Genomic DNA, 57,671 nt, shown 5'->3' with positions numbered 1-57,671 from the left:
CCTGAGTTTTCGTGAAAATGACATGAAACTCATCGTTGCCTAAGCTGAATGATTGTTCAAACCAGATGCTGCTCAATTCATTAGCCGAAATTCTGACCTTCCCGCCTGAATCGGGAATGCCGAATAACTCGCTCAAGGCTGCGGTATGATCAGGCACGGCAGACAGGCTCTGCGACAAAAATGCCGAATCTTGACCATCTTGCCGACTGTAAAAAAACACAGAGACAGCGATGGAAATAATCAATGCTCCAGCCAGAACGGCAATGAGTCTTGATTGTTTCAATGATAATTTTTGGTTCATTTTCTTTCTTATAAAATCCATTAATCAAAAGATTGAAGCCCGACATGATGGGACAACCAGCCCCAAAAATGTGCACTAATTTTTCATGCAAATTTAAAGATTGTTTACATTGCCGAGCAAATTTATAAAACTTTACGGCTCAGATTATTTCATCCTTATGCTACAGGCCTATTCTGGCTGGATGGCTGTATCAATAACAAGACAAACAATAAAGCATTTTTCAAACTATTCAATTCTGCACAAAGAGCCTCACCGGCATTTGTTCTGTTTGTCGCATTCTTAATAAAAACACCTCATCAGGCCAGAGGTTTCCAGTAACTATTCCCTAATGATGTCAAGAAGAAAAATCATGGATTTGGAATTGTTGCCCGACTAACCGGCACATTATCCAATAAACTGCGCAAGGCCCCGGTCAAGCTGAATTTAATCAGTTCAACTAAGACAGCCATCCGTAAAAGCATGATTAGAATTTTTTAAGCTTGCTGAACTAGAAGCAGCTTCAGCGACGCATAGCGTCGTTGAAGCCATTGCTGGACATTGAATCTTTTAATCTTCCGTACTGCCAATAAAACGATAGATTACTGCACCCAGCAGCGCACCAATGATAGGAGCCAGCCAAAACAGCCATAGCTGAGCAACCGCCCAATCCCCGACATAAATTGCAACGCCTGTGCTACGTGCAGGATTTACTGAAGTATTGGTGACCGGAATGCTGATCAAGTGAATCAGAGTAAGACAAAAACCGATAGCGATGGGCGCCAAGCCCTGTGGTGCCCTTATATCTGTCGCACCGAGGATGACGAGCAGAAACATCATCGTCATCACGACTTCCGTGACTAAAGCCGCTAACAGAGAATAGCCGCCTGGTGAATGCTCCGCATATCCATTGGAAGCGAATCCTGCCGACACATCAAACCCTGCTTTGCCGCTGGCGATCAGATAAAGGATGCCTCCAGCTACGATAGCACCTAAGACTTGCGCCGCGATGTAAGGCAGTAATTGGCTTGCGGGAAAACGACCGCCAGCCCAGAGCCCGATGGAAACAGCAGGATTCAGATGACAGCCGGAGATATGCCCGATTGCGTAAGCCATGGTCAGCACTGTCAAACCGAAAGCCAGCGCAACCCCAAGAAAGCCAATACCAAGATCAGGGAATGCCGCAGACAGTACCGCGCTGCCGCATCCGCCGAGGACAAGCCAGAATGTCCCGAAAAATTCAGCAATATATTTTTTCATACTCATCTCCTTAATTTATGATTATTTTTATTAACGCAACAACTAAGCCGCCGCGAAGGAAAACGTAATGAAATTTACTTAAATTTCATGTAATAAGCTTTTATTTTTAAAAAATAAAACCAAGTTTATATTCTAGACGTCACAAGTCAAGAATTTAATCATCAGTTCTTCCCTGGCGAATTTATGCGATTCAAGTTTTATTCTAATCATCCAGAACGAAACATAACGAAGCGGGCAATTTATTAGAACCGATTATCTTTGAGGTAGCCAATCTCGCATGAATCCGTCTCTATTCGGCATTTGAACTTTAGGCAATGTTTGGGCATTCATGACATCAATCTCCGTGATAATCCCATTCAGATAGAGCAGATAGGCAGTGACGGCATACAATTGATCATGGCTCAAACTGCTAGGCGCATCCAATGGCATCGCCCGGCGTGTGAAATCGAAAATTGTCGTCGCATAAGGCCAATAGGTGCCAATCGTCTTATCGGGAGGATTATCGGTCAATGAATGCCGGGCACCGGCCAGTTCGTCAGCGCTGCCGCCTGAGCCTTCGACGCCATGGCAAGACAGGCAATAAGCTTCGTAAACCTGTTTGCCTTTGACGGCATTGCCGCTGCCTTCAGGGAGCCCTTCCCCATCGGGGAAAACATCGATGTTCCAACCCTTTACCAGATTCTCGGGCGCAGGCTTGCCCAGATTGGGGCCGACATTCGCCGACTGTGCTGCATGACAGAGCAATAAGCAAAAACAGAACAGCAAATTACGCATAAACATGGCTGACGCTCCCTTCCGGCGATATTTCCCAACTTACAATGGCGTTGTAATGAAAATAGCCGTGCCGGCCGCGCTGGGCGATCAGCGCATCGCGCTCCGGCTGCACATAGCCTGTCTCATCAATGGCCCGACTTTTTAATATGGTTTTCTCGCCATTCCACTGCCAGGGAATCCTGAACCGCGTAAAACATTTAGATAGCACCGGCTCCTGAAGTTGCGCCTCGGCCCAGGTCTGGCCGCCGTCCGCCGAGACTTCAACCTTGACGATTTTGCCCTGGCCACTCCAGGCCAGGCCGCTGATCTGGTATAAACCTTTCCTATCGAGCTTGTGGCCGAATGACGGATTGGTTATCAGCGATTTGGCCTCCATAACAAAAGTAAACTGTCGCGATTTTCCGGAAGGCAATAGTTCGGTGTATTTCGCCGTTTCATTTCGGGCCATGGTCGGTCTGTTAGTGACATGCAGGCGCCTCAGCCATTTGACGTTCAGCACGCCTTCCCAACCCGGCACGATCAGGCGCAAGGGATAACCGTTCTCCGGCCTGATGCGCTCGCCGTTTTGGTAGATAGCCAGCAGACAATCGTCGAGCGCTTTTTCCAGAGGGATACTGATATTCATAACAGCGGCATCGGCACCTTCTGCTATCAGCCATTTTGCCCTGCCCTTGACTTTGGCTTCATCAAGCAGTATCCGTAAAGGAATGCCCGTCCACTCACTGCACGAAGCCATGCCGTGAAAATAGCCGACGTCGGTCTGGATGGGTTCATCGCGCCACCCCGCGTTGCTGTTGCCGCCGCATTCCACGAACGAGTAGCAGGACTGCATCGGATAACGCAGCAGTGTTTGCATATCGAAGATCAGCGCCTTGTTCACCAGGCCGTGAATCAGCAGCTGATGTTTATCGGGATCAATCTGCGGCACGCCGTTATGATGACGCTCAAAATGCAGCCCGCTGGGCGTGATGATGCCTTCCAGGTCCTGTAGCGGCGTCCACGAAACCCCATTGCCGGGCGCCATGCTGTTGCCCATGGTCCAGCGGATGGTTTTGCGCTCATGCGAAGAGGGCTGGCCGTAATTGGAAAAAGGCTCGCCCGGTTTCTGCATCCACGGCAAACGTTCCTCATCGCTAGCTAAAACTTCAGGCGCTAAAGCGACAGCGACCGAAAAGGACAATCCTCGCTTTAAGAACAAACGCCGATCCAATAAACCGCCGCCGGCAACGGGCTGCAAATCGGTTTGCCGAGCCATATCAAAACTCCTGCCAATCACTAATCAAAACTAATTTATTGCAAAATAATAAGTCAAAAACGCGGTTTAATTATAAAATAGGCGGCATTTTTAACTTGAATGATAGGATCACTATGAACCAAGACAGCATTAAACTGATAGAACAATATTATGCCGCTTTCAACAAAGGTGACATGGATACTTTTCTAAACCTGCTCACTGACGATGTCATCCATGACATTAACCAAGGCAAGCGCGAAGTCGGCAAGGACGCATTCAAACAGTTCATGGGAGGCATGAACAACAGTTACAAAGAAGAACTCGTCGATATGGTGATCATGGCAACTCCGGACGGCGCCCGCGCCGCAGCTGAATTTGTCGTATTGGGCGAATACCTGAAAACCGACGAAGGCTTGCCTGAAGCAAAAGGCCAGAAATATCGTCTGCCGGCCGGCGCTTTTTTTGAAATCCGCGATAACAAAGTCGCGCGCATTACTAACTACTACAATCTGCAAGACTGGATTGCGCAAGTCAGCAAGTAGTCTTAGTGACTTTCTCTGAGGCGGAACCATGCTGCCGTTCTGCCGGGTAAATACGAATCTGATATTTAGTTTGAGTGCACGCCATGAAATACATTCTTAACCTGATCTTGACTTTATCGCTGGCCGGTTGCGGAAACGCGCCTGGCGAGCTTGAACTGGAAGGACTGGCTCAGGGCACCAGCTATCATATCAAGTTCGTCCCGGCCGAAAATACTGATGCCAGCGCAGTGCATCGAGAAATCGATGCACTGCTGGCGAAAATCGACCTGCAGCTTTCCAACTATCGGGATGACTCGGAAGCATCCCGTTTCAATCAGCAGCAAGGCACTGATTGGGTGACGGTTTCGCCGGCGCTGCCGGAACTGGTCAGCATTGCCAAGGTTGTGCATGGCAAATCTCACGGTTGCTATGACCTGACCGTCAAACCGTTGCTGGAGGCTTGGGGGTTTTTCAAGCACGAGGAGCGCATGCCCAGTGATGAGGAAATTATCGCCGCTAAAAACAAAGTCGGCCTGGATAAGATCGAAGCCGACAGCAAGGGCGGACGCCTGCGCAAAAAAGACGGCGCCATGCAGATCGATTTCTCCTCCATTGGCCAGGGCTATTCAGTTGGTCAAGTGGCGACCCTGCTGGAAAGCCGCGGCATCACTAATTACCTGCTGGAAATTGGCGGTGAAATGAAAGTACGCGGCAAGAAAGCCGATGGCTCTCATTGGCGTGTGGCGATAGAAAAACCGGTGCCCGGAGGACGGCATGAGCTGCAACGCATTATCGAAGTACCGACTGACCGCGCTATGGCTATCATGACTTCAGGCAGCTACCGCAATTTCTTTGAGAGCGGCGGCAAAGTCTATTCCCACATTGTCTCCCCTTCGACCGGCAAGCCTGTTGATCATCATCTCCTATCGGTAAGCGTGCTGCACGACGACCCCACCTGGGCCGATGCTTGGTCCACGGCGCTGTTATGCCTGGGTGAAAAAGAAGGGCCTCAGCTGGCCGCGGCGGAAGGTTTGAAAGCGTTCTTCATTTATGGCGAAAATGGCAATTTAAAGGAAATCACCAGTCCTGCCCTCAGCCAAGAGCACTTCGTTAATTTACCGAAGTAGCCGGGCACCTGCCTGTTGAAGCACTATCAATATCCCTGGAGTTTATGCGTTGACGGCTGCTGCGCTTGTGCGTGAAGGCGGGCTCTGAAGAATTTATTTTCCCGAATAATAAAAAAACCCGCCTTAACAGCGGGTTTTTTTATTACATGAAAGACAACTAAACTTTCGAATTCAAGACATTATTTAATCGCCGATCCAGATTAACTCAACGCGACGGTTCTGAGCTTTGCCTTCTTCTGTGCTGTTGTCAGCCACAGGGAAGTCTTCGCCGTAACCTTTAGCATATAATTTGTTGGTCACACCTTTGCTCTTGAGATATTTGGCAACCGCTTGCGAGCGTTTCTGCGACAGTTTCATGTTATAAGCACTGGTTCCTTCGCTGCTGGTATGACCTTGTACTTCAATGTCTTTTTTATCTGACGTGGCAATCAGATTCGCAGCGACGCCATCCAGAACAGTTTTCGCATTTTCGGTCAACTGGGCTGAGTTGTGCTCGAAGTTTACGCCTTTCAGTTCGATACTCATTGGACAGCCATTGAAATCAATTTTGCTGCCTTTCATCGTATCAGGACATTTGTCCTGGCAATTGTTGACGCCGTCGCCATCGGAATCCTGGGTCGAACAATCTGGAACTGCCGCAACCGGCGGAGCCACAGGTATTTCTGATTTCACTGCAGATCTCGGCTTGGCGCCAAACGGCATGACGAAACCAACATTAACTGTCATGTCATGGTACTCGTCGGTGCCGGGAAGCAAATGCGCATTGAAATTGTTGTTGTAACGGTAGCGCACATCGCTGCGGATCAAGAAGTTGTCGTGCAGTTCATAGGTAAAACCGACGCCCGTCTCGCCAGTAATGGATGCACCGCTATCGCCTAGAACGCTGGTGTTCATGCCGCCTAAACCAACCACTGCATAAGGCGAGAATTTATCGCGGAAGAAATAATATTGAAGATCAGCTGAGCCACCGGTCAGATCCCAACGTCCGCCTTGTCCAGTCGTAGGATTGGAATAACCGCCAAAGCCCTGATAGAAGCCTCTCAGCTCGATGTTAAAATGTTCGTTCAACATTTTGCCGAAGCCCATACCGCCGCCCCAGCCATCTTTCGCAGCTCGGTCACCGCCGGTTTTGATAAAAGTACCGAAAGGCGCAACATACCAGCGCTTGTCAACGGTAGAGTCGTAATCTTGGGTATCATCGGCCTGCGCAACCGATACAATGCTCATGCCTGATAATGCAAGCGCAAGTAAACGTGTTTTTACCTTACCATTTTTATTTGCAATTCCAGCGTCAGTTTTAACGCTCAACTCATGCATTTGCGCCGTTTGTTTTTTATTTTCATCTTGTGTTTGCATAGACTTAATCCTTAAATGTTGATTTGCGTTTGCATGTTAATTTCTATTCGGCTAGCACTGCTCCAAATGCCGATGCTCGACCAGTAGTTCTTCCTGTGGGATAGTATAACCGTTGTTTAAAAATAATAAAGTGTAGTTTAAGCGCAACAGCCAAAAAATTACGCAAAAGAACACATAAACTGTGTTGCAAAAATACGACACAATGCAAAAATAAAACTTATTTGATTAATTTATGCATGCAATTCCAAGACTTATAATTGAGGATTGGAATTAGAAATATTATTGGGCATGCAAACTGAAAATCATCCTCTTACCAAGGCCAGATACTCTTCTTCACTGATCACGCGGACGCCTTTCTGCATAGCCGCATTGACTTTTGAAGCGCCCACCTCGGAGCCTGTCACCAGATAATCGGTTTTTCCTGTGACTGAATCCGCAACTTTGGCGCCCAGGCGCTTGGCCTCTTTTTTCATATCGTCGCGCTTGCCATGCTGCATCGTGCCGGTAAAAACGATTGTCTTGCCTGCAACCGGACTACTTGTCTGCGACTGCTCCCTTATCAAAGCGGTACGGATCAGATTGAAGCCTAATTGATAAATCTGCATAAAGTCATGCTCGACTTTTTTAAGAGACTCGACCACCGCTACGGCGGTTTTTTCCGCGAAGCCTTCAATAGCGGTGATATCCTCAACCGTTAATTTGAAGATATCCATCAGATGGTAATGCTGCAGCAGCCGCTCACAATTGCCCAGCCCCATTCTGTAGATGCCGAATGCTCCCAGGAAACGCCAGTCTTCTATCGCTTCGGTTCGGCTGCGCTGCAATTGATCCAATAAGTTCTGAGCGGTTTTCTCTCCGAATCCCATGCTCTGCAGTTGATCTGAATTCAATCGATAAATCGCATGCACCGAGTTAATCCCTGCGGCATGCAGTTTCTCGATCGTTTTGAGGCCGAATCCGTCGACATTGGCCAAGGTCCTGAAAAAATGCTCAATCGTATTTTCAATTTGTGCAGGGCATTGCGTCGTGTTCAAACAATACAGATAATCGCTGTCCCAGACCAGTTCGCTGCCGCAACTGGGGCATTTATCGGGAATTTGCGGGGATTGCGGCGTAATGACGCGTTCAATTTTGGGTATAACGAGGCCGCTACGGGTCAGTTCAATGATAGTGCCCGGGCCTATGCCTTGAGCCTTGACCATTCCATAATGGTGAGCGGTTGCTCTGGAAATCATGGCGCCGCTGAGCCTTGTAGGCTCCAGTTCAGCAACCGGATTGACACGCCCTGAACGCGAAGTTTGCGGCGTAACCTCTAATACTTTGACAATAGCTGTCTCGATATTGTTTTTATAGGCAATCTGCCAGCGATGATGATGCCGTGTTGCGCCCATATGCCTTTTTACTGTATCATGCGTTACCTCAAAAATAACGCCATCGACATCATAATCAACCAGATAATGGACTTTTTCGACAATATCATGGAAATTTGTCCGAATTTCCGTAGCAGATCCATACCAGTCGGGCAGTTGTGAAAACGGATAAAAGACCGCTGCGTGATTCTGTATGGCTTCCAGAGCATGCGGCTCCAGCTCTTTTTCCCGGATGATGCTGGCCTGGAAGTTACGGGCATTTTCGAAATAATCAGCCAGGTAGGTATTGAAATAGGCCTGGCCTACAACAATTTCACCTGCTCCCTGTCCTCTTTTGCCGTTGCCGCCAACGATCAGCCCGCGCTCAAAAACCCGGCTGATATCAGTGCCTTTACGCCCATCACCACGCGTGTACAAGATTTTGCCGTCATCATAAGCTGCATAACCATCCAGTTTTGGAGTAGCTCTGAAAATCAATGAGAAAGGATCGACATTGATTTCTTCAGCAGCCTTCTCAATGCGTGTCAGCCATCGGTTAATCTCTTCCTGACTGTAGGCTTTGTCAGTGGACAACATTCTCTCTGGCAAAGTGACCGTCTTGCCGACAAAAGCTTTTTCCGGCTCGACCGCTTCCAGATAAGGATGATGCGGATGCCGGTGCTGCAGTTCGGCCAGAAAAACCGAATCATAAATATAATCAGAAATGATTGGCTCGCCGCCGCGATATAACGCATTGCAGATTTTCAAAAATTCAAGCAGTTGCTCATCCGTGAGTCGGCTGGCATCGGCCTGCGCGGCGGTCTGCTCGATAAATTCGAGTGACAGCACTTTATCCAAATCCGCTTCATGCAGGATTTTTAGTTGTTCACTGTTAAGCATCGGCGCTTACAAACTCTGCCGAATCATTTGAATAGTAGCTTCGGTCAAAGGCTGTCTTTGATGATCCCGGATCACGCCATTCAATTCCGCCGCCAATAACTGAATTGTTTGCACATAATCGTCAAAAACAGCCTGCGCATTATCTACCGCTTCAGGCTGCATAAAAAACACGATGCCCGGCGTGTAGAATGTGTCCAGATTCTTGGACGGGAAAGTGCCTGATTCAACCATGCTGGCGACGCCAAAATCGACCAGCCGGTTAGCATCCAGGCGTTCAAAAATTTTCAGACTGCCGTATTCAAGCCCGACCATTTCAAGCGCATTCACCAGATCAACGCCGTTGAAGCCCTCCTCGTCTCTGGCGATCAGGCTGAACTGGATGATCTTGGGCGCGATAAAGCGGGACTGCGGTTCACCATAGTCTTCGTCATCCGACTCATAATAATCGTCATCACTTTCGTATTGCGCTGATTTTGCCGCATGAGCGCCGCGTTTATCGGAAGATGCAATATCAAAGTCGTCATCATCCTCTTGGAATGCCAGCGCTTCATCAGCGCCTTTCAAGATATCTTCACCCTCATACCCCTCCATGTCATGCTGCGCTTTTCTGTTTCTGATGTAAGCCCACAGCAACATGCCGATTATGACGAGCAACCCGGTTGCAATAATTACAATTCTCAATATTTCTTTATCCATTAGTTTTCCGCCAAACTCACTGCTTCTTCAATATCAACCGCGACCATCCGGGAGACACCCGGCTCTTTCATAGTAACACCTGCCAACTGTTTTGCAATTTCCATCGTGGCCTTGTTATGGGAAATATATAAAAACTGAACAGATGCCGACATTTCTTCAACCATTCGTGAAAATCTTCCGACATTGGCATCATCCAAAGGCGCGTCCACCTCATCCAGCAAACAGAAAGGCGCCGGATTGAGCTCAAAGATCGAAAACACCAGCGCTACCGCTGTCAATGCTTTCTCGCCGCCTGACAGCAAATGAATGGAACTGTTCTTTTTGCCGGGAGGCCGAGCAATGATATTGACGCCGGTCTCCAGCAAATCCTGCTCAGTCAGTTCCAGATAGGCCTGGCCGCCTCCGAACAACTTAGGGAATTTTTCCTGCAAGCCGTTGTTGATTTTATCGAAAGTTTCCTTAAAACGCAGTCGGCTTTCCTTGTCAATTTTACTGATTGCCTGCTCCAGCGTTTGCAGAGCCTCCATCAGATCCGCATGCTGCTCATTAAGAAAATTCATGCGTTCCGACTGCGATTTGTATTCTTCTATGGCCGTCAGGTTAATCGTGCCCAAGCGCTCAATTTGAGCCGATAAATCATCGACTTTTCTTTTCCAGCTTTGCTCTTCGGCCTGCTCGGACAGATTTTTCAGCACCTGCTCGGCATCGGCATCGATTTCCTTGAGCTGTTCATTGACCGTCTGCTGACGGACCTTGCTTTCCTGCAGTTCAAAGCGGATTTTATCAAGCGCCTCCTTTTGCATGTCCAGCGCTCTTTGGGCTCGAACCTGCTCTTCCGATAATTGCGCAATCACTGATTCGATTTCTTCCTGGGCCTGACGCTGCGTTTTAAGATCTGCCTCCAGCTTGTCCTTATTTAAATAGAGCTGTTCCAGTCGCTTTTTCTCTTCATCCAGCGGCGCCAGAGTCTGCTGTAACTTTCTCTCCAACTCGGCGATGCGTGTAACCGATTGCTGATGCTGCATCTGCAGTCGCTCAATCTGCCTGGCAGTCAGGCTTTCCGAAGACTTTAACGATTCAACCTGCGCCCTGATACTGTAGACCTGCTGCCGGGCTTCATGGACAGACTGTTCGGCGTCATGTTGCCGCGATTGTAACTCCTGATTCAGCAAATCCAGGCTTTGCCTTTTCTGTTCCAGCTCTGCCAGAGCCTGTTCGGCTTCTTCCTGCAGCAAGCGGGACTCTGCGATCAGCGCAGCATTTTCGGTATTTTCATGGACAATATCTTCTATTTCGCTGCTGATTTGGGCGAGCCTGCGTTGCTGATGTTGCCAGCGTGCAGAATAGGCGCTGAATTCGGCATTTTTAAGCGATAGCTCCGAACCGAGACTGCTGTCCTGACGTTGCATCGCTTCACGATTGACTTCCGCTTCTTTCAAGCTCGCCTCAGTCGCTTCCAGCTGATCTTCGAAATCTGCGATTTCAAACTGCAGCGACTCCTGCCGCTGTTTCAACAGACGCAACTCTTTCTCGCGCTGCAACACGCCGGCTTTGCTGTCCTTGGTACGGATGATTTTCAGCCAGCCCGGACCGAACCAGGTCCCGTCTGGCGCAATGACCGACTCATGAGGTTTGATCTCGGCTGACAAGTTTCTTGCCGCTTCGAGCGTATCGGCACAGTAAACCCCGGACAGCAGATCGCTTAAGTCCCACGGCGCCCTCACTTTATCGAGCAACCGTACAAATGGCGCGCCTGCTTCAGCCGGTTTTCTGCGGCCCGTTTCGACAAGTGTCAACGATTCGTTTGCCAAATGCGGCAAGCTTGGGATGATTTGATCGGCGCTGTCGATGCAGATCGCTTCCAGATAGCTGCCCAGCATGGTTTCCACGGCCGTTTCCCAGCCGGATTCCACTTCCAGGAATTCGGCCAGACGCTGATTTTTAACCAGATTCATTTGTTCCAGCCAAGCACTCAGATTTTTATTGTCCTTGCCCATGGCGTGCTGCTGCAGCAATTCCAGCGACGTGATCTTGCCTTTGACGCTGTGCATTTCCGAACGGCGCGCATGCAGTTCATCATGCAGGTGCTTGACCTGCTGCCTCTGCTCGCGGATTTGCTGATGAAGCTGTTCCAGCTGACTGTGCAGATCGGCGCGCTGCGATTCAATCAGCTCGATGCCGGCATCCAGCGTCTCGATATCCGTTTGCAGCTGGCTCGATGACAGCTCATCGTGCTCACCGTGCAACTTATCGAGGCGGGTCTGCAATTGCCGGCTCTGGTTTTCCAGCTGCACGGTTTTTACACGGTGCACTTCCGCCTGTTCTTTATATCTCGCGCTTTCAGTCCGGTAGGCATCCCATTGCTGCTGCCAGGATGTTCTCTGGTGCTGCGATTCCTGCTGGAGTTGCACAACCTCGTCCTGCCTTTCCTCCGCAACAATCAGCGCTTCTTCGGCCTCTTCCAGCGCCTGTCTGATTTCTTCCAACTGCTGCATATCGGCCTGAAGCTCACTCAGCGCCTGCTCGGCCTGCTGACGCGAGCGATTGATTTCCAGCTGGGTTTCTTCATGGCTCATTTCATTGTGCTTGATCGCCTGTTCGAGACCGTTGACTTCCGCCACAACCTGATAATATTCGCCCTGCGAACTGTTGGTATGCTGCTGCTGAACCTTGTGCTCTACTCGCTTGTCTTCCAGACTGTTATTGATATCGCGCAGCTGAACGAACAAGCGATTATGCTCGGCCGCAATGTCCTGCAGTCTTGTTTCCAGCTGTTGCGCGGCCTGATGATAAGCATTCCAGCGCATCGCCAGCAGTTCCAGCCTGAACTGGCGTTCCTGCTTTTTGAGTTCGGTGTATTTTTCGGCTTTTTCGGCCTGCTTTTGCAGATGTTTGAGCTGTTTCTCGACTTCCTCGCGCAGATCGCTCAGCCGTTCCAGATTTTCGCGCGTATGCTTCATGCGCGCTTCGGTTTCGCTGCGCCGCTCCTTGTATTTGGAGATGCCGGCCGCTTCTTCGATATGCATCCTCAAATCTTCGGGCTTGGCTTCCACCATACGCGAGATCGTGCCCTGCTCGATGATGGCATAACTGCGGGAGCCCAGCCCCGTGCCCAGAAATATATCGGTAATATCCTTGCGCCGGCAGCGCGAGCCGTTCAGCATGTACAAGGATTGACCGTCGCGGCTGACCTGGCGCTTGATGGCGATGGTGTCGTATTGCGCATACTCGCCGCCCAGCTTGCTTTCGCTGTTGTCAAAGACCAGTTCGACCGAAGCCGTGCTGACCGGTTTGCGCCCGGATGAGCCGTTAAAAATCACATCCGTCATACTGCCGCCGCGCAAATGTTTGGCCGAGCTCTCGCCCATGACCCAGCGCACCGCATCAATAATATTGGATTTACCGCAGCCATTAGGCCCGACTATCGCCGTCAGATTGCCGTTGATCGGGATGACCGTCGGATCGACAAACGATTTGAAACCTGAAAGCTTGATTTTTTCCAGTTTCATAACTGGTATGAATATCCCTGTATTTGAATTAAAATAACCGCTTATTATTCACGATATTCAGCTGAGTTTCGACTTTTTTATTTACTTTTATCTACCAAGCAACGATGACAACACGACCCAGCAAAGACCTAGAAACTTTCGATAACCCGCAACGGGACCGCGATTATACGATACGCATCGACATTCCAGAATTCACCTGCCTGTGCCCTAAGACCGGCCAGCCGGATTTCGCCAAGATCACGATCGAATATGTACCGGCGGCGCTATGCGTGGAATTGAAATCGCTGAAGTTATATATGTGGTCTTTCCGCGAACAAGGCGCTTTTCATGAAGCCGTCACCAACGAAATCCTGAATGACATCGTCAGAGCCATATCGCCCAATTTCATGCGCATCCGCGCCGAATTCAACGTCCGGGGCGGCATTTATACGACCGTCGTCGTAGAGCATAGAAACAGAGACTGGCGCGCGCCGGAACTGGTCCATCTGCCTTAATCGGAAGAATCTGATTACACTAGCGATATTGCCGTCGCTTTATGATGCGTCGGCAATATCGCTCCGGAAATGACTGACAAAGCGCAATAAGCCGCAAAATATCTGACACTACCTTCATGAACATAAAAGAAGCCCTGACGACATTACCGCAATACGCTCTGCCTCATCATACCTTATCCCAGATGATGAGCGTACTGACGCATTCTGAGAACCGGATCTGGAAAAACCTGTTCATCAAACAGATCATCAGACATTACGGCGTCAACATGGATGAAGCACTGGAGCAGGACATCAATACCTTCAAAAGCTTTAACCATTTCTTTACACGCGAGCTCAAGCCGGGCGTCCGGACTTTCTGCGCCGACAGAAACGCCATTGCCTGCCCTGCCGACGGCGCCGTCAGCCAGGCGGGCGCGATTACCGACGGCGATATCTTTCAGGCCAAGGGCAAAAGCTTTACCGCCACGGTTCTGCTGGGCGGCAGCCCGGAGCGCGCCGAGCCGTTTAACAACGGCTCCTTCACGACGATTTATCTGTCGCCGAAAGACTATCACCGCCTGCACATGCCATTGACCGGCACGCTAAAAGAAATGGTGCACATTCCGGGCCGTCTGTTCAGCGTCAATGCCGCCACGACCAATTCCGTACCGGGCCTGTTCGCCAGAAACGAGCGCGTCGCGGCTATCTTCGACACCGAGGTGGGTCCGATGGCGCTGGTGCTGGTTGGGGCGATTTTTGTCTCCAGCATTGAAACTGTCTGGCACGGCGTCGTATCGCCGCCCACCATAACCTCCGTGCGCAGTTGGCAATACAATGAAGATGCTCTGACTTTGAAAATCGGCGAAGAAATGGGCCGTTTCAATATGGGCTCCACAATTATTGTTTTGTTCGGCAAGGATAAAATTCAGTGGGAGTCTGAATTCAAAGCCGGCAAAACAGTTAGACTGGGCGAGCAGATTGGCAGGGCTTTGGTTTAATCATCAGTCAGCGGAATAGTTTAATGGTGGGCACCGAAAAATAAGTGCCCATCATTAATCCGAATACTTCACCGAAATCATAAAGCCCCCGAAGAAAATCACGGGTTTACCATCATCTCCTTATAACGCCTTGAAGCTCATCAGGCAATATTTACAAGTATTTGAATTTCAAAATCTTCACGTATTCCGTGTATTTCATGATGAAATATTTAGACTATACTATAGTTCGGCTTAATCCTTACAAGGCTTGCTAATACAGACCATTAAACAGTAAAAATTAGCTTAGCAGGAGCAGCCCTATCAAAAATTCAAGCTCCCCAACATCCTGCACTAACAGAACATGGCGGGGCTACAGCACTCAACTCCCTCACAGCTTATAAAACAGTATGCTCCTGGCAGATTTTTTCACTATCGCTTTGGCTTAGCGGTCCTTTGGTTAAATCGCACCTATAACCTCCCGGAGTTTCCGTAAAATATTTACAGGTCTTGCACAGACCAAAGGACTGCGATTTGTTGGCTTTTTGCAGCGCCGAAAGTGCTTTAACAAAAACCTCCTCATGATTACTGAAATCAATCTCTCTCAAAATTGATGAAGCTTGGTTGAATAATTCCGAAGGCCGGGCTTGTTTCAGGATAGCTTCGCCATCAGGCAGAAGGCCAAGATGCACCATGCGCCGGTCATCAGCGTCTGGCGTCTTTTTTATAAAGCCCTTTTTTTCCAGTAACAGCAGTGTTTGCGAAACTGTCCCCCGGGTCATGCCCAGATAACTGGTGACGGCGGCCGGCGTATCGCTGTAGCGGTTGCAGCGCGATAAATAGTCCAGCACCTGCAAATGCACCGGCTGAAGGCCTAATTCCGTACATTTTTTACGTTCTTCCGAACGGATCAGCGCGGCCATCCGTTCGATCAGCTCAAATACATCAACTTTTTCCATAGAACCTATATAAACATTCGTTAATTAAGTTGACAACGGAAGATATCTTAACATATTCTTGCTCCCGTATCGAATCGATACCATAATAAATTTGAGTAGAATATCTCCCAGAGTCTTTGCCATCCGATATAAAAGTCATTGGTTGTGTGCCGCCAGGCAGCATGAATACTGGCTTTCGGGAGTTTCAATTCATCAGGAAAATCATAATATCCTATTTAGTAGTTATTGTTCCGGCGGCTATGCCGCCGGTTTTTTACAGGACTTAAGTTATGCCTATCTCTCATGTATTCGACACTTATGCAAAAACAGCCAAAGGCAGGATTATGCACTTTGATGTGGTTCTTGATGAGAAAGACCAGGAAAAAGCGCTGAATTATGCCAAAGAATGGCTGCAAAGCATAGGCCACGAAGACGCGATCGTCACGCAGGAGAATTGTTGTTTTTGCCACAGCGCGGAAGCCCCTGGCGACTTAAGACAGCAAATCGACACGCAAGGCTATGCAATTTATAAGCTGGAAGGCTGCCCAAGATAAAAATATCTGGCAGGGTTTTTAAGCTGTTGAAAGCATAAAGTCAGTTCTGACTCTACTGTTTCATAAGATTATTCACTATATCAATCGGCAACGGAAAGACAATCGTCGATGATTTATCTCCGGCAATTTCAGTCAGGGTTTGCAAATATCTAAGCTGCATGGCTTGTGGTTGCTGAGCTAATATATTCGCCGCGGCCATCAGTTTTTCCGATGCCTGCATTTCACCTTCCGCATGAATGATTTTCGCCCGGCGGGTACGCTCGGCTTCGGCCTGTTTGGCTATCGCCCGGATCATGCTTTCATCAAGGTCGACATGCTTGATTTCCACATTGGCGACTTTAATGCCCCAGGCATCGGTCTGCTGATCCAAAATGGTTTGTATATCCATGTTCAGGCGGTCGCGTTGCGCCAGCATTTCATCCAGTTCGTGCTGGCCCAGTACGGAGCGCAGTGTCGTCTGGGCCAACTGGCTAGTCGCTTCAAGAAAATTCTCAACCTGGATAATGGCTTTATCCGGCTCGATTACCCTGAAATAGACTACGGCATTGACTTTTACGGAGACGTTGTCCAGAGAGATCACATCCTGGGAAGGCACGTCCATGACAATGGTACGTAAATCAACGCGTTCCATCTGTTGAATCAATGGGATCACGATAATCAATCCGGGACCTTTAACGCCATAAAAACGTCCGAGAAAGAAAATGACGCCGCGCTCATATTCCCGCAGGACTCTAAAAGCGCTGATTAAAATAGCTAAAAGAATGCTGATGAATATATACCAGAAGTATGCAAACATTACTCGGCCTCCTCTTTAACCGGGCTAATCAATAAAGTCAGGCCGTCCAGACCTGTTACTGTCACTCTCTGTTTCTTACTGACCGGACTGCCGCTGCGGGCACGCCAGGTTTCACCATGAATACGAATCATGCCAAGGTCGGTAAAGTCCTCCAACGCCACGCCTGCCGCACCTATTAGCTGTTCCTTGCCGCTTACAACGGGCGCCTGCCTGGATTTGAACAATAGCCCTAAGGCCAGAATAAAAAACGCGGCGCTGCTCAGGGCAACGGCGCCAATAATAGCCGGATTAATGCCGAATCCCGGCTGATCGGTATCGATAAGAATCACCGAACCCACAACAAAAGCCAGCAGGCCTCCGAAGCCAAGAATGCCGACGCCGGGCATGAAGGCTTCCGCCGCCATCAAAGCAATGCCCAGGAGGATTAGCGCCACGCCGGCATAATTGATCGGCAATAACTGAAAGGCGAACAATGCGAGCAATAAACAGATGCCGCCGATAGTGCCCGGCACAACGGAACCGGGAATGGAAAATTCGAAGATCAATCCGTAAATGCCGATCAGCATCAGCAGATAGGCAATATTGGGATTAGTAATAACGGACAGCAGTTCGCCGCGCCAGTCCAATCCTATTTTCTTTATCACAGCCCCGTCGGTCAGCAATATCCGCTCCTGACCCAGCACATTGATTTTGCGGCCATGCAATTGCTTTAATAAATCAGCCTGATCGGCTGCAACCAAATCTATAACCCGTTCAGCCAATGCTTCTTCAGCCGGGATGCTTGCCGCCGTGCGCACTGCCTGTTCGGCCCAATCGGCATTTCTGCCGCGCATCTGAGCCAGCCCCCGTATATAGGCAACGGCATCATTGACGGCCTTGGCAGTCATAGGATCCGATATGGCCGGCGCTTCTTTTTTAGCGCCCTTGGCATCCTTATCCTTCTTTTCATCCTCAGAACCACCCAAGCCCGGCATTTGCACTGGCGTGGCCGCACCCAGGTTGGTGCCCGGCGCCATGGCCGCAACATGGCTGGCATAGAGAATATAAGTGCCGGCGCTGGCGGCGCGGGCGCCGCCAGGCGCTACATAAGTCACGACTGGGACCGGTGAAGCTATGATTTTCTTGATGATATCGCGCATGGAGGTATCCAGCCCGCCGGGCGTATCCATGCGAAATATTACACAAGCCGCGCCTTCTTCGGCGGCTTTATCGAGATGCCTACCGATATAGTCGCTGATGGCAGGCCCTATCGCGCCATTAATATCAAGCTGAATGACAGTTTCCGCTTTATTTTGCCGCCTGTCGTCATCTGCTTCGGCTTGTACCGTGAAAGCTAAAACCACCAGGAAAACAAAAAAAGCCTGTCTCATCATAATCATTGGTTTTCTCTGCCTTTAGACGCCATATAACATCAATTCAATATTTTTTTGCGCGAGCCCCTCAGTATTAATGCCTTGGACAATAAAAGCAGCGTTAGTTCGAATATAACCGACTCCCATCAATACCGGCTTGATTTTTGGTTTTAATCAGGGTAAATGTTCAGATATTGTATTTAATTTTTAAGTTTGTATGACCAAAAACCAATTGCGTGTGATGACTTATAACATCCACAAAGGCTTCAATATCGGCAATCGACGTTTTGTTCTGCATCAGATACGCGACGCGCTGATTGACGCAGGCGCGGATTTGCTGTTCCTGCAGGAAACACAAGGCGCTCACAGCCTGCACAAGAAAAAGATATTGGACTGGCCTGACGCCTCACAATCAGAATTTTTAGCCCACGGCGGCTGGCCGTATTATGCCTATGGCAAAAACGCAATCTACAGCGAAGGCCATCACGGCAATGCCATTCTCAGCAAATATGATCTGGAATTCTGGGAGAATGTGAATGTTTCGCCCTATCCCTGGGCCAGCCGCAGCCTTTTGCACGGCGTAATTCGAGTTCCCGCAGCCAATAAAACCGTACATATTGTCTGCATTCATTTCGGCCTTATAGGCACTGAACGCCGGCGTCAGGTCGAAACTTTATGCAACCGCATAGACAGCCATATACCGCATGATGCGCCGTTAGTCATAGCTGGTGACTTTAATGACTGGATGGGGCTGATCGAGCGGCATTTCCACGATCATCTGGAATTAAAAGAGGTGTTCCAGACTCTACATGGGCGCCATGCCCGAACTTTCCCGGCCTGGATGCCTTTTTTACCAATGGATAGAATTTATTACCGGGGGCTTGAGCCGGTCTCCTGTAGTCGGCTGGGGCAGTTGCCCTGGCGCATGCTGTCGGATCATGCCCCGCTCTCTGCCACCTTTCAGTTATGACTATGAATCTGAAGATCAATCCGGAATTATTGACTCTGCCCAATCTGCTGACCTGCTTTCGGTTCGCGGCCGCGCCGGCGCTATTGTGGCTGGCTTGGCATGACTACAAGAACCCGTTTCTGATTTTATTGGCCGTATCCTTTCTTTCCGATGCACTGGACGGCATCGCCGCACGCCTGACCGGGCAAGTAACCCAGTTCGGCGCCACGCTCGACAGCTGGGCCGATGTCATCATTTATTTAGTCATCGCAATCAGCGCATGGTGGCTGTGGCCCGACGTGGTCAGCCGTGAGCTGATTTATGTGCTTCTGATTATCGGCAGCTACCTGCTGCCATCGATCGTAGGCATGATCAAATTCGGTTCCTTTACCAGTTACCATACATGGACGGTCAAATTAGCGGCGGCGGCAATGGCATTGACGTTGTATGTGTTATTTTTGGGAGGTCCGGCCTGGCCATTCAGGCTTGCCGCCATTTTTTGCACGCTTGCCGCCGCTGAAGAAATTGCCATTACGCTGATACTTACCGAAAAACGCTCAAACATATCGTCTCTCTGGAGCGTTTTAAAACATTTGGCTCAACCCTCACAGAACACTAACCGGCACAGTAAATGAATTCCGCGCCAGAAAGCATCCCGTCGCCATGTATCCGGCAATGTTGCCTGAATAAAGCTGATATTTGTCTCGGTTGTTTTCGTTCGCTCGATGAAATCGTCAGTTGGACGAAAGTAGATGAGGAAACCCGGCATCAATTTTTTAAAAAAGCGGAGACGCGCCGGCAATTGCACAAACACAGCAATCATTTCCGATAATTCGCAACCAAATATAACGGCATCTTGTCATTATTGGTGGCATCAATAAAAAGAGGACTTCCAATGAATGAATTGGCGAAAAAAAAATGTGAAGCTTGCCGAACCGGTGCGCCCTTATTATCTCAAGAAGAGATCGATGAGCTTATGCCGCAACTGAAGGATTGGATATTAATTCAGACGGATGGCGTCCGGCATCTGTCCCGGACATTCCGATTCAGCGACTTTAAAGAAGCCCTATCCTTTACCAATAAAGTCGGCGCCTTGGCCGAGCAGGAAGGCCACCATCCCACGATTATAACGGAGTGGGGACAAGTAACAGTCTGCTGGTGCACCCGCAAAATCAAAGGCCTGCATCTTAATGATTTTATTATGGCCGCCAAAACTGATACGCTTACCCAATCTGCAAATGAGGGCAACGCACTTAACAAATACCGGGAAGGCCTGGGTATTAACTTCTGGTGAACATTGCCCTCACCGGACAGATAAGCCCCCATCAACAACCGGAATCTTAGAGATCAATGAGAGCGCCATCATGAAACAGTTGCATCGAAAAGATTTGTTTGGCTGGTCTGTATTTGATCCGGAAAAAAATCTGGATTTCCACAGTGTGCTATGGGTGCGCAACGGCGGCAATGTATTAATCGACCCCTTGCCCTTGTCCGAACATGATCACAGCCATCTGCAAAGACTTGGCGGCGTCAGCCTCATAGTCATCACCAATAGCGACCATTGCCGTGATGCCGAACATATTGCCAGTGAAACAGGCGCCCTGCTTTGTGGCCCTGCCGCCGAAGAGGACACTTTCCCGCTTTCTTGCCACCGCTGGCTTTACGATAATGAAGAAGTCGTTCCCGGTCTGGTAGCTTTTGAGCTCGAGGGCTCCAAAACACCGGGAGAGCTTGCCTTGGTCCTGGAGCATAGCACGTTGATAACAGGCGATTTAATTCGTTGCCACATCGGCGGTGAATTATGCATGTTGCCGGAAAACAAGCTGATGGATGTGAACGAAGCTATTCAATCGGTCAAACGTTTGGCTGATCTGCCAGGTATCAAAGCCGTATTGACCGGCGACGGCTGGCCGTTGTTTAATCATGGCGGTGAAGCGCTGCATCGCCTGGCGAGATCGCTCTAGTTATATCACGCCTGGCCTTTCCGGCAGACTGATACAGCCAGCCATAACAAGCGTTCCCGCGTGGAACCCAACTTAAACTTTATAAAAATAGCCCTGATAACGGAATTCAGTGACTTAATAATGATTAGAATCGTTGGCTCAAAGCTATACAGTCTTTTATTTTTTATCCTCGCAAGCTGCCTCGTCTTTGCTTATAACACGATAAATTTTGCAAGCACGAACAATCCGGCCGCTATCAAACCGCAAGCGCTTCGGCCTGTCGATCTTAACCGGCCATTTCGCCAGGTTTCCTACTCTAACGATGTCAAGCCCATCCTGGATTCGCGTTGTGTCGCCTGCCATTCCTGTTATGACTCCCCTTGCCAGCTGAAATTAAGCTCTTTTGAAGGTATAGACCGAGGCGCCAGCAAAAAGACCGTCTATGATCATGAGAGACTAATTGCGCAGGAGCCGTCCAGGCTGTACATCGATGAAGCCACAACCGCCGGCTGGAGGTTGAAAGGCTTCTTTCCGGTTTTGAACGAACAATTTTCGTCACCTGAGGACAACCTGAACAACTCGCTGATCGCACGGCTGATACAGTTAAAGCGCGATAATCCCTTGCCATCGAACGGCAAATTGCCGAAATCCATAGAACTTGAGCTGGAGCGTTCCTTGCAATGCCCTACTCTTGACGAATTTGAAGACTACCAGCACGACCATCCGCTTTGGGGCATGCCCTACGGTTTGCCGCCGCTTACTCAAGATCAGGAAGATACGCTGTTAAGCTGGCTCAGAGATGGGGCTAAAGCCGATATTCACCCTTCGTTGTCGCCTGCCGCAACCGCTGAAATTGAAAAATGGGAACAGTTCCTTAACGCTCCATCACTGAAGCAGCAATTGGTCGCGCGCTATATTTATGAACATCTGTATATCGGCGATCTGCATTTCAAAGACCATCCGGCCAACGAATTTTATAAGCTGGTCCGCTCCAAAACGCCTCCGGGGCAAGCTGTCGAAGAGTTGAAAAGTATTCGACCGTTCGACGCCCCCGGCACCGACCGGTTTTATTATCGGCTACGCCCTGTTATCTCCACCATCGTCGATAAAAACCATTTTGTTTATGAATTAAGCGACAGCAAAATGCAGCGCTTGCAGGAACTGTTTCTCAAGCCTGAGTACACGGTCACTCAGCTGCCCGGCTATGACCCGCAGTCGGCCGCCAACCCGTTCAACACCTTCAGCCAGTTGCCGGCCATTTCACGCTATCAGTTCCTGCTCGACGATGCGCAATATTTCTTTTCAGGTTTCATTAAAGGGCCTGTCTGCCGGGGCCAGGCTGCGGTTAACGTTATCCGCGATCAGTTCTGGGTAGCCTTCATCAAGCCTCAAAATGACTTTATGCAGGAAAGCACCGAATTCCTGGCTGAAAACAATCACTACTTGCGCATGCCCGCTTCCGAAGGCGAAAAGATCGGTTTAATTTCATGGCTTGACGTTAACAGACTGCAACAGCAATATGTCGATAAAAAAGAAATTTTCATTCATAAAGCCCTGCTAAGGCATCACGATGTCGATTTCAATCTGATATGGGATGGCGACGGCCATAATGACAATGCGTTGTTAACGGTCTTTCGGCATTTTGACAATGCCACGGTGGTAAAAGGACTGGTGGGCAAGACGCCGCTGACGGCTTGGGTCGTCGATTATCCTTTATTCGAACGCATCCATTACTTGCTCGTCGCCGGCTTTAATGTCTACGGCACGGCTGGACATCAAGTAACTACGCGCTTGTACATGGATTCATTGCGCATGGAAGCTGAAAATAATTTTCTCCGGTTCATTCCGGCGCAGCATCGAAAAGCGATGCGCGATTCCTGGTATCAAGGCGTCGATGCCAAGCTGTTCGGCTTTTTCGACAAGCCCTTGTATGGCATCGACAAGGAAACGGCCATCAGCTATCAGACCAGCGACTATAAAAAGGAATTTTTTGAAAGAGTCCAGCAACGTTTGGGGCCTGCGGGCGGAGAACCTGATTTGATCAATCGTTGCCCGAAAAAATCGTGCATGAGAGCGAACAGTTCTCCCGATCAGCAGCAGGCAGATGCCATGATGCGCCAATTGGCCGATTTAAAAGGATACCAAATCGAAGCCTTGCCTGAAGTGTCATTTCTGCGAATAAAAACGGCCGACCCTGACAAGGATCTCGTCTACACACTGATCCGAAATCAAAAACTATCGAACGTCTCGTTTATCTTTGCAGAAAGCCTGAGACGAGAGCCTGAACAGGATACACTGACCGTTGTGCCAGGATTTCTTGGCAGCTACCCAAATATATTTTTGAGCGTGCCAATACGGCAGCTCCCGGAATTTATTGAGCACCTGAAACATACCCGAACTGAAGCCGAAAAAGAATTTTTTTACAATCGTTATGGCATTCGCCGCAATAATCCGGAAATATGGCTATATTATGACTGGTTCAATCAAAAATACTTGAAAGAACAGCCTGGGGCAGCCGGGCTATTTGATATGAACCGTTATGAAAACTTGTAATCTTAAAGAACCGACAAGCTGATCTTCTCTTAATTCCTGGCGCTAGATGTGGCCGGATAAGTTGAACTTTCTAAAGTATCAGCCTGTCCTTGATGAAAAAATTGTTCAGTATAAGGCAATAGGAAATGAAAATAATTGACACGCGCAGGGGCGAACGGCGCTCAATGGAAGAACGACGCAAAGCGGATAGACGCACCTGCCCTCATGAATTCGGTTCGCCGGAATGGGTAGAAAACATAAAGAAAAATCATCTGGCATGGCCAAAGACTGATCGCCGAAAAGGAGAAAGGCGTAGCAACGAGGATCGGCGCGTAGAGGATCGCAGACAGCAGGAATTCCCCGATCGAAGCCAGTATGAAAAGGAACACCCGTGGCTCGCACTTGCTCCGGAGGAAAGAGAGCTGATTAAAGCCTTATATCTGGATGACGACGAACACCCGGATGACAAAAAATAGCCGCATTATTGAAGAAAAGTCCTTTCATCAAAAAAACTTAAGCTATTCCGCTAAATCGGCTGTCTATTTAATGACTGGACTTTTTTTAGTTTTAAATGTAAACAAACTATTGTAAAAATTGAATTTTAACGATTTGTTTCTTGTATTAGATAACCGCTACCATGAATTTGCAGCATTTTTCATGACACAAGTTGAACCATAGCACTGCCCGTTCAGCTTTAATTAATAGTGCCGATGGAGATAATGCGTGAACACATGGTCTATATTGATGTCGTATTGATAAAACAGAACTAACCATGTGGGGGTTGTAATGAGCATATTTGAACGCTATACCTCAAAGTTTGAAGAATTGAAGGAAGAGGAATTAACGCTTCCGGAATATCTGGAACTCTGTAAAAAAGATCCGCTGACTTATGCCAGCCCTGCAGAACGCATGCTGGCGGCTATCGGCGAGCCGGAACTGCTCGATACGCATAATGATCCCCGGCTCAGCCGAATTTTTTCCAATAAAGTCATCAGGATTTATCCCGCATTCCGCGAGTTTTATGGCATGGAAGACGTCATCGAGCAAATCGTCTCGTTTTTCAGGCATGCGGCACAGGGCCTGGAAGAAAAGAAACAGATTCTTTATCTGCTCGGCCCGGTCGGCGGCGGTAAATCCTCACTGGCCGAACGGCTTAAATTGTTAATGGAAAAAACGCCTTTTTACGCGATTAAAGGCTCGCCTGTGTTCGAATCGCCGTTAGGGCTGTTCAATATTGATGAAGATGGCGATATTCTTGAAAAAGATTACGGTATACCCAGGCGCTATCTCAACACGATCATGTCCCCCTGGGCGACCAAACGCCTGTATGAATTTAATGGCGATATCCGCCAATTCAGAGTTGTTCGCATCCGCCCTTCCATCCTGAGGCAAATTGCCGTTACCAAAACAGAACCAGGCGATGAAAACAACCAGGATATTTCGTCACTGGTGGGCAAAGTCGACATTCGCAAATTGGAAAAATATTCACAGGACGATCCCGATGCCTACAGCTATTCCGGCGGTTTGTGCCGGGCCAACCAGGGCTTGCTTGAGTTTGTCGAAATGTTCAAGGCACCCATCAAGGTTCTGCATCCGCTGCTGACAGCAACGCAGGAAGGCAACTACAAAGGTACGGAAGGTTTTCCGGCGATACCGTTCCAGGGCATTATTCTCGCGCACTCGAATGAATCGGAATGGCTGGCGTTCCGAAACAACAAAAATAATGAGGCTTTCCTCGATCGTATTTACATAGTCAAAGTGCCTTATTGCCTGCGCGTCTCGGAAGAAATAAAAATCTACGAAAAACTGCTGGAGAACAGTTCACTGCATAATGCGCCGTGCGCGCCCGGCACGTTGCAAATGATGGCGCAGTTTGCGGTGTTGTCCCGGCTGAAAGAGCCTGAAAACTCCAACATCTTCTCCAAGATGCGGGTCTACAACGGCGAGAATCTGAAAGATACCGATCCCCATGCCAAGTCCTATCAGGAGTACCGCGATTATGCCGGCGTCGATGAGGGCATGACTGGCCTGTCCACGCGTTTTGCGTTCAAGATCTTGTCCAAGGTGTTCAACTTCGATAATACCGAAGTCGCGGCCAACCCGGTTCATCTCTTGTATGTCATCGAACAACAGATCGAGCGTGAACAATTTCCGGCGGATACTGAAGAAAGGTATCTATCCTATCTTAAAGGCTACCTAACGCAGAAATATATAGAGTTTATCGGCAAGGAAATTCAAACCGCCTATCTGCAGTCGTATTCGGAATACGGGCAAAACATCTTCGACCGGTATGTAACCTATGCCGACTACTGGATACAGGATACCAACTACCGCGATCCCGATACCGGCGAGATGTTCGATCGAAGCGCCTTGAATGACGAGTTGGAAAAAATCGAGAAACCTGCCGGCATCAGTAATCCCAAAGATTTCCGCAATGAAATTGTGAACTTTGTCCTGCGGGCGCGTGCCAAACATGGAGGCAAAAACCCGGCCTGGACCAGCTACGAGAAGTTGCGTACAGTGATTGAAAAGAAAATGTTCTCGACCACTGAAGATCTGCTGCCGGTAATTTCCTTCAATGCCAAGGCATCGCCTGAAGATCAGAAAAAACATGAAGAGTTTATTGATCGTATGGTTGAAAAAGGTTATACAGAGAAACAGGTGCGATTGCTCAGCGAATGGTATTTAAGAGTACGTAAATCGTCTTAACGCTTGAGGAGAAATTTGTGACTCGAATTGTAGATAGACGCCTGAACGGAAAGAATAAGAGTGCCGTTAACCGGCAGAAATTTATTCGCCGTTTTCGCACCCAGATTAAAAAAGCGGTTGCCGACGCTGTAACCGAGCGTAGCGTGACCGATCTGGATAAGGGTGAGAAGGTTTCTATCCCTGCGCGAGACACCTCCGAACCTTTCTTCCACCACGGCCAGGGCGGTTATCGGGAAATCATCCATCCAGGCAATAAGGAATTCCGCAAAGGCGACAAAATTGAGCGCCCCGAAGGCGGAACCGGACAAGGAGGCAGTCAAGCTTCTAATACCGGTGAAGGCCTGGATGATTTCGTCTTTGAGCTGACCCGTGAAGAATTCATGCAATTCTTCTTTGAGGATCTTGAACTGCCCAATCTGGTCAAGACCAAACTGGCAACCATCCAGGAAACCAAAAAAGTGCGGGCTGGCCATACCAGCGAAGGAAATCCGACCAATATCAATGTCATCCGTTCATTGCGCGGCGCACTGGGCCGGCGCATCGCTTTGCGCGCGCCGCATCTGAACAGTATCGCAGAAGCCGAAGCTAAACTTGAGGATTTGCTCAAACGCCACAGCGAAACCGATGCGGTGGTTATTGCACTGCGCGAAGAGATCAAGCGGCTCAAGAAAAAAGTCGAGCAGATTCCCTTTATCGACACTTTTGACTTGCGCTATGACAACCGCATAGACAGGCCCAAACCGTCCACGCAAGCGGTTATGTTCTGCGTTATGGATGTCTCGGGCTCCATGGGGCCTGAGGAAAAGGACATGGCAAAACGATTCTTCATGCTGCTGTATCTATTTCTGACCCGCACTTATGAAAAAATCCAGGTTGTCTTTATTTCGCATCACACTGAAGCCAGCGAAGTGGATGAAGAAACCTTCTTTTATTCCAGGGAAACCGGCGGCACAGTAGTATCCAGCGCACTCAATCTGATGAGCAAGATCATTCAGGAGCGTTTCCCGACCTCCGAATGGAATATTTATGCGGCACAAGCCTCGGATGGGGATAACTGGGACAATGATTCAAAAGACTGCACAAAAATACTGTCCGAGCAGATCATGCCTTATATGCAGTATTACGCTTATATCGAGATCACCGAAGACAGGCATCAGAACCTCTGGCATGAATACCTGACTCTGAAAAGTCAATGGAGCAACTTTGCCATGCAACGTATTGCCGGGGTAGCCGATATTTATCCCGTATTCCGTAAACTTTTTGAAAAGCAAAGCGCATGAACAGAAAGCCACTATCAGAAACATCGGAATGGACATTTGAGCTGATAGAAAAATATCACGCGGAAATAGCCCGAATCGCCAATAACTTCGGCTTGGACACCTATCCTATTCAACTCGAAATCATTACCGCCGAACAAATGATGGATGCGTATGCCTCGGTCGGCATGCCCATCGGATACAGTCACTGGTCGTTCGGCAAGGAATTCGTCAAAAACGAGAAGCGTTATAAAAGAGGCCAGATGGGGCTGGCTTATGAAATCGTGATTAATTCCAATCCGTGCATTGCTTATCTCATGGAAGAAAACAGCATGACCATGCAGGCATTGGTTATCGCGCACGCGGCGTATGGGCACAATTCCTTTTTCAAAAAGAACTATTTGTTCAAGACCTGGACCAGTGCGGATTCCATTATCGACTACCTGCTATTTGCCAAAAACTATATTGCGGCCTGTGAGGAACGCTATGGTGAAGAACAAGTCGAGGCCATCCTGGATTCTTGCCATGCATTGAAAAACTTCGGCGTAGACCGATACAAACGCCCATCCAGATTATCCTTGCAGGAAGAACAGGCCCGTCAGAGAGAGCGCGAAGCCTACCTGCAATCTCAAATTAACGAATTATGGCGCACCATACCCGCCAGGGAAATGCCGCGCCAAGACGCTGAAGAAGTACGGTTCCCCGAAGAGCCCCAGGAAAATATCCTTTACTTCATCGAGAAAAATGCACCGTTCCTGGAACCCTGGCAGCGTGAAATCATTCGCATCGTACGCAAAATTTCCCAGTATTTTTATCCCCAGCGACAGACTCAGGTGATGAATGAAGGCTGGGCCACTTTTTGGCATTATACGATTCTGAATCAGCTTTATGATGAAGGGTTGGTAACGGATGGTTTCATGATTGAATTTTTGCAATCGCATACCAATGTGGTTTATCAGCCGCCCTTCGACAGCAAGTACTACTCGGGCATTAATCCTTACGCGTTGGGTTTTGCCATGATGAGCGATATCCGCAGAATTTGTGAGAACCCGACGCCTGAAGACAAACACTGGTTTCCGGAAATGGCCGGCAGCGACTGGAATAAAACGCTGCATTTCGCCATGCAGAATTTCAAAGATGAGAGCTTTATCAGCCAGTATCTATCGCCCAAGGTTATTCGCGACCTTAAACTGTTCTCTATTATGGATGACTATAGGGAAAGAGAAATCGAGGTGACTTCCATTCATGATGAACAAGGTTATCAATATATTCGCCAGGCATTGTCGGAACAATACAACCTGGGCAGTAACGAACCCAACATCCAGGTCTATCATGTCGATCGTAAGGGCGATCGTTCGCTGACTTTACGTCATACTCAATACCACCGTATGCCGCTGGCCCAAAGCGCAAATGAAGTGCTAAAGCATGTCGCCAGGCTCTGGGGATTCGATGCCCGGCTTGAAACACTTGCTGAGGATGGTTCGGTACTTGCCACCTTTGAATGCAATCTTTAGTTTTAGCTCCATCCCGCATCAACTTTGGCCAGCCAATGCAATAACCACTGGCTCTACATGTATTTTTAAACGCTTTGTTGCCGCAATGACTCGATCGATCATCAGGATGTGTTTAGAAAGGGCTTTGGCGCGTACTGCCGCGGCCTGAAAGCCCTTGTGATTTTTATGGAAAACTTACACTCTAAATTTTTGATCTAGGTACATCAAACCTGATCGGAATAGTTACGTTGAGAAAATAGTCGGGTGATTCCTCTGTCAACCCAACACCGCCCAATATAGAGAAAAACAGGTTGCGGCCAATGGTTGATGAAGCGCCTGCAGTAAAGGCGCTTACAACGCCATCGCTGCCTGGTATTTTAATATTGTTAAGCTTGGTTTCCTGAAGAAATGCCTGCTGCAAACCGATATTTAAAGATGTTTGCGGACTGGCTGCCAAAATTGCGTTGACAGCAAATTCAACTTGATCGCCCGGTTCTATGCCTTCTGCCTTTAAAGATGTTTTGTAAGCTACTCTTCCGGTGAACGCCAATGGATCTTGGCGTTTTAGGAATGTCAGTGATCCGATGAAATCATTAAATCCGATTCCCGTAAGAATATTATTGTCTTCAATACTGCCAGTCGCCGAATCCCACGTAATTCGACCTATCACATCCGGAAGCCAATCCGTTTCATGCATTAAAGTTTTGGCTAGGCCGACACTGACATCACCGAAAGTTGAAGCGCTCTCTTTCATATTGCTAGGGAATAATCCCGGGGCTGAGAAAGTCGCATCTTCATTAATAAACCGGCCAGGAACACGCACCTCAAGCTGAGATTCAAAAGGCAAGCCAACCAAGATATTTGCACCCGCATCGATTTCATCCCGGCGGATACGTTGATTTGCTGTTACAGGCCCTATAGGAGACCTAATTAAAAGAGGCGTATCATCTTCTCTTCGTGTATAGGTAGCAAATGGTTGAATTTCCGCCTGACCAAAGGGTAACAGCAAAGCGCCGGTTTGAACCAATGTTCGTTCCAATGCACGTTGAGCTGCATCTTCATCAATTTCAAAACTACCGGGTGCCGCACTGGCTTGTTGCGTCTTGACCGGTGCTTTTTGAACTTGCGCCTGATTTGCAGGCGACTTTGCCAGTGTGGCGGCAGGACTGCTGGCGACAGCAGGCCGATTGGCCTCAGGGGCTGCGGCGCGCTGTTCCAAAAGTTGTACTCTGCGCTGAAGATCAGCGATTACTTGATCCCGTTCAGCGATTTTTTGTATAAGTTGATCCTGCAGGCTAGAGTCCGATGTTTTATCTGCCGCATACCCCCAACTCGATACCAGCATCCCTGTGCCGATCATCAAGATAAGCCCTGGTGAAATTCTCCAGGGTTGTTGAATGGAGCGTTCCGATGCTTTCATTCGATTATTATTATTTTTAGGGTCCATTATTTACCTAATTATCTTGTCATAACAAACTCGTGTGGCTGAGGCTGCAAGCGATTGGGCGGCTCAGCTCCATCAAGCCTAGTAACTACAAAACCGACCTTGCCTATTTTAGGAAAATCGATTCTCATCTTTTCAAACATATCAACAAGCATTGTCCGGTTTCCCCATGCAGGATCGGCTAGCAGCACGCGGTTGTCCTGTATCCCACGAAAGATAACAAAATGGTTATAACCCATGACATTTATCGGAACAATGATTGGAGCCTTTTTAATGAGGTCATCGAGCGTGAGTTTACCATAACCGACCCCTTTATAACCATGACCATCCGCATAACGCTTAAGGTCCAGCAACGAGAAACCTTGTCGAATATTGACCAATATTGGATTCTTGATGTATTCATCTCTGTTCATAAGCTCTTTTGCAACCTCTTTTTCCGTTACAAAATCGCCATGCTGATAATTTAATAACGTTGTTAAAGCTGCAGCCCCACAGCTTAGGTCCCATTGTTGTATAACAACATTTTCGTGCCGCATTTCTATAAGCGACTTCACAGAGCGGGCTTCAGAAGCGCCTGAAAAGCTTCCTATCAGACACACCAACAATCCCAGTTTTTTAGCCATTAAACAATCCATATATGACAATGTGATTAATTTTTTAATGCGCTGGCTTATACCAGAGATACTATTTTTTTTAAGGGAAATGAGATTTGAATCAAAACGCTTCAGCATAAATATTAAAGATCGAAACAGGAATAATCTTGGGAAAAATTGAATAATAAGCGCTTTTTTTATAATTATATAAAAAGCATTTCCATATCTGGTTGAGTTATTTCCATTTTAGCTTTCGGATAGAGTTAGGAGAAATTGTTTTCTATACCCAATATTACGCAGTCAATTGGCTCATCCATTATAGGTAATTCAAGCTCGAATTTACCTGGAAAAATGGTTTGCAATACTTTAAATCCTATTATAAGGTGTAAATACCTACCTACCTAATTCATGGCTCCCACATCAAGAACGGAAACGATAAGTTACATGACATTAATCAATATTTTCTTTCTTTATAACTGATGTTACTCCATTGTAGGACCGAGTGAATTCGAGCCGGGACAAACGCCCGTATACCGGCCTAGGCAGTTAGAATACCCACAAAGGGCACAAGTGAATTCGTACCTACACGGCATCGCAGCAAAACAGCACAGAGATCGATTCGTGCGTAACGTCAGTTATGTAACTAAACCAGAGAACTATTGATCCCTGTTTAGCCAATACCATTCCTCGACAACCGGATTGGCACGGCGGCCTTGTTGTTCGGGGGGATAATTTGTTGCCAGATAAGTCAGTATTTCCCGTTCTGTTTCCGCAGGCAGTTGACGTAATCCTTGGGTATTTTGCATCCAGCGGATCGTTTCCAGCCAACCCTGGCGGGTCGCTCTATTTTGAATGATCAGTTTTGCCGAATGGCAAACAGTACATTCTGTTTTTACCGTTTCAAATCCCTGATCGATGATCAAGCCTGTTTCAGCATCTATGTTCTGTTGCGCCATCAACTGCGGCACAAAACATAACAGCAGGAAGCAAATTTTAGCCCTAATGAATAATCTCATGCCTCACTTGCCTAAATCACTTTAACAGCAATGCGATGGCAGGCATTATTCAGATAGCCTTTCGGGTTCCAGCCCGGTACAACCATGGGCTGCATTTGTCCCGCACTATCTGTCGCCCTGACCCAGACCTCATAATAACCCGGCCCGGGAAAATTCAGTTCCGTCCGCCAATGCTGCCAGGCCAACCGGTTTTTAGGCGCTTGCAGACTGCTGCGCTGCCAGGTCATGCCGAAATCAATCGAAGTATCTACCGCCGATACGCTCAAGTCTCCGGCCCAGGCATGGCCTCGCAAAGGCAGTTTCTGGCCGGCCTTGATCATGGCGCCTGTTTTTGGATACGTGATCAGCGATTTGACCGGCATGGATTCGATAATGCACATATCCTTTTCCATAACCTTCGCCCCCGGCTCGACGGGATGGCATGGCAGTTTATAAGACAACCCGGTCATTTTCGCGCCATCATGGACTTTATTACGCACGACGATTTTACTGAGCCATTTTCCGGACGTGGAACCCGACCAGCCTCCGCAAACCAGCCTCAGCGGATGCCCGTTCATAACGGGCATATCTGCGCTATTCATGGCCCAGGCGATCAGCGTTTCATCTTCCAGCGCCTTGCTCATCGGCACGCCTCTCGATATCGGTTCAAGGCCGGATTTGCCGCTGATGTGGGTATCGCGCCCGTAATAGCCTATATAAACCGCATCATCCTTGATGCCTACCGATTCAAGCACATCCCGAAGACGCACGCCGGTCCATTCAGGGCAACCGACAGCACCGACTGTCCACTGACCTTCAGGGACCGGCGGATTAAACTCGCTTCTGCCATTGCCGGCACATTCGATCGTTAATTGATAGATGTAATGCTTGAATTTACGTTTCAAATCTTCAAGGCTGAACTGGGCGTGAGATTTGACGGATTCGCCTTCGATGCGCAGCATCCAGGCGGCTGGATCAATGTTTTCAGGCGGGATGCCGTTATTGCGGATGAATAACTTATCGGCCGGCGTAATTAAATCATCCAACAGATGAGCCGGCGTTTCCGCATTGACAGGCCTGTCGTTTATCACGATCAGGCCGGGATGTTTGCCGGCAATGCGGAAAGGCTCATCGGTATCGGCGAAAGCAGCCGGTATCAGCCCGCTTGGCATATAATCGGCAAAAGGGATATTGGCGCCCAATGCCGCACTCATAGCCCACAATCCGCTTTTCTTCAAGAACCCTCTTCGGGTAATGGGATGGACTTCCCTTCCCCAAATTAATTGATCAGCTTTTTCAGGATTTTCTTTATACAGTTCATGAATACCTTTCGAGACGTTATGATTTTTCATGACTGATCCTTCCAGTCTGCTAAACGAAGCTGGAGTTAATTCTTGGATACGGGCATTGTTACCCTTTCCCGAGTAAGGGAAAATAAGTCCCAATACCTACATTCATCAAGCCAATGAGCAAGTATCAGCGTCTATGGTTGCTTTGCCAGATAGAAACCAACACCCAGAAAAATCCCAGAGTCGCACATGTAAAGCCGAGAAACGCGAAGGCCTGAATACCAAATATATAAGGGCCTCTTTCTATCGTCGTGATAATGGAGGAGCCGATAATCAGCGCGGCGGTTATGATGCCCATGGTTAACCGGCTCATGGCATTATCGTTCTTATTAACGTAATAGTCGAAATGTTTGATGTTGATATCGACCTGGAAAGAGCCTTTGCGCGAAGCATGCAGCAGTTTGCGCATATCTTTTGGCAAATTGGATACCATATCGGCAAAACTGACCAGATTCCGCCAGCCGCGCCTGGTGATGGCTTCCGGCCTGTAGCGGTCCATCATGATTTCCTGAAGGTAGGGCGCCGCGAAAACCAGCGTATTGAACTCAGGATTAAGGTGTCTGCCGAGGCCGTCCAGCGTAATATAAGCCTTGATCAGCAGGGCCAGATCCGCCGGCAGAATCAGGTTATGATCCCTTAGCAACGCCATCAGGTCGGTCATCATATCCGTCAGGCTCAGATCCTTGACCGCAAGCGAACTGTACTGATCGACAAACGCTTCTATCTCCACGGTAAGCGCCTGTTCATCCACCGTCGGATTGTCCGACCAATCTTCAAGAATCTCAACCACCCTGGCAGGCGCATGGTTGACCATACCGTACAATAAACTGACTACCTGCTCCCTGCGCTCTTCGGTTAAACGGCCGATCATGCCGAAATCGATGAAGGCCAGTTTATTGTCGCGTAGGTAAAACACATTGCCCGGATGCGGATCGGCATGAAAAAAGCCGTCTTCCATGATCATTTGCATGACGGCCTTCGCGCCGCGATCAGCCAGCAGTTTTCTGTCAAGTCCGTCTCTCTCCAAGGACTCCAGATCCCTGCCGGGTATGCCTTCAATGTATTCCTGGACATTCAGTCTCTCGCAGGTCCACTGCCAATAAACCTGGGGAATCCTGATATTCGGATCATTGCTTAAATTGAGAGCGACCTGTTCCGAATTTCTGCCCTCGCTGGCAAGATCGAGTTCCCGGCGCAAGGACTGGTTGAACTGACGCAGGATATTTCGCGGATGAAAACGCCGAAGCTCCGGCTCTTCGGACTCGGCAATATCTACAATGCGTTGCAAAAGCCGCAAATCGGCTTCGATGATTTTGCGCAAACCGGGCCGGCGAACCTTTAAAATAACCGGGGTTCCATCCTTGAGAAGGGCTTTATGAACCTGTGCTATGGATGCGGCTGCCAGCGGTTGCCTGTCAACATAGGCAAAAGCCTCGTCAATGCCGCCTCCGATATCTTCTTCAATCTGTGGCAGCAATTCTTCAAATGGGATGGGGGGCGCCTGATCCTGAAGCTTCTCAAACTCTGCGATGTAAGCGGGTGGGAATACGTCGACACGGGTAGCCATAATCTGCCCCAGCTTGATATACGTGGGCCCCAAATCCTCGAGCACGCGTCTGACGCGTTGCGGCGTATCGAGCCTGACATATTCTTCCACATACTGCCAATGCAGCACTCTTCCGGCTTTCTCCAGCGCCTGCCCCATGCCCAGGACGCGCACAAAGCTGCCGAATCCATAACGTATCAGTATGGTTGCTATATCCTGAGCGCGGCCCAGATCCCTGGCAGCGCTTAACATTTGCCATAGCATGTATTACGCCGGCATTTATTTTTTGGCTTGCGATGAACGCAAGCTTTCAGCGATACCTGCCAAAATGCCGCCGCCAATCTCGGCTAATGCGGAAGTTGCCGCCATCGCGCTCGATATAAGCGAGCCTGTGCTGAACTTCGGCAAATCCTTCAGCGCGTCCATGGCGATGGAGGCCTGCTCGCCGACCGCCGTTCCGCTTTGTCGCGCGTGCGTCGTAAAATCATTGACGATGTCGGCAACAATTTGATTACTGTCTTTGGCAATTTTCTTCACCGTATCCAGAAACATCGTTTCCAGTTGCTGTATATCGTCAGCGGCCTTGTTAAAATCATAATGAGAATAGTCGCTAACCTTAGAAGCCGCTTCCTGAATAGCCAGTTTCGAGGCTTCCGCGGCTTTCGCCAAAGCATCATCCAAGGCCGAGACGGCCTGCGTGAAAGCCTCTCTGGAGTGTTCGCCCTGACTTCCTATGGCATCGCCAATACCTTTAGCGACAGCATCAGCCACTTTGGTAATATTATCCATATCCAGTTGCCGTGCCGTCAGCGCTTTCAGGGTAATATCCTTAACCCGCTGGTAAATATCGGAACCCGAATCGACCGCGTCGCGGACTGCCTCTTGTACATCTTCTTGCTGATTGAATTCAGTCATAGCCGTTCTCCAAACGCCTGTAAAATTAAAATACCCTTTTATTTTTTAGAAAGTGAAGACGCGCTAGGGTTCATAGTGATGTAAATACAACTCATGCAGGCTTCTATCCCTGCTCATCGGAAAAAACACCTACTCCAGTTCTATCCCGCCCTTGATATTGTAAGTCAGGTCTATGGCAGGAATATTAAGCGTCATCGAGACATCGAGCGTCTCTGATCCATCCAGTTTTCCGGCTTGAATTGCCTGGGCGACAGCATGCTCAATTTCCCGCTGCGATGACACGCCGACTTTCTTGAGATATTTCCTGATTTCCATATTAAAAGTATCTTCGTTCATTTCGACCTCCGTGGATCAAACTGCGAAATTATATACTTCGTTGACGGATTATTCTGTAAGCCGCGTTTAATCGTATTTGATATATTTGAATCGCGGATCGTCAGGCGTGCCTTGCAAAGCACCGCCTTCCTTGCCCGGCTGCCAGCCTATCACTTCCTCGATCTTTCTGGCCAGTTCAAAATCCTTATTGGTAATACCTTTAGCTTCATGATTCATTAATTTAACGATCACAAAGGCATAGGAAACGCTGAGATCGGGATGATGAAAAGCTGCCTCGGCCAGATGCCCGATAGTATTCACAACCATCAACGTCGCTTTCCAGCCGCTGGTTTTGTATTTGCGGCGAATCCAGCCGTTTTCAAGATACCACTGCGGCAACTCTTCTTTCAGTCGCGCTTCTACTTCGGCATCGGAATAAGTTTCTTCTTGTTTGCGTTCTCTCCAGCCCATGATAGTCTCCTCTCTATTTGATTATTAACTGATGTTACGCAACTGTAGGGTCGAATTCACTTGTGCCCCTTGTGGGTATTCGACCCGAAGCGCTTTCCCGAGATATGTGCATTAATAAAGTGCGAATGAATTCGCATCTACACGGCATACTAAAACAGCACATAGTCGATTCATGCGTAACATCAGTTATCGATTTCAGGTTATAAACCAAAGTTAAAAAACAAACCAGCAATTAAATCCGGAGAACTATCGGGCCAAGCAAACCGCAGAATCATTTGAGTGATTTTTACCTATTTTCGTTGCATTAACAAAAACCTAGGTAATCGGCCCAATTGCACCATTTTGATCTATCAGAAACAATAGCGTCCGTTCAATGTTAACTTTAGCAAAAAACAAGTTAACTTCAGTTTAAGCAATAAAGGACGGCTTTATGTTTAATAATAAACTGATAAATTTTGTCAACTTACTGATCAGCATCAGCACACTGATGCTGCATTTTCTGATCAAAGAACTATCTTCATCTTTAAAACATACCAAGATTCGACCTCTTAACCGCCTGCCCTTGCCCGAGAAGCAGGATGAGGGCGTATAAGAACAGGTCTTTTCCTGAAATAATCAGGCTGCCTGCCTGATATCGAGATTCCGATGAGGCTAAGAAGCAAATCTTAAGCCTCATTGACCTTCCGCCCCTCCCGGACCTTCCGTTTCCGGCTCAAGCTGACTGGCTCCGCAACCTTTCTGATAAAAAATAAGCGACGGCGGGAACGGAACAACATCTATATTTAATGTTGTTTCTTCTTGAAATGCATCGACGGGAGCTGTCACAGCACTCCGGAAATTTTTAGTCAGTTGTGTGGCCAGTTTCCGCTGCGCATCATCCTCTCCCAGGGAAAAAGGATCTTCGGCGAGATTAGTAGCCTGAACAGCTTCATCCAAAGCATTGATTGAGAAGGTCTGTATTTTATTTTCGAAGTCAGCGAAGACTTTCGGACCTTTCTCGTGCTTGATACGTTCTATGTCGTCGGCATCTGCATAGACCAGGAACACGCCTTTAACGCCTTGAAAATCATTTTTGCAGATACCACCGTCCATGATTCTGACCAGTTTCAGGGTTTTATCGTCTTTGACGATGGTAAGCGGCGGATTTTGACCGGACATATCAACTGTGCTTTCAGGCACGGCTGGTGTTTCGGTGGTTGCAGGCGTCTCGCCCTCTTTCTCCTCTTTGACTTCTTTAGTTGCACATGCGGCCAGCATAATAAATAGCATACCTGTCAAAATTTTTACGCTTGCCTTCATTATTTCTCCTTTTGTTATTGTTAGAGGCGACGAGTAATCCGTCATATTATAATATTTAAGGAACATTTAAGATAAAATATAGATGAGCTATTTAATCAAATAGCTTTGATAAATTGCTTGGCTTTTTAGAGCGTTAACCTACCGTCACGATAATCGCGAAAAGCCTGTTCAATTTCTTCATGCGTATTCATGACAAAAGGGCCGGATTGAACAACAGGTTCCCCGATCGGGCTGGCAGCCAATACTAAAAACCGGCAATCGTAACCGCGCGTCTTCAATTCAATATCGGTGCCCGGCGTCAGCAATCCAAGTTGACCTTCTGTCAACGAATTGTCCGAATCGCCGACATTAAGATCACCCTCATAAACATAAATCAAGACAGTCTGCTGTTCATCCACAGGGATATGAATATCTTGACCTTCAGTCAGCAGGACGTCGAAATAAAGCGGACGGGTGGCAACACCTGTTACCGGCCCTGTTACCTTTCCGGAGTCCGATATAAACTCTCCGGCGATCACTTTGACATAGGCGCCATCAGCAAGCGGCACCACCGGAATCATTTCAGCGCCGAATTCCTGGTAGTGCGGCGGTTTCATCTTTTCGCTGGCCGGCAGGTTAATCCATAACTGAAAGCCGTGCAGCCGGCCCTGTTCCTGCTCGGGCATTTCAGAATGGATAACGCCGTGAGCCGCCGTCATCCACTGTACAGAGCCAGGCTTCAAATGGCCTTCATTACCCATGTGATCGCGATGGCGCATCGCGCCTGCCAGCATATACGTGACCGTCTCAAAGCCCCGGTGCGGATGTTCGGGAAAGCCGCCGATATAATCGTCAGGATTATCGGTGCAAAATTCATCCAGCAGGATGAACGGATCGAGCAGATCCTGCCGTCTACGGCTTATGCAGCGCTTGAGCTTGACGCCGCTGCCGTCGGATGTGCCGAATGCGGTAATAATATCTGCAAGTTTTCGCGTCTTTTTTGTCATGACATTGGCCTTTTCAGTCATTACCGGTCTGAGGGCAATTCTTCCAGGGATTGCCGCTGTTTACGCGTAGACTGTGGGCCTCAACTTTTGTTCCGGCAGCCGGCCAACCATGATCAGCTCTGAAATGTCCACAGCAAAGCGCCCCAGAGTATAAAGATCCCCCCACCCGCTTTACAGATGACGGCCGACTCGACGGGCAGCCATTTCTCGGCAATAACCAGCAGGGTAATCAGCGCCATGGCCGGCAGATTCATAACGCCGACGGCGAACATGACCAGCATCTGCGCCCAGCAGCAACCCAGGCAGGTCGCCCCATGCCTGAGCCCCATGATCAGGGCGCCTGAAACGCCTTCGCGCCATTCATTCAACAGAAAGCCCATCGGGGACTTGCAATGCGTCAGGCAGGCGTTTTTTATCGGCAGAAACTGGTAAATGCCGGCCAGGAACAAAACGCCGACCGCCAGTACAGTGCTTTGGTTGTCCATCATCGGCGACAGCCAGGACCAACCATGAAACTGCCATTGCAGCAGTGTCAGGACGCTGCTGAACAGAAACCAGATCATTAAATAAGCCAAAGTAAACAGATAACTGAGCCGATAGTGTTTTATCGTACGCTGCCGGCAAACACGATGAAAAGCCAGGATCATGGGAATGGCGGACGGCAGCATCATGGCCGCCATCATGACCGCCCACATGCTGTAAACCAGCGCAAAGTCCGCAACGCGCCAGGCCGCCGTATTGGAAGGCGGCATCCACATCTGCGACATCGGCAGTGAGACCATCTGCCAGTGCTGATAGAAGAGCCAGCCCCAGGCGACAAGAATCACCGCCAGTAAAGCCGCCAGAATAGGTATTTGGGCTTTAAACAAACTGCTAAGGTGTGTAGGTAAATGCCGAGAAATAACCGTTGCGCTCGGAAAACGTCCAGTCCTTGTCATAATCCTGATAACGATAATGCTTTGACCGGCTGACAATGGACGGATGGCTCGTCACCACGCACAAAGGCGGATTGTTGATCGTTGCCGGGCCGCCGGATATGCCCGCGATGCTTTCAATCTCGGCCTGGGCGATGCCGGGAATGGTCAGCTGCCGGCTGACGCCCTGCCCCTGATAATCGATTTTCACTTTTTTGACGCCCAGCATCTCGCCGACAAAGCTGGTCAGAACAGCCGGATGACCGCCCCTCTGGCCGCTGAAAATCTGCACGATTGCATCGAACTGAATGTCGCTTGCGCGTTCATCGACATACAAAGCCGCCTGCCAGCCGCCGTCTATCATCAGTCCCGGCGCATAGCAGGCCAGCGCGACATTCAGTCCATCCAGCGATTGCTCGTCCAGATGCCCCTGGTCGATATGCCAGGCCACCAGCAGCTTGCAATCGCCCTCGCTGGGCGGTTGCAGCCAGACACAGGGACAGGCCGTTTTACAGTTGCAGGTTTCAAAATAATCGCCTTGCAAGGACCAGTTTTTCGTTTGCGGCATAACACTCTCCTAAAACGGTTCTTTGAACGGGCGCAGATCCAGCTCGTGCGTCCATGCGCTCGGATGCTGCTCATGAACAGCCCAGTAAGTCTGAGCAATCGCTTCCAGCTGCAACAGACCCTCCTTGCCCTTGGCCTTGACGTAATCCGGAAATTGCTGCCGGGCGCGGTCGCCGTCGATGACGCCGTCGATGACGGCATGCACAACATGGATGCCCTGCGGCCCGAATTCCCGTGCCATGCCCTGAGCCAAGGCCCGTACGCCGGCTTTGGCGCAGGCAAAAGCCGTAAACGGCGGCTTGGCCCGCAGTGAAGCCGTCGCGCCGGTAAAGAACAGCGTGCCCTGGTTCCTGTCCTTCATGGCATTCACGGCGGCTTTACCGAACAGGAATGCGCCCAGGCAGTTCTGCTGCCAGAGTCTGGTAAAGGTTTCCTCATCGGTTTCCAGCAAAGGCGCCGGAATATTGCTGTCCACATTATAGGCAGCAATATCGACCTGAAAGCCTTCCCGCTGAACCGTTTCGAATAAATGCCCGACATCGCGTCCGACAGTGGCATCGGCTATCACGCAAGTAACCGAGCCCCCCTTTTGCCGGATCGCGTCGGCGACCTGCCGCAGCTTATCCTCGCTACGGCCGGCGATAAAAACGTGCAAGCCTTTTGTGGCGAAATATCTGGCGAGTGTCGCGCCGAGTCCGCGCTCTGGACCAACACCAATAATAACGGCTGAACATGGCTGCACTATTTTACTCTTCCCGCTTCGGTTGCCTCAGGCACTTCGATTAATTTCCCCGATTTCACGTCATAAATATAGCCGTAAACCGGAATATCGGACGGAACCAAAGGATGCGACTTAATGCGTATGACATCTTCGAGCACGCTTTGTGCCTGGTCTTTAATGGTCAGCCAGTCGATATACTTGCCTTCTGCCGAACCCGGACCTTCGCAGCAGTCATGCCAGCCGTTCGCATCGATGGAGGCGGTTTTCAGGCTGCTGCTCAGCAGATCGCGCATGATCTCGTCGGTAAAGGTCTCCATGCCGCAATCGCTGTGGTGAATGACAAACCATTCGCGCGTGCCGAGCAGTTTGTAGGAAATCACCAGCGAGCGGATCGCATCATCGCTGGCCCTGCCGCCGGCATTGCGGATGACATGCGCATCGCCTTCGGAAAGCCCGGCATATTTGGCCGGGTCCAGGCGCGCATCCATGCAGGTCAGAATCGCAAAATGCCGGCCCGGCGGCATCGGCAGATCGCCTTTATCAAATCCAGCCGCATAGTCGCGGTTGGCCGCCATTACTTCATTGAGTATTTTGCTCATAAAAATACCTCAGTTACTTTCTGCCGAATATCAGCGAGAAATTGTTGGCCGGCATATCGATTTTTTCCTTTAGCTCCAGACCATGCTTTTCGGCCGCCTTTTTCAGGTCAGCGATGTCTTTAAGCCCCCATTCGGAGACGCCGGCGGAACTCAGCGTGTCATGGAACTCTCTGTTGGACTCGGTCGTAAACTCGCCTTCCACCCGGAAAGGTCCGTAGATCAACAGAAAACCGTTGTCATTGAGTAAATGGGAAGCGCATTCCATCATGCCGTCAGCGATAGAAATCGGCGCAACCTGGAAAATATTGATACAGAAAATGGCCGAGAATGACTCTGGCATACCGGGATTAAACCAGGTAGTCGGATCCGTCAAATCCAGATGAACCGGATCGGCAATATTGTCGTTGCTGTGATCAATCGACAATTGTTTGATATTGTCAAAAACGCTTTGGTCCTTGTCGGACGGATGAAAATGCAAATGCTCGAAATGCGGCGCGAAATAATTGATATGCATGCCGCTGCCGCTGGCCATCTCCAGTACGCGGCCCGTATCTTTGGGCAGTTTTTCCTTCAATACGCCCAAAATCGGCTCACGGTTACGGCCGCCGGCCCAGGCGACATATTCACTTAAAGGATGCGGATCTAAAGGTGGTTTTTGCTGATTCATAGTTAAATACTCATTAGTTTTAAGGTGCGATCAATAAACAGCAATCTCCATGCCAGTAAATTTAAGTAATATTTTCTTTTAAATACAATAAGTTAAATTTTTACTTTACCTAATTAGCGAAGCCATGCTTCAATGTGTGAAAATTCATTTCACAGAGCAGTCTCATGAGCAGTAACTCTCTTTCCGACCTAACTCCTGTTTTTTTCCTGCAGACCTTTATCCTGGAATTGATGCATGCCAGCGAGCAACTGGGGCAAAAGCACTGCGAGCAACTGATCGAACACATCGCCCGAACGGCCGGCTGCTTTTTCGAGGAAACCTACCGCAACGATACCGGCAAAAACAGCCTGCTCGACAGGGAAAGCTACATAGAACTGATTCTGGGGCTCAAGAACAATATCGGCGGACGGTTTTCACTGGCTTCGAGCAACCAGGACTGTATTACCGTCACCAATTCCTGCTGTCCTTTCGGCGACCGCGTGACCAATGTTCCGGAATTATGCGGCATGACATCGAGCGTATTCGGCGGCATTGCGGCCAGAAACTTCGGCTACGCCAAAGTCGAGATCAAAAAATGCATCGCCCGCAATCACGGCGGCTGCGAGGTTTGCGTTTATACCAACCGCGATGCCGGCAAGGATCGTCCCGGCATTGAATACACCGATACGACGCCCATCAGGGAAAAGCGGGATATCGATGACCTGCAGGAGCGTATCGAAGAAAGCATGCTGCAAATCTGGCGCAAGCAGGCCAAGCCGACCGCCAAAAAGCATCAGCCGCCGGCCATCGTCGCCAAATCGCCGGCCATGCAGAAAGTCCTGCAATCCATTGAAGTGATTGCGCCGACGCTGGCCACGGTACTGATCGAAGGCCAGACCGGCGTCGGCAAGGAACTGATCGCGCGCGCCATCCATGCCATGAGCGATCGCAGCCAGAAACCGTTCATTCCGATCAATTGCGGCGCCATCCCCGAAAGCCTGATCGAAAGCGCATTGTTCGGGCACGAGAAAGGCGCTTTTACCGGCGCCGTGGAAATTCATCAGGGCTATTTCGAACGCGCCGAGGGCGGCACGCTGTTTCTCGATGAAGTCGATTCCCTGTCGCCGGCCGCGCAAACCCGTCTGTTGCGCGTGCTTCAGGAAGGCGAGCTGGAACGGGTCGGCGGCAAGCAAACCCTGGCAGTCGACCTGCGCATCATTTCGGCAACCAACCAGGATCTGGAAGAGCTGGTCAGGCAGGGCCAGTTCCGTCATGACCTGTACTTCCGCATCAACGTGGTCCGTCTCGGCATTCCGCCTCTGGCCGAGCGCCCAGAGGACCTGCCCTACCTGGTGCAATTGATCATTCAGCGTCTGAACAAAAAATACAATAGGCAAGTTGAATCGGTCAGCCGCGAAGTCATGCAGAAAATCCGCACCTACCCCTGGCCGGGCAATGTCCGCGAACTGGAAAACATTCTCGAACGCAGCCTGTTGTTTACCAAAGGCAAAGAAATCACCACACTGGATCTGGCGGTTCCGGCCACGGCCAACTCCGCCGAGGACTGGAAAAATCTCAAAGAAAGCGCCCTGTCCCGGGTCGAGCAAGCCTATCTGGAAACAGCGCTAAAAACCCATCAGGGCGATGTCAACAAAATCGCCGAGAGCATGGGCATCACTTCGCGCGCCGTCTACGGCAAGCTGAAAAAATACGAGATTAATCTGGCTGAGTTCCGGAATCTGAAAACTTGATTGCTGTTTTGCATATCGGATTTTCACCGCAAAGAAACGCTGTAAGCTGATAAACCCAGCATTTCGGCCGCTCATGCCGGGTTTCTGCAAAGCTCCAACCCAGCCTACACTTAATTCATGCAACTCGCCTTTCCTGATACTGCAACACCAGACTGTACAGCACCGGAAACACCAGCAGGCTCAGCATCAGCACGCTCAGCATACCGCCCAGCACCGGCGCGGCGATGCGCTGCGTGACATCGGCGCCGCTGCCCGTCGCCCACATGATCGGGATCAGGCCGACAATATTGCAGATCGCGGTAATGGACACAGGACGCACACGCAGAGCCGTCGCGGTTTCGGCGGCATTCCTGATTTCGGCGGCCGTCAGCGGCGCTTGTTTCAGCGCGCGCAGGCGCTCTATCTCCATATCGATGAAACTCAGCACCATGATGCCGGTTTCGGCGGCCGTGCCGGCCAGCGCGATAAAGCCGACATAAACCGCAACCGATAGATTGTATCCCTGGATAAAAATCAGCCAGATGCCGCCGATCAGGCCGAACGGGATCGTCAGCATAACCAGCAGAGGCTCGACGAAATTGCGGAAGGTGAAATACAGCAACAGAAAAATCAGCAACAGCGTGACCGGCACGACAACCTGCAGACGCTCCGCAGCGCGCTCCATATACTCGAACTGACCGGACCAGCTCACGGTATAGCCGGCCGGAATCTGCAGATTGTCTGCCAGCGTCTGTTTGGCACGGTTCACAAAGCCGCCGATATCGGATGTCGTAATATCGACATAGACCCAGGCATTGGGCCGCGCGCCCTCGCTTTTAATGACGTCGGTGCCGCGCCTGAGCGTCAAGTCGGCCACCAGCGCCAGCGGTATCTGGGCGCCTGCCGGCGTCGGCACCAGCACGCGCCGCAAAGCACCGATATTGTCGCGTAGATCGCGCGGATAGCGCACGTTGACCGGATAACGCTCCAGTCCCTCCACGGTTTCGGTGATATTCATGCCGCCGATCGCGCTCTGGATCACATCCTGCACATCGCCGACAGTCAGGCCGTAACGGGCTGCCGCCTCGCGGTTGATGTCGAAATCCAGAAAATAGCCGCCGACCACGCGGTCGCCGTAAGCCGACAGTGTTTCGGGCAGCGTCTTCATGAGCTGCTCGATCTGCTGGGATAACGATTGCAGAACGTTCAGATCAGGTCCCGACACTTTGATGCCGACCGGCGTTTTGATGCCGGTCGACAGCATGTCGATGCGGTTCTTAATCGGCATGGTCCAGGCATTGGCCATGCCCGGGAAATTGATAGCCTTGTTCATCTCGTCCATCAACTGCCGGGTCGTTTTGCCAGCATCGGGCCACTGGTCTTTGGGCTTCAGCTGGATCGTCGTCTCGATCATCATCAGCGGCGCCGAATCGGTGGCCGTCTCGGCGCGCCCTACTTTGCCGAACACGCGCTCGACTTCGGGAAAAGTCTTCAGGATCTTGTCGGTTTGTTGCAGCAGCTCGCGCGCCTTGGTGATTGAAATGCCCGGAAACGTGGTCGGCATATACAGGATGTCGCCTTCATCGAGCGGCGGCATGAATTCGCTGCCGATCCGCGACAACGGATACAGCGTCGTCACCATCAACAGCACAACCAGCAGGATCGTCAGGCCGCGCCAGCGCATCGCCAGCCTCAGGACCGGCGCGTGCAGAAAATGCAGAAAACGGTTGGCCGGATTTTTATGCTCGGGAATGATCCGGCCGCGGATGAAATAGCCCATCAGCACCGGCACGAGCGTAACGGTCAGTATCGCCGCGGCCGCCATCGCATAGGATTTGGTAAACGCCAGCGGGCTGAACAGCCGCCCTTCCTGGGCTTCCATCGCGAAAATCGGGATGAATGAGACGGTAATGATCAGCAGCGAGAAGAACAGCGCCGGGCCGACCTCGAGCGCGGCGTTGCCGATGGCCTGCCAGCGTTCGCGCGCAGTCAGTTCGCCCTGCTTTCTGTGAGCCGCATCGGCCAGATGCTTGTGCGCATTCTCGACCATGACGATGGCGCCGTCAACCATATCGCCTATCGCGATCGCGATGCCGCCCAGCGACATGATATTGGCGTTCAGGCCCTGCCAGCGCATGATGATGAACGCGGCCAGAATCCCGAGCGGCAGGCTGACGATGATGACCAGCGACGAGCGCAAGTGCAACAGGAACAGCGCGATCACGAGACAGACGATGATCAACTCCTGGCCCAGGGCTTCATTGAGCGTATCGACGGCGCGTTCTATCAGGCTGCCGCGGTCATAAACACTGACAATCTCGACGCCTTCGGGCAGCCCTTTCTTGAGTTCCTCGAGTTTGGCGCGCACGCCTTCAATGGTCGCCAGCGCATTCTCGCCGAAACGCATGATGACGACGCCGGCCGCGACTTCGCCCTCGCCGTTCAACTCCACGAGGCCGCGCCGCAATTCCGGGCCGATCTGGATGCGCGCGACATCCTGCAGGCGCACGGGCGTGCCGTTGGCGTCGACGCCGACCGGGATGGTTTTCAGGTCGGCGATCGACTTGATATAGCCCAGCCCCCTGACCATATACTCGGTCTCGCCCATTTCCAGCAAGCGGCCGCCGACGTCGTTGTTGGAGCGCTTGATGGCCGTGACGACGGTCGACAGCGGAATCTGGTAAGCCTGCAGTGCGTTGGGGTCGACTTCGACCTGATACTGCTTGACGAAACCGCCCACCGACGCGACCTCGGCAACGCCGGGCACGGTCTGCAGCGGATAGCGCAGATACCAGTCCTGAATCGAGCGAAGCTGCGCCAGGTCATGGCGGCCGCTCCTGTCGACCAGCGCGTATTCGTAAATCCAGCCAACGCCGGTGGCATCGGGCCCCAGCGTCGGCGTCACGCCCTGCGGCAATCGTTCCCGTACATAATTCAGGTATTCCAGCACCCGCGACCGGGCCCAATAAATATCCGTGCCGTCTTCGAAAATAATATAGACGAACGACAGGCCGAAGAAGGAATAGCCGCGCACGACCTTGGCATGCGGCACGGCCAGCATGGCCGTCGTCAGCGGGTACGTGACCTGATCCTCGACGACCTGCGGCGCCTGGTCGGCATAATCCGTGAACACGATCACCTGCACGTCGGACAGGTCCGGGATCGCATCGAGCGGCATGTGCCGGTACGACCAGATCCCTGCCGTCGCCAGGATCACGGCCGCGATCAGCACCATGAGGCGGTTGCACAGCGACAGGCTGATGACGCGGCTAATCATGCTGATGCGGTGTCTGTTGTGATGGCTCGGGCACCATCATCTTGCCCGTCGCTTCGCGCAGATTGGACTCGGAATCGATCAGGAACTGCGCCGATGTCACGACGGCTTCGCCCTCGGCCAGGCCCTCGCGTATTTCGACGAGGCCGTTGGAGGCCAGCCCCAGCCTGACTGTGCGCGGCTCAAACCGGCCAGCACCTTTCACGACGAAAACCCGGTCGCCGGCGCTGGAACGAACCACGGCCTCGGCCGGAATGACCAAGGCCTCCTGCCGCCTGCCGGCCTGAATCGTGACTTCGGCGAACATATCCGGCTTCAGCAGCAGCTCGGCATTGTCAAAAACCAGCCGCACTTTGATCGTGCGCGTTTTGGCCTCGGCATACGGATAGATGAACGCCAGATGACCCTTGAAAACCTTGCCGGGTATGCCGGCCAGCCGCATTTCGACCGGATCGCCCACTTTGACCCAGGGCAGTTCGTATTCGTAAATATCGGCATACACCCAGACTTTGCTGAGGTCGGCGATCATATACAGTTGCGTGGCCGGCGTAACGTACTGGCCTTCACGCGCGCCGATCTCGATCACGATGCCGGCCGCCGGCGTGTGGATGTGCAGGCTCTTTTTGATTTCATGCGTATGCGTCAGATCGTGCAGCTGATGCTCCGGCACATCCAGCAGTTTCAGGCGTTCGCGCGAACTGTTGACCAGTTCCTCGGCGCCGCGCCGGATCTCTGCTATCGGGCTTTGCTTCAGGACTTCGAGATTCTTCAAGGCCAGCACGTATTCCTGCTGGCTGGCCACCAGCTGCGGCGAATAAATGCTCAGCAGATCGGTATTTTTCTTGACCCACTGGCCGGTCTTATCGACCGACATCTTCTCGATCCAGCCTTCCGTTTTCGGGTGCAGGCGTACAATGCGCTCTTCATCATAAGCCACACGCCCTACCGCACGGATTCCCTGCGACAGCGTTTGCCGGCTTGCTTTGGCGGTGCGTACGCCGATGTCCTGCGTCGTCGCAGGGTCGATTTTGACGGTACCCGGTTTTTCGGCAGCTTCCTCGTCCTCGGCATAGACCGGAACATAATCCATGCCCATGCTGTCCTTGGCCGGCACTGGCGAGGTCACATCCGGATTCATCGGGTTGCGGTAAAACAGCGGCTTTTTAGGCGCTGCCGGCGCGACAGCCGGCTGTTCGTGAACCATTTGCCGGCTCGCCAGCCAATAGCCGCTGCCGGCGCCCAGCACCAGCATTAAAATAGCGATTATGACTGTCTGTTTATTCATAAATCTCATCACTGCCGACGGCGGCGCTTAATTGGGCCAATGACTGATTGGCCTCGGTAAAAGCCTTCCAGTATTGGGTTTGGTAATCGAACAGCGTGATCTGGCTGCGCACCAGGTTAAGAAAATCCACTTTGTTAACCTGGTAACCGCTCAGCATGGAAGCGACGGTCTGCTGCGCCTGCGGCACAATGCCGGTTTCAAACAGCACGAACTGCTCCCTGGCGCGCCGATAATCGCTGTAGCTTTGCGAGATCTGCGAACGGACATTGTTCCATTGATCCTGCAGCGCATATTTCTGCTGCATCAGTTCGCTGGTACGCTGATCGACAGCCTTGGCTTGTTTCTGAGCCGCGAAGATCGGCACATTGACACGCACGCCCAGGCTCAATAAATCCGAGCGCCGGTCGCCGGCCAGGGTGTCATCGCGCGCACCATAGGACGCATCGACCATGAAATCGGGCAGATAATCCTTTTTTGCCAGCTCCAGCCGCGACTGCGCGGCATTGATATCCTGGCGTCCGCCTTCCAGCATGGCTCTCGACGCTTCGGCCTGCGCATAAAGCTTATCTTCCGGCAACACGGTCGGCAGCTGCATCGCAACATCAGCCGGCAGTTTAAGATCGCCGTTGGCCGGTCTGTCCAGCAGCGCATTCAGCTTGGCCACCGCATTGCGCCGCAATGCGGCCAGGTTTATTTTCTGGTCGAGCAGCTTGGACAATTCCAGCTGGGCCAGCAGAACATCCTGCTGCAAGCCTTCGCCGACTTCGTATTTGGTCCGGGCGATATCGACGAACTGATGCAGCAGGGACTGGTTGTTATCGACGATGCCGAGTGCTCGGTCCAGATAGAAGATCAGCCACCAGGTGATCTTGACGTCGCTGAGCAGGCGCCGGCGCACTTCCGCCGCGTTATGCGCTGCCGCGGCCGCTTCGTAGGCGGCCGCCTGTTCGCGCAGGGCCAGTTTGCCCGGGAATGGAATCGCCTGCGTAATGCCGACCAGAAGCTGGGTCATGTCCTCCTGCCGGGTATCGAAGTTGTCTACGGGCAGACTCATGGCGCTGAAGCTGAGCTCGGGGTCCGGCAAGGTGCCGGCCTGCGAGGGAATGTCCGCCATCGCCCTGGCGCGGGCCAGCATCTGCGCCAGATCGGGATTATCCCGGACGGCCAGTTCGGCCGCAGCTTCCAGCGTCAGAACGGCCGGCTCCTGGGCACCGGCCATTCCGCCGATCAACAAGAGCGCGACTAAGGCGATAGGCTTGAATAGGGTGGACGGCATAATATCCTCGCAATAAATCCGTTAGGGCAATGTACTGATTTAACTGAAGTGACGCAAGCCCTCGTAGGCTGGTTTAAAGCTTTAGCAGAAACCCGGCATAAGTGACTTGGAAATGCTGGGTTTCACAGCTCAGCCTACAATGCTGAAATGGCGCAAGCCCGCCCGGCATCAGCGGCTTCGAAATAAGGAGTTGCCCAATCAGCCTGCCGTTGTCTGGTTCGGCTTCCTGCGCTATTCCGGAACGTTTCCCCGACTCCTGTCATCCAATCTTTGTTGTAAATCACCTTCATCAAAAAGAATAACAAGGATCCGAATGATTTCGTTCGATAAAGTCATGTTCTTGCTCAGCGATGTGCTGAGCCAGCCGACGCCGGTCTGGGCCATTGTGGCCGCCCTTTTTATCTTGATTGCCGGAATCCTGTTCATCTACAGCCGGCGGCGTTACCGGAGCGTAGCCAAAGCGCCTGCGCCAAGCGGCGAGGCGCCTGCCTGGCACGGCATGAGCGCTGAGCAGGCGCTGCAGGAGCTGGCCTCGGTTCAGACCGAAGGACTCAGCCAGACCGAGGCGGCAGAGCGGCTGAAGCGTTACGATCCCAACAAGCTTGCTGAAAAACCGCCCAAACCTGCCTGGTTGCTGCTTTTGTCGCAGTTCAAGAGCTTTCTGATCGTGGTACTGATCGCCGCCGCCCTGCTGGCCGCGGCCGTCGGCGATATCACGGACGGCGCAGTGATTCTGGTGGTGGTCATCATCAATGCCTTCCTGGGCTTCTATCAGGAATTTCAGGCCGAACAATCACTGGCGGCACTGAAAAAAATGCTGGCACTGCATGCCGAAGTCCGCCGCGACGGCCGTAACCGGGATCTGCCGGTGGAGCAGCTCGTACCGGGCGATATCGTGATTCTCGACGCCGGCGATAAAATCCCGGCCGATGGCCGCATCATCTCAGCCCACACGCTGGAGATTGATGAATCTTCGCTGACCGGCGAATCGATACCGGTTGCCAAGCAGACCCAGCCGCTGCCCGAGCATTTACCGCTGGCTGAACGCAACAACATGGTCTACATGAACAATGCCGTCACGCGCGGCCGCGCCGAAATGGTCGTGACCGCGACCGGCATGGACACCGAAATCGGCCGGCTGGCGGGATTGCTCGCACAGGCCGAAGACGGCGAAACGCCGCTGCAAATACAACTGGACGGCCTGGGCAAACGGCTGGCGCTGATAGCGTTGCTCGTGATTATCGGCCTGTTCGTGAGCGCATTGTGGCGCGGCGAGCCGCTGATAGAAACCGCATTTACGGCCATTGCGCTGGCCGTGGCCGCCATACCGGAAGGGCTGCCGGCCGTTGTCACCGTCACGCTGGCGCTGGGCATGCATCGTCTGGCCCGGCAGCGCGCGATCATCAAGCGCCTTGCGGCCGTCGAAACGCTGGGCTGCACAACCGTGATCTGCACCGACAAAACCGGCACGCTGACCGTCAACCAGATGACGGCGCGGTCGGTCTTTTATCAGGGCCGGAATTACTCTATAAGCGGCGAAGGCTATGATCTTGACGGCACGATTTCGGCCGAAGCCGGCCATAACGGGAATCTGTCGAACCTGCTGCTGCCGCTGGCGCTGTGCAATAACAGTCATCTGCACGACGGTCAGGTCGTCGGCGATCCGATGGAAGGCGCCCTACTGGCATTGGCTGCCAAGGGCGGCATCGGCCAAAAAGAGGCGCTCGCCCAACTGCCGCGTCTGGTCGAACTGCCTTTCGATGCCGAGCATAGATTCATGGCGACCTTTCATCGCGATGGCGACCACGTCAAGGTGTTTGTTAAAGGCGCTCCTGAAGTCATTCTGAACCGCTGCACTGCGGTACTCGATACCGAAGGCAAACCCGCCCCGCTCCGTAAAGACGAGCTGCTGGCCGTCAACAAGACCATGGCAGCTACAGGCCTGCGCGTATTGGCCGTAGCCGAAAGAACGCTGCCGACCGACCGGTTTGCTGGGGATCACGACCTGTTCCATTACATGACGGAGCTGACCTTTATCGCACTGATCGGCCTGATGGACCCGCCCAGACCCGAAGCCCGCGATGCGATCGCCCTGTGCCGGCAGGCCGGCATCGAAGTCAAGATGATCACGGGCGACCAAAGAGTGACGGCCAAGGCCATCGCTCAGGAGCTGGGCCTGACAGGCGATGTGGTCGAGGGCTTGGAACTGGCTGACCTGGACGATGAAGCATTGGCCAGACACATTGATAAGATCGGCGTTTTCGCGCGCACGGCGCCGGAGCAGAAAGTCCGCATCGTCAAAGCCCTGAAGGCCGACGGCCATGTCGTCGCCATGACCGGCGACGGCGTCAACGATACGCCGGCCCTGAAAAGCGCCGACATCGGCATCGCCATGGGCGTCACCGGCACCGACGTCGCCAAGGAAGCGGCCACGATGGTGCTGACCGATGACAATTTCGCCACGATCGTCAAAGCGGTCAAGGAAGGGCGCGGCATTTACGACAACATGATCAAATTCGTCCGCTTCCAGCTTTCGACCAATATCGGCGCCATCCTGACCGTAGCCAGCGCCCCGCTGCTGAATCTGCCGTCTCCGTTTACGGCCGTGCAATTGCTGTGGATCAATATCATCATGGACGGGCCGCCGGCCATGGCTCTCGGCATCGATCCCGCTCGGCCGGGCAGCATGACTGAGGCGCCGCGCGATCCAAACGCGCCCATCCTGTCCTGGCGGCGTCTGGGCAATCTGTTCACTTACGGTCTGACCATGGCGGTCGGCACATTGACCATTCTTTATTACGGCCTGCAAAGCAACCCGGCCGGCTATGCCGCGACACTGGCTTTCACGACGTTTGTGCTGTTTCAGGTGTTCAACGTGTTCAACGCGCGCGCCGAAAGGACCACGACGTTCAACCGGCATTTCTTTACTAACCGCATGCTCTGGCTTGCCCTTTTCGGCGTTGTGCTGCTGCAGGTACTGGCCGTGCATTGGTCCCCGGCTCAGGCTGTTTTCCATACCACGGCGTTGAAACCGGCAGACTGGCTCCTTGCCTTTGCCATTGCTTCGTCCGTTTTGGTATTTGAGGAATTGCGCAAATTCTTGCAGTTCATAGTCAAATGGCTTAAGACAGAAAAGTAGCCCTTGATTCTGCCCCGACAATAAAAACGAAGGTACTGTATGAAAAAAGTTACCGAAGTTTATGGTCAGTTTATTACCAACCTGGATAGCCGCTTATTGCGTTATCCGAAAACGCTGATACTGCTGGTCCTGCTGCTCTGCGGATTCAGCCTGTATTATACGGCCAGGCATATGGGCGTCGATGCCGATACGACCGACATACTGTCGAAAGATCTGCAGTTTCAAAAAGATCGGGAACGCTTCATCAAGACCTTTCCGCAGGATGATCAGGCGATCCTGGTCGTTGTCGATGCCAAGACGCCGGAACAGGCCACTCAAGCGCTGGATTATCTCGGGGCGCAGTTCAGCCGTGAAAAACAGATACAATCGGTTTACATCCCCGGATCAGGGGAGTTTTTCGACCGGCATGGCCTGCTCTACCCGGATCTTAAAGAAGTCCAAGATCTGGCCGGCAAAATGACGGAAGCCCAGCCCTTTATCGGCGCGCTCTCCAAGGACAACAGTCTGAAAGAGCTATGGCTCATTCTCGGGCAGGCTCTCACCGAGGAAGCGCATGAACTGCCGGTTGACCTGAATCCCATGCTGGATAAAGTACGCCTGGCGATCCGGGCCGCGATCGAAGGCAAGACCTATCAGTTGTCCTGGCAGCAAATGATGATGGGCGACGACAATGATCTGTTGAGCACCCGGCGCTTTGTACTGCTCAAGCCGCACCTGGAATTTAACGAATTGATGCCGGCCGAGAAGCCGCTGGCGGCGGTGCGGGCTATTGCGGATAAAGCCGAGCAAACCTTTCCCGGCGTCAATGTACGGCTGACCGGCGAGGTCGTGCTGGAACATGATGAACTGGCCACGGTGACTTACAGCGCCGAAATGGCCTCGGCGTTTTCGTTCCTGCTGGTCTTTCTGTCTTTACTGATCGGCTTCCGCTCTTTCAAGTTGACATTGGCTACATTAAGCGTCCTGACCATGGGCTTGACGCTGACTTTCGGCTTCGCCACGCTGGCCTTCGGTAATCTGAACCTCATCTCCATATCGTTTGCGGCTTTATATATCGGCATCGGCGATGACTATGCGGTTCAGGTATGCATGCGCTATCGGGAGCTGCTGCGGCAAAACCTGTCCCGGCGGCAAGCGCTGACCGAAGCCGTGCACAGAGTCGCCCCGCCCATCACCCTATGCGCGATCACGGGGGCGACGGGCTTTTTTTCCTTCGTCCCGACCCAATACACCGGCGTTTCCGAACTGGGCGCCATCGCCGGCGCGGGCATTTTTATTTCCCTGTTGATCACGCTGACAGTGCTGCCGGCCATGCTGAAGCTGTTCCCGCTGAATTCCGGGCCGGCAGAAAAAAAATCCGATCATCTGTTCCCGGACTGGGTTTACCGCTTTCCAATCGAACATGCGACCCTGGTCAAGTGGACAACAGCCGCCTTGATAGTGGTCGGGCTGGGCTTGCTGACTCAGGCCCGGTTCGATATCAATCCGCTCAATCTGCGCGATCCCAAGTCCGAATCCGTCGTTACGTTCCGGGAGTTGCTGAAAACCAAAGATACCTCCCCGATGACCCTGACGGTCATGACGAAAAATAAAGACGAGGCGCTCGCCATGGCAGAGAAACTGAAACAGCTGGAAACGGTCGAAAACGCGATCACGATATTTGATTATATTCCCGCTGATCAGGAAGCCAAGCTGGCCCTCATCGAAGACCTGTCTTTGGTTATGGGACTCCAGCTGACTTCTTTCCCGCCGCCGCATCAGGACAGCATCGAGAACAACATGGCGGCGCTGGAAAAGTTCAGGCAGGCCATCGAACAGCATTTAAAGGCAAAACCGGACGGCCAGCTGGCGGCGACCTTGCGCCTGTTGTTCCAGGAAGTGGAGTCGCTGATTGCCGTGCTGAAATCCGAATCCGAACCGGAAAAAAAGGCCACGCTGGATAAATTGCAGCGCAGCCTGCTGGACACGCTGCCGCAAACCATGAACACGTTGCTGAAAGGGCTAAACCCGGGCCTGGTCACGGTCGATACGCTGCCCCGCGATCTGGCCGAGCGTTGGCTCAGCAAGGATGGCGTTTACAGAATCCAGGTTACGCCCAGCAAGGATCTCAACGATGAAAAAAACCTGAAAGCGTTCATCAAGGAAGTTCGTCAGATAGCGCCTCACGCTACGGACCTGCCGGTCATTTATCTGGAATCGGGCACAGCGATAGTGAAAGCCTTTCAACAGGCGCTGGCCAGCGCGGTGGCGGCCATCATTCTGGTTTTGCTGTTCACGCAGCGCAACGCCAAGGATGCGCTATTGATTCTGCTGCCGCTGGTAACCACGGCCATCCTGACCGGCGTCTCAACGGTGCTTATGGACAATCCGTTCAACTTCGCCAATATCATCGTCATACCGATACTGTTCGGGCTGGGCGTTGATGCCGGCATCAACATCATGAGCCGCATACGCAGTCCCGAACACGAGGACAGCGTATTAAGAACCGGTACGGCGAGAGGTGTGGTCTTCAGCGAACTGACCACGATGTGCAGCCTGATCAGTATGGCGTTCACGCCGCACCTGGGCCTTGCCAGCATGGGACAGCTGCTGTCTATCGGGCTGCTGCTGAACATTCTCTGCACCCTCATTGTACTGCCGGCGTTTGCTTATAAGACACAGAGTTGAGCGGGTTGACTGATGCTGCGTAAGCGGGGCCGCGGGCTAGGGCGCTCCAGCCGTTGGATCGGTTACCGATACTTATGCCAGAAATGAAACATGAATCCAATCACTAGCTTATAAGTTCATGGTCACTCATTTTGAGCCAAAACTTCCAAGATTTAACAAAGAAGTTATGCGATAATTAAGGAATAATTAACAAATGCCTTATGGCTTAAAATCAGGAAAGAAACACATGTTTTCATTGCAAACCATCTTCGGCAAAGGCGATAAATTCTATGGCCTGCTCGAAGCCAGTGCAGAATCCGCACGTTTGTCCACCAGGGCGTTGATTGAACTCCTAAGTACGCCGGCATCGCAACAGTCATTGGAAAAATTCAAACAGGCTCGCCGCCGGGAAAAAGATTTGTTCGCGCAGATCAGCGAAGAATTGGTCAATACGTTTGTGACGGTGCTCGATCGTGAAGACATTGAGGCCCTTAACAGAGCCCTCTATAAAATCCCCAAAGTCGTGGAAAAGTTCGCGGAACGCTATACATTAGCCATAGATCGCATTGGCGATGTGGATTTCACCAGCCGCGCCGCCATGCTGGAACAGGCCTGCGAAGTCCTGGAACAAATGGTCAAACTGTTGCGTAGCGGGATGGATCTGGATCAAACCAAAAAATTAAACGATAAGCTGCAAGCCATTGAAGCCGAAGCTGATCGCCAAATTCTTGATTTATATCGGGATGTCTATGTCAATGAAACCGATCCGATCCGCTATCTGGTAAAAAAGGATTTGTTTCAGATTCTGGAAAAAGCGATTGACCGCTGCCGTGACGCCGGCAATGTCATCTATCACATCGTTCTGAAAAATTCATAAAAGGTTGCTATGCTGACTCTGCTCTTGCTTGTCATCCTGGCAGCGCTTATTTTTGAATTCATCAACGGGTTCCACGACACCGCGAACTCGATTGCCACGGTTGTGGCCACCAAAGTACTGACGCCGACACAAGCGGTCATTCTTGCCGCAGCCACCAATCTGGTCGGCGCGTTTTCCGGTACGGCAGTGGCGAAAACCATTTCGTCGGGATTGGTCGACACCAGCCTGGTGACTATCACCTCCGAAGTTTTGATCTGCGCACTGGCTGGCGCGATTATCTGGAATCTTATTACCTGGGCGCTGGGTCTGCCGTCCTCTTCCAGCCATGCCTTGATCGGCGGCTTATGCGGGGCAGCGGTTGCGGCAGGGCACAATAATTTTGACGTGTTGATCTGGTCGAAAACCGCGGCGGTCTGGACAGAGAACAAAGGCTTGCTCTGGAAAGTATTGGTCCCTATGGTCAGTTCGCCCATTGCCGGTTTTACTTTAGGCGTCATCATCATGGGTGCCCTGATGGCTATCGTCAGCGGCATGAATTCCGCGGGCGGGGCCTTGGCGCGCATGGCGCGTCCGAAATGGATTAACGTTGTCTTTGGGAAAGCCCAGCTTTTATCGGCCGGTTACATGGGGTTTGCTCACGGCACTAATGATGCTCAAAAAACCATGGGTATTATTGCCCTGGCGATTTTTTCCGCCAATAGCACTGGTACGCTTGACCAATTGCCGGCCTGGGCAGAATTCCTGCGGCCGGATGGCGGGGAGAAAGATATCGATGCCTGGGTTGTATTTGCCTGCGCCATAGTCATGGCGTTGGGCACTGCGGTGGGCGGCTGGCGCATTATCAAGACACTTGGCCATAAAATGGTGAAATTGCATCCGATCAACGGTTTCGCGGCAGAAACCAGTTCGGCGACAATCCTGCTGACCGCAGCCCACTTTGGCATGCCCGTTTCCACTACCCATAGCATTTCAACCGCAATCATGGGCGTGGGCTTCGCCAAGAATCCGCACGCGCTTAAACTCACCATCATTGAACGGATTGTCTGGGCCTGGGTTCTGACGATCCCGGCGGCAGGCGGTTTGTCCTGGGGCATGGTGAGTTTGTTGTCTCT

General features: G+C 51.1%; 50 protein-coding genes (2 of these 50 cut by a window edge). 21 read left to right on the top strand and 29 right to left on the bottom strand.

The genetic code is table 11. The annotated features are described in order from the left end of the window. The 4 genes from ACTNE6_RS07020 to soxC all read right to left on the bottom strand — a co-directional run. Positions 1 to 301 carry the beginning of a hypothetical protein gene (locus ACTNE6_RS07020; RefSeq protein ID WP_442499123.1) on the bottom strand. It extends 539 nt beyond the left edge of the window, so the window shows 301 of its 840 coding nt (coding positions 1-301); the start codon lies at positions 299 to 301; its stop codon lies beyond the left edge, outside the window. Between the two features lie 546 nt (positions 302 to 847). Further along, positions 848 to 1,537 (bottom strand): aquaporin Z, encoded by a 690-nt coding sequence (gene aqpZ, locus ACTNE6_RS07015; RefSeq protein ID WP_442499122.1) that lies wholly within the window; start codon positions 1,535 to 1,537, stop codon positions 848 to 850. Positions 1,538 to 1,789: 252 nt separating this feature from the next. After that, entirely contained in the window at positions 1,790 to 2,317 is a 528-nt protein-coding gene (locus ACTNE6_RS07010) for a c-type cytochrome (protein WP_442499121.1), read from the bottom strand. Beyond that, positions 2,304 to 3,566 carry a sulfite dehydrogenase gene (gene soxC, locus ACTNE6_RS07005; RefSeq protein ID WP_442499120.1) on the bottom strand — a complete coding sequence of 421 codons (1,263 nt, stop codon included), beginning with the start codon at positions 3,564 to 3,566 and terminating at the stop codon, positions 2,304 to 2,306. The genes ACTNE6_RS07010 and soxC overlap by 14 nt, the downstream gene beginning before the upstream one ends. A 113-nt stretch (positions 3,567 to 3,679) precedes the next feature. On the opposite strand from soxC, the gene ACTNE6_RS07000 reads away from it, so the two are divergent. Both ACTNE6_RS07000 and ACTNE6_RS06995 read left to right on the top strand, forming a co-directional pair. Then, a complete protein-coding gene (locus ACTNE6_RS07000; RefSeq protein ID WP_442499119.1) occupies positions 3,680 to 4,087 on the top strand; it encodes a ketosteroid isomerase-related protein in 408 nt (135 codons plus the stop codon). 83 nt (positions 4,088 to 4,170) lie between these two features. Then, positions 4,171 to 5,193 (top strand): FAD:protein FMN transferase, encoded by a 1,023-nt coding sequence (locus tag ACTNE6_RS06995; protein ID WP_442499118.1) that lies wholly within the window; start codon positions 4,171 to 4,173, stop codon positions 5,191 to 5,193. 183 nt (positions 5,194 to 5,376) lie between these two features. Here the strand turns inward: ACTNE6_RS06995 and ACTNE6_RS06990 are convergent, their stop codons facing one another. From ACTNE6_RS06990 to smc, 4 genes are all read right to left on the bottom strand, one after another. Beyond that, the gene (locus tag ACTNE6_RS06990) at positions 5,377 to 6,549 is read right to left on the bottom strand and encodes an OmpA family protein (protein WP_442499117.1); all 1,173 of its coding nucleotides are present in this window, start codon (positions 6,547 to 6,549) and stop codon (positions 5,377 to 5,379) included. Between the two features lie 302 nt (positions 6,550 to 6,851). Then, the gene (locus tag ACTNE6_RS06985) at positions 6,852 to 8,798 is read right to left on the bottom strand and encodes a helix-hairpin-helix domain-containing protein (protein ID WP_442499116.1); all 1,947 of its coding nucleotides are present in this window, start codon (positions 8,796 to 8,798) and stop codon (positions 6,852 to 6,854) included. Positions 8,799 to 8,804: 6 nt separating this feature from the next. Next, positions 8,805 to 9,494 (bottom strand): cell division protein ZipA C-terminal FtsZ-binding domain-containing protein, encoded by a 690-nt coding sequence (locus ACTNE6_RS06980; protein ID WP_442499115.1) that lies wholly within the window; start codon positions 9,492 to 9,494, stop codon positions 8,805 to 8,807. Continuing rightward, complete coding sequence (smc, locus tag ACTNE6_RS06975; RefSeq protein ID WP_442499114.1) at positions 9,494 to 13,003, bottom strand: chromosome segregation protein SMC; 3,510 nt, start codon at positions 13,001 to 13,003, stop codon at positions 9,494 to 9,496. Before smc ends, ACTNE6_RS06980 begins: the two co-directional genes overlap by 1 nt. A gap of 104 nt (positions 13,004 to 13,107) precedes the next feature. Here smc and queF point away from each other — a divergent pair, with 104 nt between their 5' ends. Beyond that, positions 13,108 to 13,497: a preQ(1) synthase gene (gene queF / locus ACTNE6_RS06970; RefSeq protein ID WP_194968888.1), complete on the top strand. Its 390-nt coding sequence runs from the start codon at positions 13,108 to 13,110 to the stop codon at positions 13,495 to 13,497. Between the two features lie 116 nt (positions 13,498 to 13,613). Beyond that, the gene (gene asd, locus ACTNE6_RS06965) at positions 13,614 to 14,474 is read left to right on the top strand and encodes an archaetidylserine decarboxylase (protein ID WP_442499113.1); all 861 of its coding nucleotides are present in this window, start codon (positions 13,614 to 13,616) and stop codon (positions 14,472 to 14,474) included. Between the two features lie 374 nt (positions 14,475 to 14,848). On the opposite strand, the gene ACTNE6_RS06960 is transcribed toward asd, so the two are convergent. Beyond that, entirely contained in the window at positions 14,849 to 15,409 is a 561-nt protein-coding gene (locus ACTNE6_RS06960; protein ID WP_442499112.1) for a MarR family winged helix-turn-helix transcriptional regulator, read from the bottom strand. 269 nt (positions 15,410 to 15,678) lie between these two features. Here ACTNE6_RS06960 and ACTNE6_RS06955 point away from each other — a divergent pair, with 269 nt between their 5' ends. Beyond that, positions 15,679 to 15,942: a DUF2024 family protein gene (locus ACTNE6_RS06955; protein ID WP_194968891.1), complete on the top strand. Its 264-nt coding sequence runs from the start codon at positions 15,679 to 15,681 to the stop codon at positions 15,940 to 15,942. A 52-nt stretch (positions 15,943 to 15,994) separates the two neighbouring features. On the opposite strand, the gene ACTNE6_RS06950 is transcribed toward ACTNE6_RS06955, so the two are convergent. Further along, a complete protein-coding gene (locus tag ACTNE6_RS06950; RefSeq protein WP_442499111.1) occupies positions 15,995 to 16,738 on the bottom strand; it encodes a slipin family protein in 744 nt (247 codons plus the stop codon). Next, positions 16,738 to 18,117, bottom strand: coding sequence for an NfeD family protein (locus tag ACTNE6_RS06945; protein WP_442499110.1), 1,380 nt, complete (start codon positions 18,115 to 18,117; stop codon positions 16,738 to 16,740). The genes ACTNE6_RS06950 and ACTNE6_RS06945 overlap by 1 nt, the downstream gene beginning before the upstream one ends. 190 nt (positions 18,118 to 18,307) lie before the next feature. Here ACTNE6_RS06945 and ACTNE6_RS06940 point away from each other — a divergent pair, with 190 nt between their 5' ends. The 10 genes from ACTNE6_RS06940 (at position 18,308) to ACTNE6_RS06895 (ending at position 28,993) form a co-directional block, all read left to right on the top strand. Continuing rightward, positions 18,308 to 19,060, top strand: coding sequence for an endonuclease/exonuclease/phosphatase family protein (locus tag ACTNE6_RS06940; protein ID WP_194968894.1), 753 nt, complete (start codon positions 18,308 to 18,310; stop codon positions 19,058 to 19,060). Between the two features lie 2 nt (positions 19,061 to 19,062). After that, entirely contained in the window at positions 19,063 to 19,674 is a 612-nt protein-coding gene (locus ACTNE6_RS06935) for a CDP-alcohol phosphatidyltransferase family protein (RefSeq protein WP_442499109.1), read from the top strand. Next, on the top strand, positions 19,671 to 19,871 hold the full coding sequence (locus ACTNE6_RS06930) for a DUF1289 domain-containing protein (RefSeq protein WP_194968896.1): 201 nt from the start codon (positions 19,671 to 19,673) through the stop codon (positions 19,869 to 19,871). The genes ACTNE6_RS06935 and ACTNE6_RS06930 overlap by 4 nt, the downstream gene beginning before the upstream one ends. Before the next feature lie 63 nt (positions 19,872 to 19,934). Beyond that, positions 19,935 to 20,333, top strand: coding sequence for a 4a-hydroxytetrahydrobiopterin dehydratase (locus tag ACTNE6_RS06925; protein WP_434485008.1), 399 nt, complete (start codon positions 19,935 to 19,937; stop codon positions 20,331 to 20,333). Positions 20,334 to 20,403: 70 nt separating this feature from the next. Next, on the top strand, positions 20,404 to 21,003 hold the full coding sequence (locus ACTNE6_RS06920) for an MBL fold metallo-hydrolase (RefSeq protein WP_194968898.1): 600 nt from the start codon (positions 20,404 to 20,406) through the stop codon (positions 21,001 to 21,003). 120 nt (positions 21,004 to 21,123) lie between these two features. Then, a complete protein-coding gene (locus tag ACTNE6_RS06915; RefSeq protein WP_442499108.1) occupies positions 21,124 to 23,535 on the top strand; it encodes a fatty acid cis/trans isomerase in 2,412 nt (803 codons plus the stop codon). A 125-nt stretch (positions 23,536 to 23,660) separates the two neighbouring features. Next, positions 23,661 to 23,990: a hypothetical protein gene (locus ACTNE6_RS06910; RefSeq protein WP_331820240.1), complete on the top strand. Its 330-nt coding sequence runs from the start codon at positions 23,661 to 23,663 to the stop codon at positions 23,988 to 23,990. A gap of 310 nt (positions 23,991 to 24,300) precedes the next feature. Continuing rightward, positions 24,301 to 26,223, top strand: a complete 1,923-nt coding sequence (locus tag ACTNE6_RS06905; RefSeq protein WP_194968901.1) for a PrkA family serine protein kinase — start codon at positions 24,301 to 24,303, stop codon at positions 26,221 to 26,223. A 17-nt stretch (positions 26,224 to 26,240) separates the two neighbouring features. Continuing rightward, positions 26,241 to 27,503 carry a YeaH/YhbH family protein gene (locus ACTNE6_RS06900; protein ID WP_442499107.1) on the top strand — a complete coding sequence of 421 codons (1,263 nt, stop codon included), beginning with the start codon at positions 26,241 to 26,243 and terminating at the stop codon, positions 27,501 to 27,503. Next, positions 27,500 to 28,993 (top strand): SpoVR family protein, encoded by a 1,494-nt coding sequence (locus ACTNE6_RS06895; protein WP_442499106.1) that lies wholly within the window; start codon positions 27,500 to 27,502, stop codon positions 28,991 to 28,993. Before ACTNE6_RS06900 ends, ACTNE6_RS06895 begins: the two co-directional genes overlap by 4 nt. 181 nt (positions 28,994 to 29,174) lie before the next feature. On the opposite strand, the gene ACTNE6_RS06890 is transcribed toward ACTNE6_RS06895, so the two are convergent. The 8 genes from ACTNE6_RS06890 to ACTNE6_RS06855 form a co-directional block, all read right to left on the bottom strand. Next, positions 29,175 to 30,419, bottom strand: coding sequence for a hypothetical protein (locus tag ACTNE6_RS06890; protein ID WP_442499105.1), 1,245 nt, complete (start codon positions 30,417 to 30,419; stop codon positions 29,175 to 29,177). Between the two features lie 11 nt (positions 30,420 to 30,430). Then, on the bottom strand, positions 30,431 to 31,039 hold the full coding sequence (locus ACTNE6_RS06885) for a C39 family peptidase (protein WP_331820231.1): 609 nt from the start codon (positions 31,037 to 31,039) through the stop codon (positions 30,431 to 30,433). Positions 31,040 to 31,665: 626 nt separating this feature from the next. Beyond that, complete coding sequence (locus ACTNE6_RS06880) at positions 31,666 to 32,025, bottom strand: hypothetical protein (protein WP_442499104.1); 360 nt, start codon at positions 32,023 to 32,025, stop codon at positions 31,666 to 31,668. An 11-nt stretch (positions 32,026 to 32,036) separates the two neighbouring features. Beyond that, positions 32,037 to 33,356, bottom strand: coding sequence for a sulfite oxidase (locus ACTNE6_RS06875; protein ID WP_442499103.1), 1,320 nt, complete (start codon positions 33,354 to 33,356; stop codon positions 32,037 to 32,039). Positions 33,357 to 33,480: 124 nt separating this feature from the next. Beyond that, positions 33,481 to 35,163 (bottom strand): ABC1 kinase family protein, encoded by a 1,683-nt coding sequence (locus tag ACTNE6_RS06870; protein WP_194968906.1) that lies wholly within the window; start codon positions 35,161 to 35,163, stop codon positions 33,481 to 33,483. Positions 35,164 to 35,178: 15 nt separating this feature from the next. Continuing rightward, complete coding sequence (locus ACTNE6_RS06865; protein WP_194968907.1) at positions 35,179 to 35,814, bottom strand: DUF6781 family protein; 636 nt, start codon at positions 35,812 to 35,814, stop codon at positions 35,179 to 35,181. A 129-nt stretch (positions 35,815 to 35,943) separates the two neighbouring features. After that, entirely contained in the window at positions 35,944 to 36,150 is a 207-nt protein-coding gene (locus ACTNE6_RS06860) for a DUF6494 family protein (protein ID WP_194968908.1), read from the bottom strand. Positions 36,151 to 36,216: 66 nt separating this feature from the next. Then, entirely contained in the window at positions 36,217 to 36,600 is a 384-nt protein-coding gene (locus ACTNE6_RS06855) for a 4a-hydroxytetrahydrobiopterin dehydratase (protein WP_442499102.1), read from the bottom strand. A 430-nt stretch (positions 36,601 to 37,030) separates the two neighbouring features. Between ACTNE6_RS06855 and ACTNE6_RS06850 the strand changes: the two genes are divergently transcribed. Next, the gene (locus ACTNE6_RS06850) at positions 37,031 to 37,192 is read left to right on the top strand and encodes a hypothetical protein (protein WP_442499101.1); all 162 of its coding nucleotides are present in this window, start codon (positions 37,031 to 37,033) and stop codon (positions 37,190 to 37,192) included. An 80-nt stretch (positions 37,193 to 37,272) separates the two neighbouring features. Here ACTNE6_RS06850 and ACTNE6_RS06845 read toward each other — a convergent pair whose 3' ends face one another. The 7 genes from ACTNE6_RS06845 to ACTNE6_RS06815 form a co-directional block, all read right to left on the bottom strand. Next, a complete protein-coding gene (locus ACTNE6_RS06845; RefSeq protein ID WP_442499100.1) occupies positions 37,273 to 37,899 on the bottom strand; it encodes a hypothetical protein in 627 nt (208 codons plus the stop codon). A gap of 125 nt (positions 37,900 to 38,024) precedes the next feature. Further along, positions 38,025 to 38,885 carry a pirin family protein gene (locus ACTNE6_RS06840; protein ID WP_442499099.1) on the bottom strand — a complete coding sequence of 287 codons (861 nt, stop codon included), beginning with the start codon at positions 38,883 to 38,885 and terminating at the stop codon, positions 38,025 to 38,027. A 113-nt stretch (positions 38,886 to 38,998) separates the two neighbouring features. Then, entirely contained in the window at positions 38,999 to 39,754 is a 756-nt protein-coding gene (locus ACTNE6_RS06835; RefSeq protein WP_442499098.1) for a DUF2182 domain-containing protein, read from the bottom strand. Between the two features lie 4 nt (positions 39,755 to 39,758). Beyond that, positions 39,759 to 40,367 (bottom strand): DUF1326 domain-containing protein, encoded by a 609-nt coding sequence (locus ACTNE6_RS06830; RefSeq protein WP_442499097.1) that lies wholly within the window; start codon positions 40,365 to 40,367, stop codon positions 39,759 to 39,761. 9 nt (positions 40,368 to 40,376) lie between these two features. Further along, complete coding sequence (locus tag ACTNE6_RS06825; RefSeq protein ID WP_442499680.1) at positions 40,377 to 41,111, bottom strand: SDR family NAD(P)-dependent oxidoreductase; 735 nt, start codon at positions 41,109 to 41,111, stop codon at positions 40,377 to 40,379. Continuing rightward, positions 41,108 to 41,686 (bottom strand): beta-class carbonic anhydrase, encoded by a 579-nt coding sequence (locus tag ACTNE6_RS06820; protein WP_442499096.1) that lies wholly within the window; start codon positions 41,684 to 41,686, stop codon positions 41,108 to 41,110. Before ACTNE6_RS06820 ends, ACTNE6_RS06825 begins: the two co-directional genes overlap by 4 nt. A 13-nt stretch (positions 41,687 to 41,699) precedes the next feature. Next, positions 41,700 to 42,353 (bottom strand): DUF938 domain-containing protein, encoded by a 654-nt coding sequence (locus ACTNE6_RS06815; RefSeq protein ID WP_194972222.1) that lies wholly within the window; start codon positions 42,351 to 42,353, stop codon positions 41,700 to 41,702. A gap of 164 nt (positions 42,354 to 42,517) precedes the next feature. Between ACTNE6_RS06815 and ACTNE6_RS06810 the strand changes: the two genes are divergently transcribed. Further along, entirely contained in the window at positions 42,518 to 44,083 is a 1,566-nt protein-coding gene (locus tag ACTNE6_RS06810) for a sigma 54-interacting transcriptional regulator (RefSeq protein WP_442499095.1), read from the top strand. A gap of 115 nt (positions 44,084 to 44,198) precedes the next feature. Here ACTNE6_RS06810 and ACTNE6_RS06805 read toward each other — a convergent pair whose 3' ends face one another. The 3 genes from ACTNE6_RS06805 to ACTNE6_RS06795 are packed head-to-tail and all read right to left on the bottom strand — an operon-like array spanning position 44,199 to position 49,897. Beyond that, positions 44,199 to 47,339 carry an efflux RND transporter permease subunit gene (locus ACTNE6_RS06805; RefSeq protein ID WP_442499094.1) on the bottom strand — a complete coding sequence of 1,047 codons (3,141 nt, stop codon included), beginning with the start codon at positions 47,337 to 47,339 and terminating at the stop codon, positions 44,199 to 44,201. Next, on the bottom strand, positions 47,332 to 48,621 hold the full coding sequence (locus tag ACTNE6_RS06800; RefSeq protein WP_442499093.1) for an efflux RND transporter periplasmic adaptor subunit: 1,290 nt from the start codon (positions 48,619 to 48,621) through the stop codon (positions 47,332 to 47,334). Before ACTNE6_RS06800 ends, ACTNE6_RS06805 begins: the two co-directional genes overlap by 8 nt. Then, the gene (locus ACTNE6_RS06795) at positions 48,614 to 49,897 is read right to left on the bottom strand and encodes a TolC family protein (RefSeq protein ID WP_442499092.1); all 1,284 of its coding nucleotides are present in this window, start codon (positions 49,895 to 49,897) and stop codon (positions 48,614 to 48,616) included. Before ACTNE6_RS06795 ends, ACTNE6_RS06800 begins: the two co-directional genes overlap by 8 nt. 313 nt (positions 49,898 to 50,210) lie before the next feature. On the opposite strand from ACTNE6_RS06795, the gene ACTNE6_RS06790 reads away from it, so the two are divergent. The 4 genes from ACTNE6_RS06790 to ACTNE6_RS06775 all read left to right on the top strand — a co-directional run. After that, a complete protein-coding gene (locus ACTNE6_RS06790) occupies positions 50,211 to 53,036 on the top strand; it encodes a calcium-translocating P-type ATPase, PMCA-type (protein ID WP_442499091.1) in 2,826 nt (941 codons plus the stop codon). Positions 53,037 to 53,075: 39 nt separating this feature from the next. Further along, complete coding sequence (locus ACTNE6_RS06785; protein WP_442499090.1) at positions 53,076 to 55,703, top strand: MMPL family transporter; 2,628 nt, start codon at positions 53,076 to 53,078, stop codon at positions 55,701 to 55,703. A gap of 226 nt (positions 55,704 to 55,929) precedes the next feature. Further along, positions 55,930 to 56,559: a DUF47 domain-containing protein gene (locus ACTNE6_RS06780; protein WP_442499089.1), complete on the top strand. Its 630-nt coding sequence runs from the start codon at positions 55,930 to 55,932 to the stop codon at positions 56,557 to 56,559. 9 nt (positions 56,560 to 56,568) lie between these two features. Beyond that, positions 56,569 to 57,671, top strand: partial view of an anion permease gene (locus ACTNE6_RS06775; protein WP_442499088.1) — the 5' portion only. The gene runs 10 nt beyond the window's last position; the window shows 1,103 of its 1,113 coding nt (coding positions 1-1,103); the start codon lies at positions 56,569 to 56,571; its stop codon lies beyond the right edge, outside the window.

This window comes from Methylobacter sp. sgz302048, from assembly GCF_052162025.1.
In the GTDB taxonomy this organism is placed as follows: domain Bacteria; phylum Pseudomonadota; class Gammaproteobacteria; order Methylococcales; family Methylomonadaceae; genus Methylobacter.
Note: the sequence above shows the minus strand (reverse complement) of the source record. Positions and strands in the feature narration are given on the sequence as shown.

What these genes read in the sequence shown, in the direction of transcription:
- asd (WP_442499113.1), top strand. Translation starts at nt 13,614, where the DNA reads ATGAACATAAAAGAAGCCCTGACGACATTACCGCAATACGCTCTGCCT.
- ACTNE6_RS06920 (WP_194968898.1), top strand. Translation starts at nt 20,404, where the DNA reads ATGAAACAGTTGCATCGAAAAGATTTGTTTGGCTGGTCTGTATTTGAT.
- ACTNE6_RS06885 (WP_331820231.1), bottom strand. Translation starts at nt 31,039, where the DNA reads ATGGCTAAAAAACTGGGATTGTTGGTGTGTCTGATAGGAAGCTTTTCA.
- ACTNE6_RS06905 (WP_194968901.1), top strand. Translation starts at nt 24,301, where the DNA reads ATGAGCATATTTGAACGCTATACCTCAAAGTTTGAAGAATTGAAGGAA.
- ACTNE6_RS06795 (WP_442499092.1), bottom strand. Translation starts at nt 49,897, where the DNA reads ATGCCGTCCACCCTATTCAAGCCTATCGCCTTAGTCGCGCTCTTGTTG.
- ACTNE6_RS06910 (WP_331820240.1), top strand. Translation starts at nt 23,661, where the DNA reads ATGAAAATAATTGACACGCGCAGGGGCGAACGGCGCTCAATGGAAGAA.
- ACTNE6_RS06815 (WP_194972222.1), bottom strand. Translation starts at nt 42,353, where the DNA reads ATGAATCAGCAAAAACCACCTTTAGATCCGCATCCTTTAAGTGAATAT.
- ACTNE6_RS06955 (WP_194968891.1), top strand. Translation starts at nt 15,679, where the DNA reads ATGCCTATCTCTCATGTATTCGACACTTATGCAAAAACAGCCAAAGGC.
- ACTNE6_RS06805 (WP_442499094.1), bottom strand. Translation starts at nt 47,339, where the DNA reads ATGATTAGCCGCGTCATCAGCCTGTCGCTGTGCAACCGCCTCATGGTG.
- ACTNE6_RS06785 (WP_442499090.1), top strand. Translation starts at nt 53,076, where the DNA reads ATGAAAAAAGTTACCGAAGTTTATGGTCAGTTTATTACCAACCTGGAT.
- smc (WP_442499114.1), bottom strand. Translation starts at nt 13,003, where the DNA reads ATGAAACTGGAAAAAATCAAGCTTTCAGGTTTCAAATCGTTTGTCGAT.
- ACTNE6_RS06960 (WP_442499112.1), bottom strand. Translation starts at nt 15,409, where the DNA reads ATGGAAAAAGTTGATGTATTTGAGCTGATCGAACGGATGGCCGCGCTG.
- ACTNE6_RS06875 (WP_442499103.1), bottom strand. Translation starts at nt 33,356, where the DNA reads ATGAAAAATCATAACGTCTCGAAAGGTATTCATGAACTGTATAAAGAA.
- ACTNE6_RS06940 (WP_194968894.1), top strand. Translation starts at nt 18,308, where the DNA reads ATGACCAAAAACCAATTGCGTGTGATGACTTATAACATCCACAAAGGC.
- ACTNE6_RS06915 (WP_442499108.1), top strand. Translation starts at nt 21,124, where the DNA reads ATGATTAGAATCGTTGGCTCAAAGCTATACAGTCTTTTATTTTTTATC.
- ACTNE6_RS06845 (WP_442499100.1), bottom strand. Translation starts at nt 37,899, where the DNA reads ATGAAGGCAAGCGTAAAAATTTTGACAGGTATGCTATTTATTATGCTG.
- ACTNE6_RS06800 (WP_442499093.1), bottom strand. Translation starts at nt 48,621, where the DNA reads ATGAATAAACAGACAGTCATAATCGCTATTTTAATGCTGGTGCTGGGC.
- ACTNE6_RS06780 (WP_442499089.1), top strand. Translation starts at nt 55,930, where the DNA reads ATGTTTTCATTGCAAACCATCTTCGGCAAAGGCGATAAATTCTATGGC.
- ACTNE6_RS06950 (WP_442499111.1), bottom strand. Translation starts at nt 16,738, where the DNA reads ATGTTTGCATACTTCTGGTATATATTCATCAGCATTCTTTTAGCTATT.
- ACTNE6_RS06980 (WP_442499115.1), bottom strand. Translation starts at nt 9,494, where the DNA reads ATGGATAAAGAAATATTGAGAATTGTAATTATTGCAACCGGGTTGCTC.
- queF (WP_194968888.1), top strand. Translation starts at nt 13,108, where the DNA reads ATGACAACACGACCCAGCAAAGACCTAGAAACTTTCGATAACCCGCAA.
- ACTNE6_RS06865 (WP_194968907.1), bottom strand. Translation starts at nt 35,814, where the DNA reads ATGACTGAATTCAATCAGCAAGAAGATGTACAAGAGGCAGTCCGCGAC.
- ACTNE6_RS06870 (WP_194968906.1), bottom strand. Translation starts at nt 35,163, where the DNA reads ATGCTATGGCAAATGTTAAGCGCTGCCAGGGATCTGGGCCGCGCTCAG.
- ACTNE6_RS06935 (WP_442499109.1), top strand. Translation starts at nt 19,063, where the DNA reads ATGAATCTGAAGATCAATCCGGAATTATTGACTCTGCCCAATCTGCTG.
- ACTNE6_RS06945 (WP_442499110.1), bottom strand. Translation starts at nt 18,117, where the DNA reads ATGATTATGATGAGACAGGCTTTTTTTGTTTTCCTGGTGGTTTTAGCT.
- ACTNE6_RS06860 (WP_194968908.1), bottom strand. Translation starts at nt 36,150, where the DNA reads ATGAACGAAGATACTTTTAATATGGAAATCAGGAAATATCTCAAGAAA.
- ACTNE6_RS06790 (WP_442499091.1), top strand. Translation starts at nt 50,211, where the DNA reads ATGATTTCGTTCGATAAAGTCATGTTCTTGCTCAGCGATGTGCTGAGC.
- ACTNE6_RS06880 (WP_442499104.1), bottom strand. Translation starts at nt 32,025, where the DNA reads ATGAGATTATTCATTAGGGCTAAAATTTGCTTCCTGCTGTTATGTTTT.
- ACTNE6_RS06840 (WP_442499099.1), bottom strand. Translation starts at nt 38,885, where the DNA reads ATGACAAAAAAGACGCGAAAACTTGCAGATATTATTACCGCATTCGGC.
- ACTNE6_RS06990 (WP_442499117.1), bottom strand. Translation starts at nt 6,549, where the DNA reads ATGCAAACACAAGATGAAAATAAAAAACAAACGGCGCAAATGCATGAG.
- ACTNE6_RS07010 (WP_442499121.1), bottom strand. Translation starts at nt 2,317, where the DNA reads ATGTTTATGCGTAATTTGCTGTTCTGTTTTTGCTTATTGCTCTGTCAT.
- soxC (WP_442499120.1), bottom strand. Translation starts at nt 3,566, where the DNA reads ATGGCTCGGCAAACCGATTTGCAGCCCGTTGCCGGCGGCGGTTTATTG.
- ACTNE6_RS06995 (WP_442499118.1), top strand. Translation starts at nt 4,171, where the DNA reads ATGAAATACATTCTTAACCTGATCTTGACTTTATCGCTGGCCGGTTGC.
- ACTNE6_RS07000 (WP_442499119.1), top strand. Translation starts at nt 3,680, where the DNA reads ATGAACCAAGACAGCATTAAACTGATAGAACAATATTATGCCGCTTTC.
- ACTNE6_RS06890 (WP_442499105.1), bottom strand. Translation starts at nt 30,419, where the DNA reads ATGGACCCTAAAAATAATAATAATCGAATGAAAGCATCGGAACGCTCC.
- ACTNE6_RS06930 (WP_194968896.1), top strand. Translation starts at nt 19,671, where the DNA reads ATGAATTCCGCGCCAGAAAGCATCCCGTCGCCATGTATCCGGCAATGT.
- ACTNE6_RS06810 (WP_442499095.1), top strand. Translation starts at nt 42,518, where the DNA reads ATGAGCAGTAACTCTCTTTCCGACCTAACTCCTGTTTTTTTCCTGCAG.
- ACTNE6_RS06925 (WP_434485008.1), top strand. Translation starts at nt 19,935, where the DNA reads ATGAATGAATTGGCGAAAAAAAAATGTGAAGCTTGCCGAACCGGTGCG.
- ACTNE6_RS06855 (WP_442499102.1), bottom strand. Translation starts at nt 36,600, where the DNA reads ATGGGCTGGAGAGAACGCAAACAAGAAGAAACTTATTCCGATGCCGAA.
- aqpZ (WP_442499122.1), bottom strand. Translation starts at nt 1,537, where the DNA reads ATGAAAAAATATATTGCTGAATTTTTCGGGACATTCTGGCTTGTCCTC.
- ACTNE6_RS06850 (WP_442499101.1), top strand. Translation starts at nt 37,031, where the DNA reads ATGTTTAATAATAAACTGATAAATTTTGTCAACTTACTGATCAGCATC.
- ACTNE6_RS06895 (WP_442499106.1), top strand. Translation starts at nt 27,500, where the DNA reads ATGAACAGAAAGCCACTATCAGAAACATCGGAATGGACATTTGAGCTG.
- ACTNE6_RS06985 (WP_442499116.1), bottom strand. Translation starts at nt 8,798, where the DNA reads ATGCTTAACAGTGAACAACTAAAAATCCTGCATGAAGCGGATTTGGAT.
- ACTNE6_RS06820 (WP_442499096.1), bottom strand. Translation starts at nt 41,686, where the DNA reads ATGAGCAAAATACTCAATGAAGTAATGGCGGCCAACCGCGACTATGCG.
- ACTNE6_RS06830 (WP_442499097.1), bottom strand. Translation starts at nt 40,367, where the DNA reads ATGCCGCAAACGAAAAACTGGTCCTTGCAAGGCGATTATTTTGAAACC.